50 protein-coding genes and 3 tRNA genes (1 of these 53 running past the window's edge) are annotated in these 57,671 nt (G+C 45.1%); 17 read left to right on the top strand and 36 right to left on the bottom strand.

Features of this window, described 5'->3' with window-relative positions:
• The 5 genes in view from V512_RS04075 to V512_RS04055 are tightly spaced (at most 2 nt apart) and all read right to left on the bottom strand, a layout consistent with a single transcriptional unit that may run on beyond the window.
• Positions 1 to 287, bottom strand: the beginning of a protein-coding gene (locus V512_RS04075; RefSeq protein WP_099829184.1) for an FtsW/RodA/SpoVE family cell cycle protein. It extends 823 nt beyond the left edge of the window; the window shows 287 of its 1,110 coding nt (coding positions 1-287); the start codon lies at positions 285 to 287; its stop codon lies off the left edge, out of view.
• Between the two features lie 2 nt (positions 288 to 289).
• Complete coding sequence (gene murD, locus V512_RS04070) at positions 290 to 1,621, bottom strand: UDP-N-acetylmuramoyl-L-alanine--D-glutamate ligase (protein WP_243392246.1); 1,332 nt, start codon at positions 1,619 to 1,621, stop codon at positions 290 to 292.
• Positions 1,622 to 2,548 carry a phospho-N-acetylmuramoyl-pentapeptide-transferase gene (locus tag V512_RS04065; RefSeq protein ID WP_099829182.1) on the bottom strand — a complete coding sequence of 309 codons (927 nt, stop codon included), beginning with the start codon at positions 2,546 to 2,548 and terminating at the stop codon, positions 1,622 to 1,624.
• Entirely contained in the window at positions 2,541 to 3,866 is a 1,326-nt protein-coding gene (gene murF / locus V512_RS04060; protein WP_099829181.1) for a UDP-N-acetylmuramoyl-tripeptide--D-alanyl-D-alanine ligase, read from the bottom strand. Before murF ends, V512_RS04065 begins: the two co-directional genes overlap by 8 nt.
• A complete protein-coding gene (locus tag V512_RS04055; protein ID WP_099829180.1) occupies positions 3,863 to 5,359 on the bottom strand; it encodes a UDP-N-acetylmuramoyl-L-alanyl-D-glutamate--2,6-diaminopimelate ligase in 1,497 nt (498 codons plus the stop codon). The genes murF and V512_RS04055 overlap by 4 nt, the downstream gene beginning before the upstream one ends.
• Before the next feature lie 107 nt (positions 5,360 to 5,466).
• On the opposite strand from V512_RS04055, the gene hrcA reads away from it, so the two are divergent.
• From hrcA to tsaB, 5 genes are read left to right on the top strand one after another with little or no spacing between them, the layout of a single operon-like run.
• A complete protein-coding gene (gene hrcA / locus V512_RS04050) occupies positions 5,467 to 6,510 on the top strand; it encodes a heat-inducible transcriptional repressor HrcA (protein ID WP_099829179.1) in 1,044 nt (347 codons plus the stop codon).
• Positions 6,511 to 6,522: 12 nt separating this feature from the next.
• On the top strand, positions 6,523 to 7,140 hold the full coding sequence (gene grpE / locus V512_RS04045) for a nucleotide exchange factor GrpE (protein ID WP_099829178.1): 618 nt from the start codon (positions 6,523 to 6,525) through the stop codon (positions 7,138 to 7,140).
• A 21-nt stretch (positions 7,141 to 7,161) separates the two neighbouring features.
• Positions 7,162 to 8,289 carry a molecular chaperone DnaJ gene (dnaJ, locus tag V512_RS04040; RefSeq protein ID WP_099829177.1) on the top strand — a complete coding sequence of 376 codons (1,128 nt, stop codon included), beginning with the start codon at positions 7,162 to 7,164 and terminating at the stop codon, positions 8,287 to 8,289.
• A gap of 1 nt (position 8,290) precedes the next feature.
• The gene (locus tag V512_RS04035) at positions 8,291 to 9,148 is read left to right on the top strand and encodes a YitT family protein (RefSeq protein ID WP_099829176.1); all 858 of its coding nucleotides are present in this window, start codon (positions 8,291 to 8,293) and stop codon (positions 9,146 to 9,148) included.
• 9 nt (positions 9,149 to 9,157) lie between these two features.
• Positions 9,158 to 9,817: a tRNA (adenosine(37)-N6)-threonylcarbamoyltransferase complex dimerization subunit type 1 TsaB gene (tsaB, locus tag V512_RS04030; protein WP_099829175.1), complete on the top strand. Its 660-nt coding sequence runs from the start codon at positions 9,158 to 9,160 to the stop codon at positions 9,815 to 9,817.
• Here tsaB and V512_RS04025 read toward each other — a convergent pair.
• The 5 genes from V512_RS04025 to V512_RS04005 all read right to left on the bottom strand — a co-directional run bounded on the left by V512_RS04025 (position 9,814) and on the right by V512_RS04005 (position 18,650).
• Positions 9,814 to 10,998, bottom strand: a complete 1,185-nt coding sequence (locus tag V512_RS04025) for an alkaline phosphatase family protein (RefSeq protein ID WP_099829174.1) — start codon at positions 10,996 to 10,998, stop codon at positions 9,814 to 9,816. The two genes, tsaB and V512_RS04025, sit on opposite strands and share 4 nt — an antisense overlap.
• Before the next feature lie 258 nt (positions 10,999 to 11,256).
• Positions 11,257 to 14,028, bottom strand: a complete 2,772-nt coding sequence (locus tag V512_RS04020; protein ID WP_099829173.1) for an ABC transporter permease subunit — start codon at positions 14,026 to 14,028, stop codon at positions 11,257 to 11,259.
• Positions 14,028 to 15,770 carry an ABC transporter permease subunit gene (locus V512_RS04015; protein WP_099829172.1) on the bottom strand — a complete coding sequence of 581 codons (1,743 nt, stop codon included), beginning with the start codon at positions 15,768 to 15,770 and terminating at the stop codon, positions 14,028 to 14,030. Before V512_RS04015 ends, V512_RS04020 begins: the two co-directional genes overlap by 1 nt.
• A gap of 93 nt (positions 15,771 to 15,863) precedes the next feature.
• Positions 15,864 to 17,054, bottom strand: coding sequence for a maltose ABC transporter substrate-binding protein (locus V512_RS04010; RefSeq protein WP_099829171.1), 1,191 nt, complete (start codon positions 17,052 to 17,054; stop codon positions 15,864 to 15,866).
• Between the two features lie 201 nt (positions 17,055 to 17,255).
• A complete protein-coding gene (locus V512_RS04005; RefSeq protein WP_099829170.1) occupies positions 17,256 to 18,650 on the bottom strand; it encodes a pyruvate carboxylase subunit B in 1,395 nt (464 codons plus the stop codon).
• Positions 18,651 to 18,698: 48 nt separating this feature from the next.
• Here V512_RS04005 and mnmG point away from each other — a divergent pair, with 48 nt between their 5' ends.
• Positions 18,699 to 20,585 (top strand): tRNA uridine-5-carboxymethylaminomethyl(34) synthesis enzyme MnmG, encoded by a 1,887-nt coding sequence (gene mnmG, locus V512_RS04000; RefSeq protein ID WP_099829169.1) that lies wholly within the window; start codon positions 18,699 to 18,701, stop codon positions 20,583 to 20,585.
• Positions 20,586 to 20,606: 21 nt separating this feature from the next.
• Here the strand turns inward: mnmG and V512_RS14550 are convergent, their stop codons facing one another.
• On the bottom strand, positions 20,607 to 20,780 hold the full coding sequence (locus V512_RS14550; protein WP_165775337.1) for a hypothetical protein: 174 nt from the start codon (positions 20,778 to 20,780) through the stop codon (positions 20,607 to 20,609).
• 62 nt (positions 20,781 to 20,842) lie between these two features.
• Here V512_RS14550 and V512_RS03995 point away from each other — a divergent pair.
• Positions 20,843 to 20,920 (top strand) — tRNA-Ile (locus V512_RS03995).
• A gap of 164 nt (positions 20,921 to 21,084) precedes the next feature.
• Here V512_RS03995 and V512_RS03990 read toward each other — a convergent pair.
• Both V512_RS03990 and V512_RS03985 read right to left on the bottom strand, forming a co-directional pair.
• Positions 21,085 to 22,518, bottom strand: a complete 1,434-nt coding sequence (locus V512_RS03990) for an amidohydrolase family protein (protein ID WP_099829168.1) — start codon at positions 22,516 to 22,518, stop codon at positions 21,085 to 21,087.
• The gene (locus V512_RS03985; protein WP_099829211.1) at positions 22,515 to 23,372 is read right to left on the bottom strand and encodes a pseudouridine-5'-phosphate glycosidase; all 858 of its coding nucleotides are present in this window, start codon (positions 23,370 to 23,372) and stop codon (positions 22,515 to 22,517) included. Before V512_RS03985 ends, V512_RS03990 begins: the two co-directional genes overlap by 4 nt.
• A gap of 225 nt (positions 23,373 to 23,597) precedes the next feature.
• On the opposite strand from V512_RS03985, the gene V512_RS03980 reads away from it, so the two are divergent.
• Both V512_RS03980 and V512_RS03975 read left to right on the top strand, forming a co-directional pair.
• Positions 23,598 to 23,672 (top strand) — tRNA-Arg (locus V512_RS03980).
• Positions 23,673 to 23,854: 182 nt separating this feature from the next.
• Positions 23,855 to 25,108 (top strand): Glu/Leu/Phe/Val dehydrogenase, encoded by a 1,254-nt coding sequence (locus V512_RS03975; protein ID WP_099829167.1) that lies wholly within the window; start codon positions 23,855 to 23,857, stop codon positions 25,106 to 25,108.
• Between the two features lie 65 nt (positions 25,109 to 25,173).
• On the opposite strand, the gene V512_RS03970 is transcribed toward V512_RS03975, so the two are convergent.
• The 8 genes from V512_RS03970 to V512_RS03935 form a co-directional block, all read right to left on the bottom strand.
• The gene (locus tag V512_RS03970; RefSeq protein WP_099829166.1) at positions 25,174 to 25,794 is read right to left on the bottom strand and encodes a metallophosphoesterase family protein; all 621 of its coding nucleotides are present in this window, start codon (positions 25,792 to 25,794) and stop codon (positions 25,174 to 25,176) included.
• Positions 25,791 to 26,408, bottom strand: a complete 618-nt coding sequence (locus V512_RS03965; RefSeq protein ID WP_099829165.1) for a hypothetical protein — start codon at positions 26,406 to 26,408, stop codon at positions 25,791 to 25,793. The genes V512_RS03970 and V512_RS03965 overlap by 4 nt, the downstream gene beginning before the upstream one ends.
• A gap of 3 nt (positions 26,409 to 26,411) precedes the next feature.
• Entirely contained in the window at positions 26,412 to 28,823 is a 2,412-nt protein-coding gene (locus tag V512_RS03960; protein ID WP_099829210.1) for an MMPL family transporter, read from the bottom strand.
• Positions 28,824 to 28,926: 103 nt separating this feature from the next.
• The gene (locus V512_RS03955) at positions 28,927 to 29,601 is read right to left on the bottom strand and encodes a hypothetical protein (protein WP_099829164.1); all 675 of its coding nucleotides are present in this window, start codon (positions 29,599 to 29,601) and stop codon (positions 28,927 to 28,929) included.
• Complete coding sequence (locus tag V512_RS03950; protein ID WP_099829163.1) at positions 29,598 to 30,836, bottom strand: S41 family peptidase; 1,239 nt, start codon at positions 30,834 to 30,836, stop codon at positions 29,598 to 29,600. Before V512_RS03950 ends, V512_RS03955 begins: the two co-directional genes overlap by 4 nt.
• On the bottom strand, positions 30,829 to 31,608 hold the full coding sequence (locus tag V512_RS03945; RefSeq protein ID WP_099829162.1) for a tRNA (adenine-N1)-methyltransferase: 780 nt from the start codon (positions 31,606 to 31,608) through the stop codon (positions 30,829 to 30,831). Before V512_RS03945 ends, V512_RS03950 begins: the two co-directional genes overlap by 8 nt.
• Positions 31,609 to 31,884, bottom strand: coding sequence for a metal-sensitive transcriptional regulator (locus tag V512_RS03940; protein ID WP_099829161.1), 276 nt, complete (start codon positions 31,882 to 31,884; stop codon positions 31,609 to 31,611). It abuts the gene before it with no gap.
• 11 nt (positions 31,885 to 31,895) lie between these two features.
• Entirely contained in the window at positions 31,896 to 33,560 is a 1,665-nt protein-coding gene (locus tag V512_RS03935; RefSeq protein WP_099829160.1) for a nucleoside kinase, read from the bottom strand.
• A gap of 56 nt (positions 33,561 to 33,616) precedes the next feature.
• Between V512_RS03935 and V512_RS03930 the strand changes: the two genes are divergently transcribed.
• Positions 33,617 to 33,692 (top strand) — tRNA-Gln (locus tag V512_RS03930).
• Between the two features lie 33 nt (positions 33,693 to 33,725).
• On the opposite strand, the gene V512_RS03925 is transcribed toward V512_RS03930, so the two are convergent.
• The 11 genes from V512_RS03925 to V512_RS03875 all read right to left on the bottom strand — a co-directional run bounded on the left by V512_RS03925 (position 33,726) and on the right by V512_RS03875 (position 45,888).
• A complete protein-coding gene (locus V512_RS03925) occupies positions 33,726 to 35,927 on the bottom strand; it encodes a peptidylprolyl isomerase (protein ID WP_099829159.1) in 2,202 nt (733 codons plus the stop codon).
• Between the two features lie 139 nt (positions 35,928 to 36,066).
• Positions 36,067 to 37,671, bottom strand: coding sequence for a 1,4-alpha-glucan branching protein domain-containing protein (locus tag V512_RS03920; protein ID WP_099829158.1), 1,605 nt, complete (start codon positions 37,669 to 37,671; stop codon positions 36,067 to 36,069).
• A 4-nt stretch (positions 37,672 to 37,675) separates the two neighbouring features.
• Positions 37,676 to 38,410 (bottom strand): DUF4912 domain-containing protein, encoded by a 735-nt coding sequence (locus V512_RS03915; protein ID WP_099829157.1) that lies wholly within the window; start codon positions 38,408 to 38,410, stop codon positions 37,676 to 37,678.
• Positions 38,411 to 38,544: 134 nt separating this feature from the next.
• Entirely contained in the window at positions 38,545 to 39,819 is a 1,275-nt protein-coding gene (gene hisS, locus V512_RS03910) for a histidine--tRNA ligase (RefSeq protein ID WP_243392245.1), read from the bottom strand.
• A complete protein-coding gene (locus tag V512_RS03905) occupies positions 39,812 to 41,296 on the bottom strand; it encodes a TrkH family potassium uptake protein (RefSeq protein ID WP_099829156.1) in 1,485 nt (494 codons plus the stop codon). Before V512_RS03905 ends, hisS begins: the two co-directional genes overlap by 8 nt.
• The gene (locus V512_RS03900) at positions 41,297 to 41,956 is read right to left on the bottom strand and encodes a TrkA family potassium uptake protein (RefSeq protein ID WP_099829155.1); all 660 of its coding nucleotides are present in this window, start codon (positions 41,954 to 41,956) and stop codon (positions 41,297 to 41,299) included.
• Entirely contained in the window at positions 41,953 to 42,405 is a 453-nt protein-coding gene (locus V512_RS03895) for a TrkA family potassium uptake protein (protein ID WP_099829154.1), read from the bottom strand. The genes V512_RS03900 and V512_RS03895 overlap by 4 nt, the downstream gene beginning before the upstream one ends.
• A gap of 3 nt (positions 42,406 to 42,408) precedes the next feature.
• Positions 42,409 to 43,014, bottom strand: a complete 606-nt coding sequence (locus V512_RS03890) for a response regulator (RefSeq protein WP_099829153.1) — start codon at positions 43,012 to 43,014, stop codon at positions 42,409 to 42,411.
• Positions 43,015 to 43,091: 77 nt separating this feature from the next.
• A complete protein-coding gene (locus V512_RS03885) occupies positions 43,092 to 43,487 on the bottom strand; it encodes a hypothetical protein (protein ID WP_099829152.1) in 396 nt (131 codons plus the stop codon).
• Positions 43,484 to 45,433 carry a ferrous iron transport protein B gene (feoB, locus tag V512_RS03880; RefSeq protein ID WP_099829151.1) on the bottom strand — a complete coding sequence of 650 codons (1,950 nt, stop codon included), beginning with the start codon at positions 45,431 to 45,433 and terminating at the stop codon, positions 43,484 to 43,486. Before feoB ends, V512_RS03885 begins: the two co-directional genes overlap by 4 nt.
• Before the next feature lie 8 nt (positions 45,434 to 45,441).
• The gene (locus V512_RS03875) at positions 45,442 to 45,888 is read right to left on the bottom strand and encodes a FeoA domain-containing protein (protein WP_099829150.1); all 447 of its coding nucleotides are present in this window, start codon (positions 45,886 to 45,888) and stop codon (positions 45,442 to 45,444) included.
• Positions 45,889 to 46,058: 170 nt separating this feature from the next.
• Between V512_RS03875 and V512_RS03870 the strand changes: the two genes are divergently transcribed.
• The gene (locus V512_RS03870; protein WP_243392244.1) at positions 46,059 to 46,859 is read left to right on the top strand and encodes a PhzF family phenazine biosynthesis protein; all 801 of its coding nucleotides are present in this window, start codon (positions 46,059 to 46,061) and stop codon (positions 46,857 to 46,859) included.
• Here V512_RS03870 and V512_RS03865 read toward each other — a convergent pair.
• Both V512_RS03865 and V512_RS03860 read right to left on the bottom strand, forming a co-directional pair.
• A complete protein-coding gene (locus V512_RS03865; RefSeq protein ID WP_243392243.1) occupies positions 46,846 to 47,613 on the bottom strand; it encodes a hypothetical protein in 768 nt (255 codons plus the stop codon). The two genes, V512_RS03870 and V512_RS03865, sit on opposite strands and share 14 nt — an antisense overlap.
• A 33-nt stretch (positions 47,614 to 47,646) precedes the next feature.
• Positions 47,647 to 49,377, bottom strand: coding sequence for a phospho-sugar mutase (locus V512_RS03860; protein ID WP_099829148.1), 1,731 nt, complete (start codon positions 49,375 to 49,377; stop codon positions 47,647 to 47,649).
• Positions 49,378 to 49,575: 198 nt separating this feature from the next.
• Here V512_RS03860 and V512_RS03855 point away from each other — a divergent pair, with 198 nt between their 5' ends.
• The 6 genes from V512_RS03855 (at position 49,576) to V512_RS03830 (ending at position 55,714) form a co-directional block, all read left to right on the top strand.
• Positions 49,576 to 50,892: a sigma 54-interacting transcriptional regulator gene (locus tag V512_RS03855; protein WP_099829147.1), complete on the top strand. Its 1,317-nt coding sequence runs from the start codon at positions 49,576 to 49,578 to the stop codon at positions 50,890 to 50,892.
• Between the two features lie 69 nt (positions 50,893 to 50,961).
• Positions 50,962 to 51,939 (top strand): PhoH family protein, encoded by a 978-nt coding sequence (locus tag V512_RS03850; protein WP_099829146.1) that lies wholly within the window; start codon positions 50,962 to 50,964, stop codon positions 51,937 to 51,939.
• Complete coding sequence (locus tag V512_RS03845; protein ID WP_099829145.1) at positions 51,905 to 53,398, top strand: HDIG domain-containing metalloprotein; 1,494 nt, start codon at positions 51,905 to 51,907, stop codon at positions 53,396 to 53,398. The genes V512_RS03850 and V512_RS03845 overlap by 35 nt, the downstream gene beginning before the upstream one ends.
• A complete protein-coding gene (gene ybeY, locus V512_RS03840) occupies positions 53,340 to 53,768 on the top strand; it encodes an rRNA maturation RNase YbeY (RefSeq protein WP_099829144.1) in 429 nt (142 codons plus the stop codon). Before V512_RS03845 ends, ybeY begins: the two co-directional genes overlap by 59 nt.
• Positions 53,769 to 53,771: 3 nt before the next feature.
• The gene (locus V512_RS03835) at positions 53,772 to 55,013 is read left to right on the top strand and encodes a DUF1015 family protein (protein ID WP_099829143.1); all 1,242 of its coding nucleotides are present in this window, start codon (positions 53,772 to 53,774) and stop codon (positions 55,011 to 55,013) included.
• A complete protein-coding gene (locus tag V512_RS03830) occupies positions 55,010 to 55,714 on the top strand; it encodes an IspD/TarI family cytidylyltransferase (protein ID WP_099829142.1) in 705 nt (234 codons plus the stop codon). The genes V512_RS03835 and V512_RS03830 overlap by 4 nt, the downstream gene beginning before the upstream one ends.
• Here the strand turns inward: V512_RS03830 and V512_RS03825 are convergent.
• Positions 55,711 to 56,889: a hypothetical protein gene (locus tag V512_RS03825; RefSeq protein ID WP_108702520.1), complete on the bottom strand. Its 1,179-nt coding sequence runs from the start codon at positions 56,887 to 56,889 to the stop codon at positions 55,711 to 55,713. The two genes, V512_RS03830 and V512_RS03825, sit on opposite strands and share 4 nt — an antisense overlap.
• Before the next feature lie 469 nt (positions 56,890 to 57,358).
• Positions 57,359 to 57,671 (bottom strand): transposase (locus V512_RS03820; RefSeq protein ID WP_207759732.1); only part of this gene is annotated, 313 nt, incomplete at its 5' end.

The raw sequence follows: 57,671 nt of genomic DNA, 5'->3' as shown, positions 1-57,671 counted from the left end.
GAGCCGCCCCTATCGGGAAAGAAGAGAACTGCGACAAGCAGTAAAAGTGTAAGCGGGTAATAAACCGTGAAGGCCCTCTTAAAATGCCAGGAGCCTTTCATGTAGATGATTATCAGCGCGCCGGCCAGACCTATTGCAAAAGCTATCAACTGCGTCTCAAGGAACTCCGAAGCAGTCACTCCCGGATGTCTTGCCTCCATACTTATTCCGGCACTGTAAATGAACACAAATCCAAAGATAATAAAGACGCTACTATACAGTGCCAGTAACAGATACGTTCTCTTCATGACTACTCCAATGCGCTGACTATCTCTCTGAAATGATTTCCTCTTTCTCCATAGTTCTTGTAAAGATCAAAGCTTGAACCGGCCGGACTCAGCACTACGCTATCGCCTGAGAGTGCTAACCTTCTGCAAATACCAACTGCTTCTGCCATGTTTCCTGCAATGCATAACGGTATTCCTCTCATTTGAAGTTTAGCAGATAATATCTTCATTGAGTTTCCCAGCATAACCACGTGCTTAAGTTGACCAAGCTGTTCGATCAACTCGATGTATGTCTCATCCTTCTCCTGACCCCCGAGAATCAGAATTGTTTTCGATAGTTCGAAATTCCTCAGAGCGGCACTGACTGCGTGGGCGTTGGTCGCCTTCGAATCGTCGTAGTACTTGACTCCTTCAAACTCTCTTACCAGCTGAAGTCTATGGGAGAGAAATGAATAGCTTCTCAGCTCTTCAAAAACATCTTCTGCAGACAGCCCAATGAGTCGTGAGATCATGAGAACTACAAGAGAATTTTCATAGTTGTGTAGTCCGGTGAACGGAAGGGATGAAGTCTCAAACGGCACTCCCGCTACCATTAAATGTTCCCTGTCGAAGCAGTTGTCTGCTTCGCAGGAAGTAGAGAAAGGCATGAGCTTGCAGTTGGCAAGATTCTCCTTTTGACTGTCTGCTACAGCCTTCGGCAGTAGAGTGAAACCCTCAGTCATTCTTGCAATTCTCAACTTCGACTTGAAGTAATCGTCAATGCTCCTGTGATAGTCTAGATGGTCCTCTCCTAGGTTTATTATAGCGGACAGGTGGAACCGTATTTTTTCCTCTGCAAACCATCTTAGCTGAAAGGAGCTAACCTCCAGAATATAGTAATCAAAGTCGTCTTTCACTCCTGCAAGAGGGTTTCCGAGGTTCCCGCCCTGAAAGACCTTCTTATTCTTTCCGGAGATAATGTGATTCAGCATCGTTACGGTTGTCGACTTTCCATTTGTTCCGGTTACGCCAATGACCGTCCCTCTTGGTTTTGACCACAGTCGGTCAAGGGAGATTTCGAGTTCTGTAGTGAAGAGCTTTCCAGAGTCAATTATCCTTTTGCCGACATCGGAAAAGGGCGATATACCGGGTGAAACCACGAAAGCATCGCAGCTGAACAACCTTTCCGTATGTCCGCCTTCTTCATACTCCACTAGATTCTCTTTCAGTATTCTCTTTCCTTCATCCCCAATATTACCGTTGTCGGAGACGAACAAAGAGAAAGGATCTTTATCTTCTACTAACCTTCTCAGGAGCGTCTGATTTGAGACGCCAAATCCCACAAGACCGATTCTTCCTTCAAGCAAACTATTCACCTACCATGAGAGCAGACCGAAGACTGCACCAATAAAAGCGATCAATGAAAACCTGAAAGCGATTTTGCTTTCCTTCCAATTGAGCAGTTCGAAGTGATGATGTATTGGAGACATCCTGAACACTCTCTTCCCGAAGACTTTGAATGAAAACACCTGAATAATCACGCTAAACATCTCTACGAGGAACATCATACCGAAAAAGAGAAGGAAGCCTTCCCGTCCGTCCAATGCGAACATCACGGCTATCATTGCTCCGAGAGAAATCGACCCTGTGTCGCCCATAAAAACCGTGGCGGGAAACCAGTTGTGCCACAGAAATCCTGCCAGTGCACCGCAAATCGGTGCGATTATCCCATTCTGCCAAACTGGAAGAAGCATCATTGGAGCCAGCGAGAATATGTACATAGAACCTGCCAGCCCGTCTACCCCGTCAGCAAGGTTAACTGCATTGCTCATTCCGGCAATTACCACGGTCGATATTGGATAGTAGGCAAGGCCAAAATCTATCTCTCCTAAAAGTGGAAACGCCATGTGAGTATGTGGATTGATAACCTGAATGACCAAGACCATGGCTGATGCAAAAGCCAATTGAAGCAACAACTTCTTCTTGCCACTCAAACCGGATGCGTTCTTCTTAACGATCTTAGAGACATCGTCTACGAGACCTATCAGGCCAAATAAAACGCCCGTAAGAACAACCAGCAAAACCTCTATCCTAAAGGCAAATATGACGGAAATTGCAAGAGCAATAGGAAGAAAGACAATTCCGGCGGCTGTTGGTGTTCCCGTTTTATAATTATGGAGGTCCGGTCCTTCTTCTCGAATGTACTGGCCTATTTTCTTCTTCCTTTGAAATCTCTTGAAAGGCTCAATGACAATAGCTGCCAGCAGAAATGCCAGGAGAAAGGAAAGGGCTTCCCTATGCATTTCTCATCATCTCGACAAACGCTTTGTGCACTCTTTCCAGGGCTACTGCCCTTGAAGCCTTGAGAAAAACCAGGTCCCCTTTTCTTACGTTCTCGAATAGCCATTCGGCTAACTGTTCAACACTGTCAGTAATTAGCGAGGGTTCTACATACTTCGATGCAGCCTCAATCGCTTTGTCATGATTGAAAAGAATCGTAATATCGAACTTCCCCAGCAATCTGCCAAGCTTTTCATGAGTATTAGCTTCTTCTTCGCCCTGCTCCAGTATAGAGCCCGCTACAGCGATTTTTCGGGAGTAACTGAGCTTCTCAATAGAGACAATTGCCGACTCCCAAGATTCGAGGCTGCTGTTGTAGAAATCGCTGATCAGAGTTATTCCATGAAGGTGTTCGACGCTGAAACGATCTCTGAATGGAGACTTGTAATCGCTCAGGAAGATTGAAGGTTCTTCGAGGCCTTCAAAGTTAGCCACAAGGTAAGCGGCCCCCAGATCCATCAACTGTCCAAGACTCCAGATACCTTTAAGTCGGACGAATCTATCGCCTTCGCAGTCGAAATGAAGCAAAGTCTCGCCACTGCCGTAAGAGAAGTCTACTATGGAAAAGTCTGCGTCATTCCTTCCAAAGAGACGAGTTTCAACAGGCATATCGGCGGCGAATTTCCTCAATCTTTCGTCGGTTCCGCCCAAAACAGCTCTGGAGAGCTTTCCTGATTCGAAGATTGACAACTTCTCTTCAAGCAGTTCATCGATTCCTCCAAAGTTTCCAACGTGTGCCGTGCCGACATTTAGAAGAACGCAAAGATTGGGTTCAACAAGATCCACAAGTCTTCTTATGTCTCCTTTGGCATTGGTACCTAGTTCAAAAACCCCATATTTAGCCGATAGCAGCTCCCTCCTGTTTTCGAGTAAGGAGAGAGGCAAGCCTATCTCTGTGTTGAGATTGCCGGCCGTTTTGAAGGTCTTTCCAAGCTGTGAAAGAAGAAAGGCTGTGATTTCCTTCGTCGTGGTCTTTCCGTTGGAGCCGGTTATGGCTATTCTGCTCTTGAGGTGCGAGCGCGATATGACTTCCTTAGCCGCTTCCATAAGAAGCTCAACCGTATCATGAACCGTAATCACTCTAGGATCCGCGCACGGTCTGTTCGAAAAAACGCGAGTCGCGCCAGCAGATAATGCGTCTTCAACGAAATCATTTCCATCGGCTATATCTCCCTTTATTGCGACGAAGACGTCTCCGGCAGACACCTTTCTGGAATCGAGAGCAATTCGACTATCTTCCGAGTAACTCAAGAGTTCTTCAATTACCGATGTTGGAATCACTTCTTGATGTGCCTCCGAAACTTACTTTCTAGAATATCTTTTACGACCTGTTTGTCGTTGAAGGGGATCTTCCTGTCACGCAGAAGCTGGAAGTCTTCGTGACCACGTCCTGCTATCAAGACCATATCCTGGCGGTTTGCTAGGGTGAGAGCAACCGATATAGCTTCCCGTCTATCGGGAATGACGAGATAAGGTTTGAACTTGTCTACTCCGCTCTCGAGATCGCTAAGAATCTCGGTGGGATCATCGAGTTTCGGATCGTCAGAAGTGAGTATAACCACATCGCTGAACTTCGAAGATACTTCTGCCATCAGCGGTCGCTTCCCCTTATCGGCCGACCCGCCGGCACCAAATACCAGGATTAGTCTTCCGGGAGTCAGTCTTCTCGCTGTCTTAAGAAGCTTCTCAAGAGCATCTGGCGTATGGGCAAAGTCTATTACCACATCGAAGCCATATTTGGTAGCCTCCTCAACAAACTCGAATCGCCCCGGTACCCCTCCAAAGGAAGAAATGGCTTTAGCGATGTGGTCGAGGTCGTAATTCAGTGAGTTTAGAGTTGCTACTGCTGCTGCAATATTGTAAGCATTATGTTCGCCGATCAATCTCGAATATATTCTATGGGAAGAACCGTATGGAGTCTGTATGGTGAAGTCCATCCCCGTCCTCGATATATCGAGATTCTCGATTCTGTAATCTGATTCATCGCCAAATCCGTAGGTTGTTATCCTGTTTCTGGCTATATGGATATCTGCAATGTTTATCTTGTCTCCATTTACAATGGCGATTCCATTAGTCTTCAACAACGAGAACAGTCTCATCTTTGATCTATAGTAATCATCGAAAGTCGGGTGGAAATCTAGATGATCTCTCGTAACATTGCTGATTATCCCGACATCGAAACGCATACCTTCGACCCTGTTCATCGAAAGAGAGTGTGATGAGACCTCCATAATGAAGTATTCACTCTTCTTCTCCGCCGACAGTTGGAGAAGCTTAGCAAGTTCTATAGGTCCCGGAGTGGTGTTCTTTGGATTTGAGTAAATGCTCTCGCCAACCACATTTCTAACGGTGCCAATTAAAGATGCCTTTCTCTCAAAGGAAGAGAGAACGTGATAGATGAGAGTTGTAATTGTTGTTTTCCCGTTTGTGCCAGTTACACCGATAGTAGTGAGTTTTCTGTAAGGATGGCTGTGCTCCTCCATGGTAAGTAGTGCTTCAACAAGACGAGAACTCTTCACGTAAACAATCGGAACGACGACTTCTTCGTCTTCAATCGGCAGCTCCGCTATCAGAGCGACTGCGCCCCTTCTCTGAAGCTCCCTCACAACCAGGTGTGAATCAAAGCTCGAACCCTTAATGCATACAAAGAGGTTTCTCTCTCTAAGAACACGTGAGTCACTCTCGATATGATCAAATTCCGGATCTGTATTGCCGGGATTCACAACCTGAAGAACACTGTTACCGAGGAGTTCTATGACCTGAGATAACCTCATTGATCACACCCCTTTCGCTCTTAAAGATTGTATCACCGGTCTCTGAAGTTGACAACAGAGGCGGCATATGGTAACATTTATTAGCAGTCTATGGGAGGGAGTGCTAGGTGTCAAGAAAACGTACAGGTGGTCCAGAATTGAATCCAAGGCAGATAAGAGTGCTTTATTGTATTTCGAGAGAATACATAGCCTCTGGAAGACCTGTGAGTTCAAAGCAGGTTCTGGAGCACTCTAACCTCAAGTATAGTTCTGCGACCGTAAGAAACGACATGCGAAAGCTGGAGTTTTTAGGTTATATCTATCAACCTCATACTTCAGCAGGCAGGATTTTGACCGACAAGGGCTTAAGGTTCTATTTCGATTCAGTTAAAACGATCACCGAGGATCTTCAAGAAAGCAATGTAGCAATTGCAATAAGACAGACCAGCACTGTGGGTGATGTTGAGCATCTTCTTCAGGGTATGACCAGAATTCTGGCACGTGCTGTATCGGGTTTTGTGGTCATTGAGAAGCCGAAGTTTGACAGACTGCTGGTGAACAGCGTTTCGATCTCGAAGATAACCGATGGTTATCTTAATGTATCCATTGTAACCGATCTTGGAGTCAGTCTAAATACGACAGTCTTCCTTGGAGCTAGTGAATTCGATATAGACAGCTTCCAGAAGTACGTGAACATGGCAGTCGTAGGAAAGACAATCGGGGAAATAAGAAAGGGAATAAGGGACGTTGAACTGAGGTACGATCAGTGGCATGATAGGAGATTGCAAGACATAATAAATTTTCTTCAGAGTATCTTTGATAAGGAGAACGAAGAGAAGTACTACAAATATGGCCTGGAGTTCATAATTTCAAACGATCTTCTGGACTCTGCCGACATTTCCGGACTCGTAAGATCGGTTGAGAATCCGAGGAATCTTGAGATATTGCTTAACTCCTTTGGCGATATTTATGATCAAAGAGTTTTCATAGGTGAGGAAGTTGGCAGAGAGGAGCTCAGAAACTTTGCCGTATTTGTATCTCCCTATTCCAGAAACGATGAGAAGATTGGTAGTGTATTCGTTATCTCGCCTAAGCTGACTTACTATGAGAAGGTAAACGCCTATCTCGACTTCTCAATTAACAGATTATCAGAGGTTTTTTCGAATAGATAGGAGGAGTGAACTATGTTGGAGGACAAGAACACCAAGAATCTCGAGGATCTAGAGAAAAAGGGTGGCTCGATTGAAGAAGAGAATGAACCAAATGTGTCCGAAGAAGTAAAAGAGGAAGAAACTAAGTTGGAAGACGTACAAAAACAAGAAAAGGAGCTTGAAATAGATGAAGTGGAGAGTCTTAAGAATGAAATAAGGGTTCTCAAAGATGAAAACTCCAGGCTGAGATCGGAATTCATCAACTATAGAAATGCTCTTATTCGTGAGTCGGAGGAGGATGCAAAAAGATACAAAGAGAGGATGATCCTTAGAATCATCGAAATCTATGAAAATCTTGGTCGCGCTCTGCGAAACTCAGAAGATTCTAGGAAAGGGTTCATTTCTGGTGTCAGGCTTATTCATAAATCGATTGAAAAGCTCATGTTCGACGAAGGGCTATCCCTGATAATCCCCGAGGTGGGCAGGCCCTTTGATCCTTTCACTCATGAAGTTGAAGAGACGATTACTTCAAACGATGTTCCCGATATGGCGATTCATGATGTCGTCGAACATGGATACTATCTTAACGGCAAGGTTCTCAAACCTGCAAGAGTCGTTGTTGCCATAAACAACTCTTCCGAGTCTGAATAAGAGCATTCGGTGGTGATTTAGATGGCTCAATCAAGAAAAGACTATTATGAGATTCTAGGAGTCTCACGAAATGCGTCTGATGAAGATATAAGGAAGGCTTACAGAAGACTCGTCAAGGAATGGCATCCTGATGCATACAAAGGTGCAGACAAGAAGGATGCCGAAGCGAAATTCAAAGAGATTCAGGAGGCCTATGAGGTCTTGTCCGACAAAGAAAAGCGTGCGATGTTCGACCGTTTCGGATATGTGGGAGATCCTTCTTCCTATAGCCGTGGCTCTGGAAGAACTCCTGGAAGCGCTGGAGGAAGCTTCGACGATATGTTCGGCGATTTTCAGGATGTCTTCGATGTCTTCTTTGGAGGAAGCAGGTCAGGTACGAGTTCCAGATCCCAGAGTCCAAGAGCGGTTAGGGGAGAGGACATTCATGCTTCGGTTGCCATAGATTTGAAAGACGTAATACTTGGGAAGAAAGTGATACTTGAGTATGACAGAAATAAGGTCTGTCACAAGTGTAAAGGAACGGGAGCCGAAGACGGCACGAGTTTCAGGACATGTCCTACCTGCAATGGAAGCGGTTATGTGAAAGAGGAGCATAGATCATTCTTTGGGATGTTCAGCAACACTCATGCCTGCAATACCTGCAACGGAACGGGAAGGATAATCGATAAGCGCTGCGGTCAGTGCAGCGGCAGAGGCTACGTGAAGGAGAGACACCAGGTGAGCGTTACGATTCCTGCAGGAGTTGAGAATGGAGCAACTCTTAGAATTGGCGGTCACGGGAATTCAGGGCAGAATGGAGGTGCGTACGGAGACCTTTACGTAAGTGTAAGAGTCGAAATGCCTTCGGAGTTCAGACGTAGTGGAAACGATCTGTATATTACCAAGGAGATAGACTATGTTGAAGGTGCACTAGGCACCACGGTTGAGATACCCCTTCCCGAAGGAGGTACGGAGACCCTTAAGATCCCGGCGGGAACTAGTCCAAACACGGTATTCAGGATGAAAAACCTTGGTGTTCCAAGTGTTTCCGGCAATAGGCGTGGAGATCTTCTCGTAACGGTGAGGGTGAATATTAACAAGCCTTCAAGCAAAGAGAGGAAGCTCCTACAGCAAATCGCAAAACTGAAAAACTCAAGGGTCGTAGAGTGAAGTGAATAGGAAGGTATTCGTTGACTACTTCCTGATTACGGTCGGTTCAATACTGACTGCTGTTTCAATTGTTTCGTTTTTGATTCCGAACAACATTATCGCCGGCGGCGTCAGCGGGCTTGCAATAATTATCTACAGGGTCTTCGGTTTCTGGGTGGGAGCTCAGATGTTTGTGTACAACATTGCTCTCTTTCTTCTTGCATTCGTGATTCTGGGAGTAGGTTTTGGAATAAAGTCGATCTACTCGGCGGTACTTATGTCCATAACGGTTGATCTTCTTCAGAAGCTGGACTTCCCGGTTTTCGATGCTTCTTCTACACAAGACGGGTTTCTGCTGGTGGCAATCTACGGTGGCGTTATTGCTGGTGCTGGCATGGGCTTGGTGTTGTGGCGCGGAGCTTCCACTGGAGGAACAGATATACTTGCTATGATCTTCTCAAAGTATCTGAATTTCAGCACAGGAACGGGTCTGTTAATAAGCGATTCACTAATCACAATGCTCGCCATTGTCGTATTCGGACCTATCGCAGCAATGTACGGAATAATAACGATTTTCACTACAAGCAAGACAATAGATGGGATAATCGAGGGTATCGGCAACACAAGAACGGCTTTCATTATTAGCGTGGAAAGTGATTCAATAAAGAAGAGAATTATTGAGGAAATGGAGCGTGGCACGACGATGATTAAGGCGACGGGCGGCTTTTCCGGAGAAGACAGACCTGTTTTGATGGTATCAATAAGAAGAAGAGAGATAGGGCAGTTAAGGCATATAGTGAAGGCCACAGACAAACGGGCTTTTGTGATAATTGTGAACAATGCCGATGTCTTCGGTGAAGGCTTCAAGAATCTCAGCTGAGGAGATGCGATGAAGTATATATGTTTCGACACTTCTTCTAAAACTCTTCTTCTCTCGGCCTGTAATGGCAGGGGAGAGATGGAGATAAAGGCTCGAGAAATCGACAAATTCGGTTCTTTGTTAGCCGTAATGGTAGAGCAGATGATAGAGAATCTCAAGATTGAGGTCCCGAAACTCGACTTCATCGGGGTCGGTGTTGGTCCCGGTTCCCTTACGGGTTTGAGAGTAGGCATTGCAACAGCCAAAGGTATCGCCTTTCCGTATGATATCCGCGTAGTTCCTTTTAACTCTCTTGATATACTGGCAAGCTCGATCGGTGATGAGAGATTCATTCTCCTGAGACGCGGAAGAGAGGGGCACTATTACTGGAGAGAATACAGAGAGAGAGTGCCAGTCAGAGAAACTGAGTTCAGTAGTACCGCCGAGTTAGTCTCCGCGATCGACTTGTCAGGGACGAAACTCTTTTTTGACGGTGAAATAGAACAGGCCTTCGAAAGATTTGATTGCAGTGAAGTGAGACATCAGGACCCCTCAGCGATGAGAGAAATCGCAGTTGAGAAGTTTGCTGCAGGAGAGTTCATAGGTTATTCTGACCTTAAACCGATATACTTGCAGAAGTCAATCGCTGAAATAAACTGGGAGAATAGAAAGACTGAAAAAAGCCACTAATCCCTTCTCAGAAGTATTAGAGGGACGTTCATTTCCTCCTTTGTCAAACCTCCGTGCCTTCCTTTGAGCGAGTGTTCCTGACCTGTGTATTTGAAACACAATGATGAGTCGTCCTTGGATACGGTAATGAGCTCACCTATCCTCTTCCTGAAAGAATTGCTCAGAGGCCTGCCGAAGAGCTTTATTTCATCAAGACGGGATGGCTCTATGATCTCAATAGAATCTCCAAAAAGCTCTTCCATCTTCTTTCTTGTTTTTTCTTTATCGAGAGAATATATGTAGGACATGCGCTGTTCACCTCCCGGCATGGAGTACATCTCATCGAAGATATCGTCGAACTTTGACCACCAGATCTCTTGCTCCCAAGGGGTTTCGATTTGACCGTGATCGGCAGTGATGAAGAATGCGGTGTTTCTCTCAGTCGTCTCATCGAAGAACCCTTCGATCGCCGAGATAAGAGCTGCGGTTTCCGAAGTGAAAGATAAGGAGTTTGGACCGTACTTGTGACCGTAAGTATCGATAAGACCCCAGTAGACAACCGTCAGACTTTCGGATTCATCCGCAGCAAGGATGGTATTGAGTTCCTCGAACATATCTCCCAATCCATGAACACCCCTGGCTATGCCTCCGCGGGAATGCATTCTCGTCAGTCCTGTGTTCACGAAACTCTTGGATGTGAGATGATAACCTTTTACGCCAGCTTCCTTCAGAGATTCGAAGATAGTTGGATTTTGATTGTACTTAAGAGGGTCAAAGCCCAATCTGGTGAGATTGTCTCTATCCTGAGTGTAGGGAGTCAACTCGATCATATTCACTAGTCCGCCGTACTCTGGAATATTGAGAAGATACCCGAGTACTCCGTGCTCTCCAGGCGTTGTGGCCGTGAACAACGAAGTGAGAGCACTGGAAGTGGTTGAAGGGAAGACAGAAGTCAGACTTCTTACATCTTCGACAGAGAAGTGTTTGAAACTGCTTTTCTCAAGGACCTTCATCAAGTTATAATAGCCAACAGCATCGATTATGAATACCACTAGCTTATCTATTCCATCGATGCTAATTCCGTGTTCTGAGAAGCAATACTCCTTCACCCCTGAAGGTATCTCAGCATCGAAGTGCTTCAGAATGGCAGCTGATAGGTTTACTATTGAACCTGTGTCGTAATTGGGATAAATGAACTCCATCTGCAACACCTTCCATCTGGACAATCTTGAGTGCGACAGATTCCTATCTTACTAGTATCTACACTCTAACAGAGTGAGAAAAAACTTTACTGAATCCTTTCTCTTCAATTATATATGACATAGGTCTTTCCGCTCCCAACATTCACTGTTCGAAATACTCACGACCTTCAAAATTCAGGGGCCCGATCCCGGTTGCTTAGGGACGGGCTCCTGAAAATTAACTGGCTCTCATCACAAATCGGACGAGTTTAGGGTAAGTTACTCTTTCACTCCTCCCTGTGTCAAACCCCCAACGATGTAGTCCTGTAACACGAGGAAGAATATGACCATCGGAACTGCTCCAATCAACGCTGCGGCAGTGAATGGGCCCCAGCTCGTTTCGAATCTTCCCGAGAACTGCCAAAGGCCAACTGCGTATGTCCATTTGTTCATGTCCTGAAGAATTATCCTTGCAATCAGATACTCGTTGAAGATGTTCATAAACGTCAGAATAGCCACAACAGCCAGAATCGGTCTGGCAAGCGGTAAAATCACCTTTAAAAAGGCCTGGAATTTCGTTGCCCCGTCGATCATTGCTGCCTCTTCGAGAGAGTTAGAGATTGTATCGTAATAGCCTTTGATCAGCCAGATGTTGAAGGCAATTCCTCCTGAATAAGCAAATATCAGGCCTCCAAGCGTGTTTAGTCCCAGGAATGGAATTAAACTTCCAATGAACTGCAGCAAAGCGTAGAGAGCCACCATGAACATTATTGTAGGGAACATCTGAATAAGGAGGAGGCCAAGCAAACCTTGCTTCCTTCCACGGAATCTCATTCTGCTGAAAGGATACGCAGCTAGAGCTGCAACGGCAACGCTGATAAGCGACACAGAAAGTGCTACGATTATTGAATTAAGAAGCCACCTGACGAAATAGAAATAAGTACTCTCTTTTTGTGCCCAGATCTGATTTGTTCTGAATAAGGCTCTGTCTATCTCCTTCAATATGCCATCATATGGAGATGAATAGGTTGTGGGCTTCTCGATTAGATCGGATATTAACCTAGATGCACGTTGGTACTTAGCGTTAACCTGCTGAAAGAGAGAATTGTAAGTCTCCTGCATCTTTCCGAAGTCATCTAGGGTTACCGAAGTCCCAAGGAATCTCAGATCGATGTAGTAGTTTACCTTGGATGCAAGTTCATCCTTCATCGATCTCATAGTAGAGATTAGCTGATTCAGCAGAGCCGTCCCTTCCTTTGCCTCCAAATCAGCCCGAATGAAATCATCGTACCACAGAAGGGTCCTGTAACGGGTTGATGCTCTTATGTTGAAGTAGTTGTTCAGCACACCGGACAGCTTCGATACATAATTTCTGGCGCCTTCCAGCGAGGTTATTTCCTCCTCCACAAACAGCATCGCAGCTTGTATACTAATCGCTTCAAGGACTTTTGCATGCTCTCTTTCTGCTCTCTCAGCTTCTTCTTGAAGTTCAGAGATCCTGTTCTCGAGGTCTTCCATGCTTTTCTTCAGGGATTCCAGTTCCGTCGTGAGAGCGATCGTTCTCTCCGATACCTCAATATACTCTGCAACACTCATCTCAAGAACAGGCAATACCCTCGACAAGTTTGACAGGGCTATGTCTATTACGTCTGCTCCCTTTAAGACTTCTGAGTTTGCAGATGCGCTTACGAGAGCTTCGCCATTGCCTAAGAACCAGGCCATCTTATCCGAGAGATCGGAAAGACTTGTGCTCAGCCCACGGACGTTCTGCATACTTGATAGCTGCCGCTGGAGAAGATCTATGGTCTCCTTTGCTGAATCGATTCTCTCGAGTGATGACCTGACTTTTGCCTCCGTCACAGCCGTACTATTACCTGCGCCTTTAGTGATTATCATTTGCAGCGGTGGAACGACGGCAGAGAGTTTTCTAGTTTCAGACACGACGGTCGGCAATGCGACTTCAAAAGAGTCTTCTAGTTCGCCTAATGCCGAATTTGAGACGACTAGAGCCTTTTCGGTAGACTCGAGGTTCTTTTTTATTGCTTCCAACTTTTCATTTGCGGCCAGGTACTCATAGTAGTCGGTTCCAAAGGCCGTCTCCGCCAGGAAAGATAGTTCTTCAGAAAGGGCTGCACTGGAAGCAGCTGCCGCTTCCCATGCGTTACCGGCAGATCTGAAGGAATCATATAGGCCTGTCCTGATCCGGTTGAGCTCGGAGGCTTGATCTTCGGGCATCGAAGATTCGACCTCCCTTAGATATCTGTTAATAACTTGAAGCCACTCAACTCTTCGCCATTCAGAGTAGTCAATGCCAGAGAGAGATATGTAATCTTCAACAGAATTCAGTGATTCCACCACTTCTTTCTTGTTCTCAAATTCAAGGGTTTCTATTGCTAGCAGCGTCTCGTCGCGATGACGGAATACCTCTTCGTACAGGTTTCTGTAAGCTTCGAGAGACTCGATGACTTGTGATGACCTTTCGCCAAGCAATCCGATGTAGAAGGGATAGGTTCCTTCAAGAGAAGGTGAGGCGGTTTGAAGAATTTCTCCTACCGCGTAGGCCGTCTTCAGTTCGTCTAGTCCACCTATCTCTTTGAGTCTCTCTTCGAAGAGGACCTTGTCTTTGAGTCTCAGCTCATTCATTTCCTTGATTATCATGCTCTCCATTTCTACCAGATTGCTTTCAATTGCAGCGGTACCGCCTTCGACTGCCCTAACCATTTCTTCGCTCTCATCCATAAGAGAATCGAATTTAGTGAGGAACTTCTCAACAGTATTCTTCAGATCCTCCTGGCTTTTCCCTCTGTAGTCTCCTGTGGCGTATGTTGCACTCTGGAGATCAAGAACAAGCCTTCCTACGCTTCTTTCCGGGAAAAGAAGGTTCCTGTAGTGTTGAAGAGTTACTCTGGTTGAAAAGAGCCTTGACGAGAAAGCTGCCTGGTCACGTCTTATTGAAGTGGTTATCAACCAAACCATGGGAAAGAGAACCACAACGACAACAGCTATCAAGATTATGTGTCTTAACCAGTATTTTCTTCTCTCAACGGCCATTATCTGCTCACCTCTTCAAAGGAACCGGACAATTTAAAGTTTATCCAGCTGAAGCCGGCGACGATTATGAATATGATAATTGAAATGGCACTGGCAAAGCCAAAGTCCTGACCTCTCCCTTCAAACGCCAGCTTAAAAGTGTATGAGATCAAGATATCAGTTGCCCCAGCGGGTGTCGAAGCTCCAGGAATTGCGGGTCCACCTTGGGTCACCAGATAAATGCCGGTGAAGTTGTTGAAGTTGAAGGCAAAGCTGCCGACAAGCAAAGGTGCAACAGTAACCATTAACAGGGGGAAGGTAATCATTCTGAATCTCTGGAGTCTCGTTGCACCATCGATCGATGAGGCCTCATAAAACTCTTCGGGAATACTCTGTAAAGCACCGAGGCTTACTGTCATCATGTACGGGAAGCCCAACCATGTATTGACAATCAAGACTGAAACTTTGGCCCAAAAGGCATCGTTCAGCCACTTTATTGGTTCAAGCCCAAAGAGTCCCTGAACAATGAACCTGTTCAGAACTCCATAGGTTTCGTTGAAGAAGCCATTTCTCCATACAAGAGCAGAGATAAAGGCAGGTACGGCCCAGGGAATGATGAGCAGTGTTCTGTAAATCTTCTTTCCCTTAAGTCTCCGATCATTCAGTGTGATTGCCAGCGCCAGGCCAATTACGAATGAGAAGAGAACGCTAAGTCCGGCCCAGGTAAACGTCCAGCCGAATACCTGAAAAAACGGGTCCCTTATCTTCGGATCCTGGAACATCCTAACGAAGTTCCAAAAACCAACGTCAGATATGTAGCCCTCAACTATGAACTCGTTTCCATTTGCGTCGATATCATAGAAAAAGCCACCCTCCTCGATCAAGGTCCTTCCCGTCTGCCTGTTATAGACAACGGTCTCCTGAATGGCTCTTCCGGCGGAGAATGAAGTCTCAGTCCTTAACGCATACTTCCTTTCAGTGGTGGCAAAGGTTGTGTAAAGAGAGTTTGGGAATAGTCTTATCTGATTACCCTCCGAGTCTGTAAATTCGGCATTTCGGAGCCACACTCCTCTTATTTCGCTGAAGTAGAAGGGAGCGTTCGGCCTGGTGGAGGTGTCTTGGGGAGAATAAAAGTATATATACCTTGCACCGGCATCAGATAGGATAGCCAGGATTCGGTCATCCGGAGAGCGTGAAAGAGTGTAGTTCACCCCGCCGATAACGAAACTGTCCGATTTTATCTCGAACATCTTGGCGGTGGCCAGTGTGATGTTCCCCGATGCATCTCTGCTTACAACCTGAGGCCTAAGAGTGGCATACATCTCTCCATCCGTCTTCGACTTCAGAAGAGTTATGAATCTGTCTGTGGGGCTATAGTTGTCGAGCTCGATAAAGATGGAAAACTCGAATTCCTCGGGGTTTTCCGGGATGTAGAAGTAATCGCTGAGGAGCTTTTGAATTGACTGCTGCCTTGTGAATAGATGCCCGGTTCCGTAATTAGTGAAGGCAGTTCTGAAAGTGTAGTACATTGGATATAGCGTGAGAATGAAAAGCAATATCATTGCGGGAATCATATATCTGTACGGGTAACCCTTTGGATTCAACGCAATTATATCAATTAGCAGAGTCAGGATGACCATTGTTACCATCAAGCCGAAATTCCCATCGGCAAATAACAGATATATGCTCCATAGAGAAAAGGCATTGAATATTGCGAGGATAGCCAGGGAAAAGAGAAAGATTACAAATCGTCTTCCACTCAAGGTAATCCCTCCGGACAGTTAAACCAGAGCGCGGGAGTCTCCCGCGCTCAGTCTAACAAGATTTAGATATGTGGATAAGTCAAGAGAGAACAATCATTTTCCAATTGTAGTCTTGATCTTCTCTACTGCAGAATTGAAAGCGTTCTCCACTGTATCCTGACCGTTGATAATAAGGCCAAGTGCATCGCCCATTGCTCCCCATACGCTCGCCATTTCCGGAACGTTTGGCATTGGTGTTCCTACTGAAGCGCTCTTGGAGAACTGTAAAACATCATACAGCTCTGGACCGGCGTCCGCTTCAATAAATGCAAACACGTCGGCTCTTGCCGTACCTCTTCTCTCTCCGAGGAACATTCCGTACTGGCCTTCGAAGCTTCCGATGTAGTTCACCACGAATTCAGTGGCTTCAAGCTTGTTCGGAGACTTTGAGTTTATCATGAAGCCCTGTACTCCGACGAATGGTCTCGGAGTTGTACCGTCGTCGAATGTGATTTCGCTGAAAGGAAGAATCGCGTAGTCGATACCCGCATCGCGGTAACTTGGGGTTGCCCATATGCCGTTAATAATGAATGCGGCCAGTCCGTCTTTGAACAAAGAGTCCATCAGGTTGTAATTTGGACCGCCAGGAATTAGGCCTTTGTCGAACCAAGATTTGATGAGGTTTCCGCCTGCAATCGCACCCTCGTTGTTCAGGCCTATGTCGGTTACATCAAGACCCGCAGCAGTCTCCTTGAAGATATAGCCGCCTCTTCCCAGTATGAAAGGTGCGGAGTGATAGAAATCCCCAACTGCGTAGATCAGGCCCACGACTTCATCATCTGCAGCCTCGAAAGCAAGTTCTTCAAGCTCTGAGATTGTTTTCGGTGCTTTGAATACGAGATCCTTGTTGTAGATGATTGCAATCGCCTCAACAGTATAGGGGACACCGTAGAGGTTTCCGCCGTAGCTGAAGGCATCTAGAGTGACATCGTAGTACTGATCGGCTTCGGGAAGAAATGGAATCGGTTCGATAAGGCCATTGATAGCGAGTTCACCAACCCAGTCATGTGCGCCTACTATGATGTCGGGGCCCTCGCCTGCGGGAGCTGCGGTAAGGAACTTGGACTTTATGTCGCCAAAGTTCACCTGCTGAATCTCCACTTGAATTCCGTAGTCACTTTCGAAATCTGCCGCCAACTTCTCAAGTGCAGGGATCTGGTTCTCAGAGGACCAAATCACCAACTTTGCGCTTGCAAAAGATAAGACTAGAAGTAGCACTAAAAGAACAGCTGCGAGTTTTCTCATCTTCTGAACCCTCCTTTGATAGAATTGGGATACACCCTAAACAAATTGTATCAGAAAGTTCCGGTTAATTAAAGAAGTGTTAATGCAGAGATTGAACAAAAAAAACGCCCCCATTCTTCATGAAGGCGCTAAGTAGTCTACAGTTGCCTCTTGTTAGCTTTAATATAGTTCTATCTTCGTGAATATTGTTAATACTACGAATCAAACTGGGTATACCGTTATCCCTTCTCTAAAATCCTTCGCGACTTCAAAGTCGACTCTGAGAGAATCTCTGTATCTCTGACTAAGATACTTCTTTCCAACTTCTCCAAGTAACAGGTATATAAGAAGATCCTCATCGCATTCGGCCAGCAGGCCGAGTTCGTTTCTTCCTTTTTCGACTTCTGGGTCAAGAGTGTCGCCCGGCCTATGAGAAATCGACTCTTCATCTCCCATAACTCTTGATTTCAGTGACTTGTCGATTTCTGCAGGAGGTGTTCCATAGAATCCCCTTATGTATCTTTCTACTTCTTTCGTGATCGTCTTGTATCTCTCGTTGTTCATAACATTCAAGACCGCTTGCACGCCCACTATTTGAGATGTTGGAGTAACAAGGGGGGGATAACCGAGATCAGCGCGTACCTGAGGAACTTCTTCGAGAACCTCTTCGAATCTGTCGCTCATGTTCTGAGATTTCAGTTGGTTTATTAGATTGGAGTACATTCCTCCCGGAATCTGATTTTCCAAAACTGAAGTGTTTATAGTGAAACCTGCATCAGTGCCACTGTGATTCTTCCTAACCCTTGAAAAGTAGTCGTTTATCTCTTTGAGTAGAGGGTAATTTGGCTTCTCTGAGAGCCCCATATCGTGTAATGTTGTCCATATGCTCTCGACACCAGGTTGTGAGGTTCCGAATCCCATTGAAGACGTGGCGGTGTCGAGAATATCGGCCCCGGCCTCAGCGCTCTTCAAGTAAGCCATATCGGCAATACCCGTTGTGAAATGAGAGTGTACCTCCAAAGGGATAGAGTGCCTCTTCTTGATCTCATTTACAAGAGTTGAAGCCGTTCCAGGCTTCAGAAGGCCTGCCATGTCCTTAATACAGAGAGAGTCTGCGCCCAAATCCGCAGCTTTGTCGGAGATCTTCACAAAGTAATCGATGTTATGAACGGGACTGGTTGTATACGACATTGCTACTTGAAGGTGCATTCCAGCATCCTTTACTGCGCTTGCCGACTTCTCCAGATTTCTTAGGTCGTTAAGGGCGTCAAAGATCCTTACAATATCAATCCCGTGATTTGCCATAGTCTTAACAAAGAGCTCTACAACATCATCTGCATAGTTTCTGTAACCGAGAAGATTTTGACCTCTTAGAAGCATCTGAAGCTTGGTATTCTTAAATCTCTCTTTGAGTACATCGAGTCTTTCCCAAGGATTTTCATTAAGGTATCTAACACAGGAGTCAAAGGTTGCTCCGCCCCAGACCTCCACTGCGTGGTAACCAACCTGATCGACAAGAGGAGCTATATCTGCCAACTCAGCTGTTGTGACCCTAGTGGCCAGAAGTGACTGGTGCGCATCTCTCATCGTAGTGTCAACGAAACGGACTTTTCTCAACTTAATGCCTCCTTTCTGTGTACAATACTATGATAGAGGAGTGATGTTATGCGATCAAATAAAAGAGATTACGAATTCGACATAATCGTCATAGGGGCCGGACATGCCGGTATCGAGGCCGCATTAGCTGGCGCGCGAATGGGCATGAGAACGCTTATTCTAAATATTAACCTCGACACGGTTGGTTGGACGCCCTGCAATCCGGCTGTGGGGGGCCCAGCGAAAGGCATTGTCGTAAGAGAGATAGACGCGCTCGGTGGGGAGATTGCCAAGTCAACAGATAAGGCATCACTCAATATAAGAGTTCTAAACACCAGCAAAGGAGCCGCCGTCAGAGCACTGAGATCTCAGGTGGACAAGAACAGGTATAGCCAGATAATGAAGAGAATACTTGAGATGCAGGAAAATCTGCACTTGCAGTCTGGAATTGTGAAGTCCATAGAAGTGGATAAGGGTCGTGTAAGAGGCATCACGACGCACTTTGGCCTCAGGTACTCTGCACGTTCTGTAATAGTTGCTTCGGGCACCTTTCTTGGAGGGAAGATATTCATCGGACCACAGGAGTTTCCCGCAGGAAGGCTTGGTGAGTTTCCAGCAACCGAGCTAACTGCATCGCTTAAAGCTTTGGGGTTCGAAGTCAGACGTTTCAAGACTGGGACCCCTGCAAGAATAGCAGGCAGATCAATCGATTTCTCCAGTATGGAGCGTCAGGGTACCTCAAATACCCCGCTTTGTTTCTCATACTTTTCCGAGCCCTTTGTCCTTGAAGACGATCATCCGTGCTGGCTGACCAGGACAAATGAGAGAACACACGACATCATCAAGAGAGACCTCAGATTCTCGCCGCTGTACGGGGATGTTAAGCTTATCGATTCAAAGGGACCGAGATACTGCCCTTCGATTGAGGATAAGGTGATCAAGTTCTCTGATAAGAGTAGCCATCAATTGTTTGTTGAACCCGAGAGTGCTTTGAGCGACGAGTACTATTTGAACGGTCTTTCAACCAGCCTTCCTTTCGAGACACAGCTGGAAATGATCAGAACAATAAAGGGGCTTGAGAGGGCGGAAATCGTCAGGCCGGCTTATGCTGTCGAGTACGACTATATAGATCCGACTCAGTTGTACTCAACGCTGGAGAGCAAATTAGTCGAGAATCTGTATTTCGCTGGTCAGGTAAACGGGACCAGTGGTTACGAGGAAGCTGCCGGTCAGGGTTTGATCGCGGGAATCAACGCATCAGCGAAGCTGCATGGCGGGAAGCAGCTTGTACTAAGTCGATCGGAAGCTTATATTGGAGTTATGATCGACGATCTTGTGACGAAGGGAGTGGATGAACCTTATAGACTTCTCACGTCAAGAGCGGAGTACAGATTGCTTCTCAGGCACGATAATGCGCACATAAGGCTTACAGAGTACGGTCATGAATACGGACTAGTGCCCGACTGGTTCAGTGAGAAGGTATCCCGATTAGCAAACCAGACCAGGAATCAGGTCTTAAGACTTGAAAGAGTGACCGTCAGACCTTCTGAAAGGTTGAACCAGCTATTAATTAGTAAGAGGAGTTCGAGACTTGATACGCCCGCAAAGCTTTCGGGTCTGCTAAAAAGATCGGGAGTTGAGTACAGGGACCTTTCAGATTACGATCCCGAACCGATTGTTGATGATGAAGTGATAGAACAAGTTGAAATAGAGATCAAGTACAGTGGATATATTAAGCGTCTTAGGGAAGAGGTCAAGAGACTTGAAGAGCTCGAGGGAGATCAAATCCCCTCCAACTTAGATTATGGTGAAGTATCCAACCTCTCAACAGAAGGAAGAGAAAAGCTGAAAAGAACAAAGCCTACAACGATAGGCCAAGCAACGAGAATACCCGGCTTGACACCCTCAGACATCATGAATCTATCTTTTCATCTCAAGCATCACAACCAGAAATAAGATCCGAGTTGGGTTCTGGTTTTATCGCGAGAGCAAGGTCTGTAAAGTTTTTTCCAGATCTCTATGTTCAATTGACTTTCCGTCTTTCAGAAGAGAGAACGCGGCCTTTATTACAAGAACCCTAGGATACTTCACAGTCATTTCCTGAACCGGATCTGCAGATATCCGAAGACCCACAGAGCTGTTGTTTAGCATTGGACCATCTCCTGAACCTCTTGACACAAGTCATGAGGAATATTATAATCAATTTTGTGTCTGGGCTCGTAGCTCAGTTTGGTTAGAGCTTCCGGCTCATAACCGGGCGGTCGGTGGTTCGACTCCACCCGAGCCCACCAGACTCGGCGGCTTATGCCGCCTTTTTCTGTACTAATTTTAGCAGTTTTGCCAGTGTTCTTCAAGATAGTTTTCTTATATTTAACATATAAGTGACGAAGCGTAAAGAAAGTAGATGAAGCATTTATGTACAATACGAGTTACGGTTTACGGTTCGAGACTGATTTCATTCTAGTGTATGCACTAACCTTCCTGAAACAAATGTCATGTCCGCGAAAGTATCTTCTCTCGTCTTTAAGAGATCTGAGCCGGTTACGAAGAAATCTGCTGGGTCCCCTGGATTGAGCGCGAAGGATCTGACACTGTTTGCTAGAGTGTGTCCGGCTTTGCTATACATCTCTATGCTGTCCTTTCTGGAGAAGAATCTATCGGCCGAAACGAGGTTCTTGACTACCGAAGTGCTCTCTACCGGTGAGTCGGTTGAGAAGGCAACAACTACTCCCATATCTCTCATCTTTCCAAACGGGTAGGCATCTTTGATCCGGATCGGCCCGAACCTCTCCGGTGCAATTGTGCTGTCAGAGTCAACGAAAACCGGTTGAATCGATGCGGTTAGTCTCTGGCCGGCAATCCTTCTTATCTGGTCCTCAGACGCGATCTGAACGTGAATTAGTCTATGCTTGAGAGTTTCACTGTTCGATCCTTCAAAAGCCAAGAGGGCCTCTTCCAGTGACCGATCTCCTATAACATGTACGCAGACCTGAATTCCTTCTCTGTCTGCTCTCCTCACGATCGGCCTAAGATCATCGGCAGTCATATATAGGACGCCGGTTTCGGTCGGAGAATCGTGGTAAGGCTCAATCATCGCCGCCGTTCTTGCTCCGAGCGACCCGTCAAGATACATCTTTGCAGCTCTCAGTCGGAAGAAATCAGTTTCGAATTGCCTGCCATGTTTGATCAATTCCAGATCTTCTTTTCTGGAGATGCAGAGCTTTTCGTAGACTCTCATTTTGTTCGCGCTCGAGAGAGCCTCCATAAGGAGTTCATAATCTATGCCGTGATAATCGTCACTGTGTACCGAAGTCACTCCATATTTCAAAAAGGACCTTGTTCCCGCTTCAATCGCTTCTCTGACTTCAGCAGGAGAGAGTTTTGCTATCCGGTCCATCTCCTCTAGAGCTCTCTCCTTGAGTATTCCAAGATCGATGTCCGAACCATCAAGACCGTGAAGTCTTTCAAGGTCTAATAGCTTTATCAGGGACGAGTTTACGCAGGCGATATGTCCGCACCTTCTGGTAATAATCGTTGGTTCTGAAGTGATGAGATCAAGCTTTCCTCTCACGGGCATAAACCCTAACACTTCCTGATCCCAGCCTCTAGCTCTTACTATCCTTCGATCAACGCTCAACCTATCGGCAAGCGATTCGATAGAGCTGCAGCCCTCTAGATCAACCTCCAGAGACTTTCTTCCCGTTCCAATGAGGTGTGCATGCGAGTCGACAAATCCAGGGTAAACGAATTTGCCTGAAATATCTATCTCTTGAGCACCATAAGGAGTATCTGCAGAGAATTCTCCTGAGTCAATGTAGAGGTCCTTGCAAGAATAAGCTCCGGTCTCTTCCAAATAGACAAATCCGCCTTTCAAGGAGTAACCGTTCATAGTTCTTCTCCCGAGTTAGCGGCTATAAGACCACCGAGCGCGGCATTGTTTATCAGTAGGGAAATGTTTGCATCAAGTGTCTTCCCTCCTGACAGCAGCGCGAGTTTGCCGAGCAGATATGGAGTGAGAGTCTTCCCCGAGATCCCTTCTTCTACGGCTGCTTTTAGAGCGGATTCAATGAGAGCGCTCAATTCATCGTAGTCCATAGAGTCCATTTCGGGAATAGGATTAGCTACTAGCAGTCCGCCCTCTATTCCAAGCCTTTCTTTTTCTTTCAGAATCATCACTGCCTCTTTTGGGGAGTCTATGGTTAGATTGATTTTGTAAGGGCTTTTTGAGCAGTGGAAGAACGGGAAACAATCGGTCTTGTAACCAACGATTGTTACTCCGAAGGTTTCAAGAAACTCCAGGGTCTTTGGTACGTCAAGAATGCTCTTCACGCCTGCCGATATTACGATCATTCTAGTTCTCGAAAGCTCTATGATGTCTTGAGAGACATCCCAATCTACTCCTCTGTGAACTCCTCCGATTCCCCCCGTAGCGAATACAGAGATTCCATTCAACTTTGCAATAGCCATTGTAGCGCTGACGGTCGTTGCTGCATCTCTCTTCATCGCTGTTGCGTAGGATATCTCTGCAGTACCAACCTTGAGGACATTTCGACCCGTTCCAAGTCTTCTCATCTCTTCCTCGTTTACACCCACGATAATTCTTCCGTCTAGAATTCCTATGGTTTTTGGTATTCCGCCATTTTCTTTGACTGCCCGCTCCATGTTCAGAGCAGTTTCGAAGTTAATACCTTGTGGAAGGCCGTGAGCTATAACTGTAGATTCAAGAGCTACAACTCTTTTCAACAATATTCACCTCTCATAATTCTCATATGCGGCAAGCTGTGTACAAAACTTTTCAGACAACCAGAACAGCTGCAAACACAGGTTTCAAAGAACTGTTGAAGCAGGCTCTAAGAAGTCTGTCCAATCAATTTTAACAGAACGTCACGTAATGTATGATAATTAAATCTACTCAAAAAGTCGCGTCATTGAAAAGCCGGAACCATGATGCTATAATTTCCACGATGTGCCCCTATAGTTCAACGGATAGAACAGCGGATTCCTAATCCGCAGATGAAGGTTCGATTCCTTCTGGGGGTACCAGCGCGAGGTTTTCCTCGCCTTTTTTATTGGTAATTAGCATAATGGAAACTGGTACAGAAAAGGCTACTTAGAGTACGTTAATTAGCTGTAGACGGTGCCATTCGCCCGTACATCGATTTGAGAAGTATTCATTATGATCATAGAATTCTAATGAAGAACACCAATATGGAGGAGGTATTCTCGTGGCCGAAACAAGTCTGTTCCAAAATGCACTTAAGCAGTTCAATAAAGCTGCCGATGTCATGGATCTTAGCCAGAGCATGAGGCAGGTCTTGTCTTTTCCGAAAAGAGAGCTAACTGTGAATTTCCCCGTAAGAATGGATAACGGGGAAATCAAGGTCTTCACTGGGCACAGGGTACAGCACAATGTAGCCAGAGGTCCGGCAAAGGGAGGAATCAGGTACCATCAGAACGTTACTCTCGATGAAGTGAAGGCACTGGCTTTCTGGATGACATGGAAATGCGCGGTAGTTGGTATCCCGTACGGAGGTGGAAAGGGCGGAGTTTGTGTGAACCCTCAAGAGCTTTCAATCAACGAGATTGAAAGACTTTCAAGGAGATTCTTCTCAGAGATTCAGATCATAATAGGTGAAGGAGAAGACATTCCTGCGCCAGACGTAAATACTAACGCTCAGATAATGGCCTGGTACATGGACACATACTCCATGAACATTGGTCATTCAGTTCTCGGAATCGTTACAGGCAAGCCTCTGGAAATAGGTGGTTCTAAGGGAAGAACGGAAGCAACGGGTCGCGGAGTAAGAGTGGTTGCCGAAGAGGCTCTAAAGTACAAAGACATGGATCCAAAGCAGGCGAAGGTGGCCGTTCAGGGATTCGGAAACGTAGGATCGTTTGCGGCGAAGCTAATAGATGAAGAGATGGGTTCAAAAGTCATCGGTGTGAGTGATGTTTCTGGTGGACTTTATAATCCTGAGGGTTTCGACATTGATGATCTGATCGCATACAGGGATCAGAACAACGGAGTGATCGAGGGCTACCCGAAGGGACAGAAGATCAGTAACGAAGACCTGCTCGGACTCGATGTGGATATCCTCGTTCCAGCAGCTCTTGAGAATGCGATTACTGAGAAGAATGCAAAGAACATAAAGGCAAGAATAATCGTCGAGGGCGCAAACGGTCCTATGACACCGGAAGCGGAAGACATAGTTCTTGGAAACAAGATCTTCGTTGTTCCCGACTTCCTGGCAAATGCCGGAGGAGTCACAGTCTCATATTTCGAATGGGTACAGGGACTACAGCATTATTTCTGGGATGTGGAGGACGTAAGAAGAGCTCTCCAAAAGATAATGAGAGAGGCTTTCGCTTCCGTAGCATCGACAATGAACAGGTACAACATCGATATGAGAACTGCCGCATATGTTGACTCTATAGAGAAGGTTGCTCACGCCACAAAACTCAGAGGAATCTATCCCTGATATATCTGCTGTCAGATTCACGGAGCGGAAGAATTGTCTTCCGCTCTTTTTATATGTTGGGAGAATCAGAGTCGCTCAGATAAGTAGAAGTTGTCGTCGACTCTGTAAGCCGTCAAATAGCCTCCATAAACACAGCCAGTGTCTATACCGATCTTTCCTTCTTGAATTAGAGGGCCGCTAATTAAGGGTGTATGACCAAACACAACCGTACGGTTCCTGATAGGGTTTGGCGTCTCCAGAAATGGTTCTCGGATCCACAGAAGATCCTTTGAATTCTGCTTCTTCAAGGAGATTCCCGGCCGTACCCCGGCATGAACGAAAATGAAGTTGTTCTCTTCGTAGTGAAGAACAGTCTCGTTGAGAAACTCAATATGGTATTCTGGAACAGATCTAATACTCCCATAACTTCTGATTGTTGTTTCCATCCCGTTATAAGCCCAGATCGTAGATCCTTCGGCGCCTCTCAGATAATCAAGGAACATCTGCTCGTGGTTACCTCGAATGAAATGACAGTCATGGTTTACGGAAAGTGATATCAGAAAATCGATGACTCCCCTGGGGTTCGGTCCACGGTCCACATAATCACCAATGAAAACAAGAGTGTCGTCAGCTTTGAGATCGATCGCCTTTATAAGTCTTTTGAGCGGTGAAAGGCAACCGTGTATGTCACCGATTGCATAGGTCAACCGAGAAATCTCCTCATAAAGAGTTGCCAGAGAAAGGATATTACAATTCCTGCAAGCGGGCTAATTATCCATTCTTTCTTGGAGTCCCTTGAAAAGACTGCCCGGAAAGCAAGCCCGGCAGCAACCGAGATAATGACCCAAGTCCAGTGATTTGCAAGAATGAAGATAAATATAGACATTCTCTCAGCGATTCCGATTGAGTCGGTAGCCTCTTCCGGCACTATGGCCCCTCGAAGAAAGTAAGTGACACCCACGGTTACCAGAAGCATTCCCATGAGATACCAGGAAAACTCAACAGTGACAAATGATTCTACGAGGAAGCTTCTTCCCAGTAAGGTGAAAAAAAGCAGCAGGAAAAACGCAATGACTTCGATCAAGAGGTTTGGCAACCTCTTGCGGCCCATGTCAACAGTGACTGTCAGGCCGACAGAAAGTATCAGTAAAAGTATTCCAAGAGGGCTTGATAGAAAGACGTCGAAAGTGAAGGCAAGAAAGATCAGAACGACCCAAATGAAATGCATCCAGAACTTCTTATCATCCATCTTTGCAAGCTTTCGATTATTTACAAATGCATGATCAACTACATAGTAAGCCACCAGAAGATGTAATGGCATATCTCAACCTCCGATCTTTTTTTTGCTGTTCCATGGTAGCACAGGAACTAGAAAGGTTGCAACAACAAGTGCGACAAGAACCCCAAATCCGAGGCTTACACCGAATGTGCTCAGGAGTTTTCCCCTTGCAAAAATGAATGAGAAGAAGGTTAGCATAGTCGTTGCCGAAGACATGGTTATTGATTTTAGGGTTCTGGCCAGCTCTGTGTTCTTCTTCTCCCTAGAACTATGTATAACGTAAACAAGTGAGTCCACACCAATTCCAATTATCAGCGGGGCAGAGATTACAGTTACAAAAGTCGTCTCAATTCCCATCAATTCCATTAAACCAAACATCGACATCAAAATTCCGACCATTAGAACTAATGTTTTGAGTCCGTCTATGATGGACTTTCTTTCGATAGAAACGACGACAAAGATTGCTACGAAGGCAACCAGACATATTGGAAGGGAGATGATTCTCACAAGGTCCATCAGGTAATGGAAGACTTTGGGATACCCTCCGAAAGAAGCTCTGAGTTCAGGACTGAGACTGTCGTAAATAATCTTTATGACGTTGTTTCTATAGATCATCGATAATGGTTCTGAGTTCATAACAAAATACGTCTCACCATTGGCAGCCTCGTAGAGAAGCTGATCTCTCAGGCTTTCCGGTATGACCTCGGTAGCAAGGTCAATAAGATCATTCGAGCCTTCAATGGATTCCGCTCTGTCAAGGAGTTCTACAACGAAGTCATAGTAATTTGCTTTCTTGAAAACGGCCTCAATTAACGGAGAGTCTCTCAGCGCATTGATTTCCCTGGTAACTTGCTGCATCTGATTAATGTAATCTCCCTCTCCTCCTTCGATAACAGAAAGTATTGAGAAGGAGCTCTTGAAATTCGGATTCTGATCGATTTCCTCATGCGCCCTTCTTAGAGAATCTATATCTGGAAGTATAAATGGCACTGTGTTTATAATGCTTCCCCCGAAGGTTCTTTCAATTAGGCTGGGAACTGCGATCTGTTCTGAGTCGGTTGACATCAATCCGGGAGGAGTATAGGAAAAGCTTCTAATATTGTTCAAACCAAGATAACTGAGCATCAGGATAAGCATGAAGACAACTCCTCCGAAAACGACGCCGAATTTCAAGATTACCTTCGAGATTCTCAGGAAAAATCTGTCGAGCAGGTGAATGTTTGCCTTCTTTTCAGGATTTATTACGGTCATGATCGAAATTGCCGGGAGATAGACTGTCATTACGATAAAGAAGACAACAATACCGATTGCAGAGAGAATCCCCAGTTCTCTAATGGCCGGGGAGCTGATTACTGCAAGGATCATGAAGACAAGAGCTGTCGTTATCATGCTTGCCGAAAGAGGCTTTATAAGAGCTTTATAGGAGCTGTACAATAGAGTTACCGGGTTCTTCTCTCTGTTTGCACCATCCGAAAGTCTGGTTATCATATGTATTCCATAGTCGATTCCCAGTCCAAGCGTTATGGCGGTGACGAAGGTAGTGATGATGTTTAGAGAGCCGAAGATTACGTAAGCAAGGCCGAGAGTGATGAACATCGAAATAGCCAGTGAAGAGAAAACGCAAAGGGTAACCTTCCAGCTTGAATAGGCAATGAAGAAGAGAAGAGAGATTCCTGCAAGCGACAGCACTGTTGTCAGCATGAAATCATCACTTACTTGCCTGTGCGAGTCGTAAGTTCCGAAGTGATCTCCTGCCATTCCATAAGTTACTCCGTGAACTCCGCAAACACCATCAAGCCACTCTCTTAGTGCTGGAATCACTCTTTTCACGTATGATACATCGGAAGAAGGCCCATCGAGCCTGATACCCATAACCAAAACCATCGGGTCGTTAACAGGAATTGATTCTGGAAGTCTTATGAAGCTGAAGAAGTCTTCTCCTTCCGGTTCGTTTGCAACTAGTCCTTTGAGGTCCTCAAAACCGAGCAACATCTGTCCAAGGCTTCGAATAGCAGAGAAATCGTAGTTGACGAGTCTTTGGACGGTCCTTGAAAGATCCTGATCTCGATTTCTGATTGAGGAGAGTTGTCCTGGATCGACCATTAGGAGGCCCAGAGGCCCGAGATCAGACATTAGATCGAACCTCACAAAGGATTCGATACTCCTGAATTCGTTCGATCCTTCGTAAATCCCTCTCGCAGCCGAAATAAGATTCTCTATTCCCTTTTCAGTTTTGTCTTGTGTTTGCAGAACGATGTAAGTGACGTCGCCAGAAGTGTCTCCGTTTATGAAGCGATTGTACTGCTTCACGACAGGATCGTCCTGTGGAAGAATCTTAAGCAGATCTGAATCAATATTCAGTTTCAATGAAAGGTATGCACCAAATGCGCCAAGAATTACGAAAAACACTACTACTGCTGCACGGTGTCTTACCACGAACTCACTCAATCTCTGCAACAAATAATCACTCTCAGTCATTTCTTCTAAATTGAACAAGCAACTCTAGTATATCAACTTTTGCATGGCCAGAGATCGATATTAAGCGACCAAAGCTGAGTGTTCAGTCCCTGATAAGAAAATATCTGACCGGAAGAAATGGTATCGAGTATCTCTCGACCGTCTGTAAGAAGGATTCGCTAATAGTCGCGCCTTCTCTGAGAACCACAATGGGTCCACTGCCGGAGAAAACATCTGAAACGAACCTTCCAGGACTGAGAGAGTGCATATAATGGACTCTGGCGAATTCGAACCCTTCTTCCTGCAATGAATTGAAGTCTGATTCCATAACGATTGTGTAGCCGGGGATATAACTTAGTCGGAAAGCTCCGTAGTCGATGAACTCCAGCCTGGTTACAACTGAACCGAAAAAGTCGATTGTCTCTCTTTCTCTTGAACCTTGTTTTCCGCTTTCAATGACAAAAAGTGTCTGCAATCTCGAGAAGGTTTCAAAGTATGGACTGACAAACGTTCTCATCCCGTTTTCAGTAGACATTATCCAGGGTCCTACGTTTTCCTTCTCTAGCTGTTTAAGTACAGAGCTGAACTCCTCAACTGCTTCGAGATGATTCTTGAAACCTTCAAGCACCGGCAGAAACTTGTTTCTAAGAAAGAAGTCGGGAGCGGCACTCCGTCTCCCGATATTCTGAAGAGCTTCCAGATTAACATACAATATCACCAAAAGCCCGAAAATCAGGGCAATTAGCGAAATTGCGATTGGCAAACTTGCGATTCTCAATTTACGGTCTTCACTCCTAGACTTTCGAGGATTATCTCGATTGCTTTTAAAAGTTGAAGATCATGTTCGATGTCTATAGTGGCTTTGGATAGTGTTAGTTCGCTTCCGTCCTCTTCAAGGACATCATCACCCGGTTCAACGATGATATCTGGTTCTATACCCTGAAGATGAATATCATTACCATCTGGAGTGAAATAATGAGCAGTTGGTAGCCATATTTCGCCTCCATTGGAAAGATTGAAAACAGTCTGAACTGCCGCCTTCCCAAAGGTCTTTGTTCCGATAACCGTTGCCAGTCCGTGATCTTTCAACGCTCCAGTAAGTATCTCTGAGGCCGATGCGCTTCCTTCATTAACAAGCAAAACGATTGGTTTGTCTTTGAAGTAGGCATTGTATCTGGATCCCCATGAGTTGTATATTTCTTCCTGACCGTCTCTGTACCTAATCGTTATTACTCTCTGGCCTTTGGGCAGAATGAGAGATGAGATGTTCAGAACACTTTGCAGAAGTCCGCCTGGGTTGTTTCGCAGATCGATTATGTAGGCCTCGCTGTTTCTGCTAAGGTTTAGAGCATCCTGGAATTCATCGTAGGTTGGCGCGTTGAAGCCCGTAATGTGTATATAAGAGATTTCGATATCTTCAATATCTATCAACTCACTCTTTACGCTCCTTATTTCAATGAATGCCCTGGTAATTTCAACGAAGAAAGGCTCAGTGAGAGTTTCTCTGTAGACCTCCAAAACCACTTGGGTATCGGGGTCTCCTCTGAGCATGTTGACGGCACCGTAATAGCCGACATCGGAAATTGGTACTCCATCTATTGTAAGAATCAAGTCGCCGGGTCTTAGGCCCACTCTTTCTGACGGGCTCCCGGCCATAGGTGCCACCACTTCAAGACAATCAAATTTAATGTTGTACTGAACAGTAGAACCAATACCTCCATACTTGGAGCTTGTGTCAAGCTCATTCTCCCTGGTTTGAACGGGATCAAAATACCATGCAAATGGATCATCGAGTCCACGCATCGTACCTGTTAAAGTTTCGTTGAGCACATCGTCATAATCTACTTTGTCAATGTCGTAGTAGTTTCGTTCTATATATGTAAGTATCTGAAACACAGGACTGAACTTCTCGAACATCTCATCGTCCGTCATAGTTGTAAATGCCCCCAGGAAGAAGACCGCAATAAGAACCGCGATCGACGCCGTTATCCTAAAGGCTTTCTTCTTAGTCATGCAACTTCCTCCCTTCTACTTTTATACCGAACACCAGGTATGTAGTATGGCCGACCATTCTGTCTTCCGGCCTAAACCTTTCGGGATTGGTCTTATAGCTTCTTGCCATTATCTCCCATACCTGAACATCGATAACTCCTAGATTCCTAAGAATCCCGATCGTTTCTTGAACCTGGTTGGCTGTAGGGCATAGAACGCAGATCCTACCGCTTCTCTTCAGGATAGTTGTCGAAGTCTCAAGAGAAGTAGAAGGTTCGGGAACATCAAGAAAGAAGGCATCGGCTACCTTACTGTCTTTGCATTCTACAATATCTCCCGCTACGAAGTTCACCCTTTCTGCAAATCCAAGGTGCCCGACATTCTTCTTGGCCTTCTCTAAGAAGTCTGATCTCTTCTCGTAGGTGACGACTCTGCCAGACTCACCTACTTGACGAGAGAAGACTGAAGTCATTACACCAGTACCCGTTCCGGCTTCGTAGACAACGTCACCCGGTTTTATGTCCAGGTTTAAGAGAATGAACGCAATATCCTTTGGGTAAACGATCTGAGTTGATCTTCTCAACGAAAAGATTCCGTCGATGATAGACGGTTTTATCAAATACGCATCTCTCAGACCAAGACTGATCCTCTCTCCGAACTCCTTGCCTACAATTGAATCAATCATTAGGTTTCCATAGTGAGTCTTGAGAACTGTCCCTTTCTCGACCTCAGAGAAGTACTTTGTTTCTTCATCTTCAAGCAGGATCAGTACTTTGTCACCGTATTCAATCATCTAGACTCCTCTGAGTTTTATTATGTTCTCAATCAGGCTATCGAGTTCTTCGATTTGGCCAGATTCACTGGCTTCGACAACGCACTTTCTTGCGTAGCCTTTGACAATCATCTCCGATACTCTTGAAAGAGCCGAGTTCACTGCAGAGACCTGAGTAAGAATGTCTCCACAAACCCTGTCGTTTTCAACCATTTTCTGCAGGCCTCTGATCTGGCCTTCGATCCTCTTCAACCTATTCAAGACCGCTTTCCTGGTCTCTTCATCAACTCCGTGCATGCCTTCACCTCTTAGGAACCGAATACACTGCCGCCTATGAACTCCTTTATAATGGAGGTTCTCGGAATATCCTCCAGATTCGTCATGGGGAGCACGTAATCTATGAACCTCAGAAGCCTCTTAGCTTCAAGATACTCTGGTACCGAATCGTCTATCTGAACTAGCAAAGGTTCTGCGAATGCTTTCAATGCTGCCAAATCGTATACAATTGCAGAATTGAACATCACATCCGCCTCTTCCTGGAAGGGAAAGATATACTTGTCTTCTCCTCTCCTAACGCTTGACCACATTCTTATTGTATCGAGCGCCGAGTGCCCTCTGAATCGATTGTCACGCACGATTCTACGCAATAATCTGACATCAGTAGTAGGTATTCTGTTCAGGTTATCGAGATTCATCTGCGTCAGAGCGCTGACGTATATTTTGAACTTTCTCTCGTGAGGTACGGAACTGCTGAGCAGCTCATTTAGGCCGTGAATTCCCTCGATTATGACAGGCTGACCCTCAGAGATCCTGATAGGTTTGTCATGAAATCCGCTCTTTCCAAGAATGAAGTCAAACTTTGGAAGCAAGACTTCTTTTCCGTCAAGCAGCTGTGAAATCTGTTCGTTAAATAGCTCTATGTTGAGAGCATAAATCGATTCGAAATCATAGTTTCCGTTTTCATCTCTCGGAGTCTTCTCTCTATCAACGAAGTAGTCGTCAATAGATATCTGTACAGGTTTCATTCCCAGTACTTTTAGATGCAGCATCAGCCTCTGAGAAAAGGTAGTCTTGCCCGAGCTTGAAGGGCCGGCTATAAGGATAAGACTAGGCTCTTTGTGTGCGGCTATGAGATCTGCAATCGCAGCGATCTTCTTTTCATGGAGAGATTCCGCAATATTGATTATCTCTCTTATCTCCTTTGGACCTTTGCTTATTATTTCGTTCAGCTCGCCCACGGTCTTAACACCAAGAATCTTCCCCCATTTCTCGTGCTCCAGAAAGACTGTTGAGATCTTTGGCTGATCAACAAATACTGGTAGTCTGTCTGGCTCTTCAGTATTGGGGAGGTTCAGAATGAAGTATTCTCCATACGGAATTAGCGCGAAGTTCTTAACCGCACCTGTCGAAAAGGGCATATATCCATAGAAGTAATTCAGGTATCCCTTGCATCTGTAAATGTTCACAGTTGACTTCTTTCGGTATTTGAACAGAAGAGCCTTGTCTCTCTGCCCATCTTCGTTGAACATCCTAATGGCCTCGAATTTGCCCAACGTTCCCTTTTCGAAGACGTGGTCCTCTTCAACAAGCTGTCTCATCTTATTTTCAATTGTCTTCAGATTATCCGAAGTAGGCTCTACACCCTCAATATCACAGACAAGGCCAGGGCCTCTTGAGTGATGAACATTTAGTTGCACAGCTCCAAAGAGCTCTCTGATTGCTATGAAGAGAATGAAGAGAGTTCCCCTTGTATAGATTCTTAACCCGTCTAGAGAAGACAGATCTACGAACTCTACTTCCTGTTCTTCGTTTACCTTTCTGCAAAGCTCTATCAAAGCATTGCCTGATTTTGCGGCCATGATGGGAGCTCTGTGGAAGCCGTCACACATTTTGGAAAGTTCATAGAAAGTAGTCTCTTTGGTAACTGGAATCTTCTTATTCAATTCCTTTACGAAAATCTCGTGGTTAGCCATAGAATCACTCCAAATCATTGACACCACAAATAGTCGATGTTAGAATCTATTTGCTGTGGGGCGTAGCCAAGTTGGTAAGGCATCAGATTTTGGCTCTGACATCCGTAGGTTCGAATCCTGCCGCCCCAGCCAGAAAAGGGTGGCTATCGCCACCCTTTCTTATGACTAGTTATTTGTCTCGTTCGGTCCTTCACTATCAAGAGTTACGTCCAGATCGACATCTCCTATTTGTGAAGGTGCCTCGATTTCAAATGGAACACTCAATTCTCCTGAAGTAACTTCGGTGTCAAGGTCCATGTCGCTAGAGGTTTCGAACTCCGTTGAGTCAGCCGTCTCGGTTGCATCGATCGTTTGGCTAGCGTTCAGTTCTGAGATATAGAATTCGATACTCTCAATTAGACCCCTGATAGTCTCGTCTTCCGGATTAAATTCCAGAAGCTTCTCCAGGTAATGCTTTTCAGCCATAAGGTAGATCTCCATTAGCGGTTCGTTTTGCTCCAGATTTGCCATCTTCTCATAGATGTCAACAAGCAGATAAAGCGCACTAATCTTCAGATCCGTCGCGGCTTCTGTAGAGTTAATTACCTTTCGATTCAGATCTCCTTCTATGCTCTGAATAGGAGAGTCAATCAAGAGAGATCTAGCCTGCGCTCCAAAGTACTGACTGTAGTATTGAAGATAGCTATCCAGCAAGGCGGAGTTCTCCAGCAGAGGCCTCACGTTCAAGTTGTAGGAGTTCTCGTTGTACATGTATGCGACTTCTGGATTGTTGCCGTCTATCTGGTACATATAGTTTACGACTTTTGTTGAGTTGGGCATTACAGAATAGAGGTATCTAACAGAGCTCTCGAAACGGGAGTTCGTTTCGTCATAGACTTTCCGCTTATCTGCCAGCATCTCCTGAACTTCTTCCAAACTCTCAACACCGAATTCTGTCATGTATTCTCGGGCCCTTTTAGCTTCAGAAAGAACACTTCTCAATTCAGTGTTTGTTGCCGGAATTGTTTCAAGCTGATCGTTAATATCCTCGATCGACATCGATGTTGCGGTTGCTGGAAGAGCCAACAAGAGATCCTCTAGATCTTCCAAATCGAACACCTGATATCTGAGGTTGGTTACCTCGTCCTCAACTAACTGCGTATAGAAGACAACCGGAAGGTACGATTCGCCTATGAGGACATTTCCGGATTCGTCAAAATAGTCGCTTTCGAGTTCTTCCAGAAATCTCTTGGCCGCCTGTCTGTCTCTTCTTGCTTCATCATACTTGGAATACATCTCAAGATCGGGATCGTTTATCATATGCGATAGATTATTCTCCACTCTGTATTCTGCGATCCATTTGTCGAATTCAGCGTTCTCAAACTGATTCATTTCAGTCTGATAAGAGGGAGTGTTAACGAATTCCTCGAAGCTGTCGAATGTAGACTTGTTGTTTACAAGTATAAGGTGGTACCCGAATTGTGACTCGACAGGGCCGACCAAAACGCCGGGAGTTGCGTCAAAAGAAGCGTCTTCGAATTCAGGAACCATCTCTCCTCTTCTGAACTGCCCAAGGGCACCGCCACTGGCTGCAGTACCTGTGTCTATCGAATACCTAGTAGCGGCTTCGGCAAATGAGACCTCACCATTCTCAATCATCGCCTTTATTTCGACTGCGCTCGCTTCATCAGAAACAAGGATATGGTCTGCATCTACCCTCTCATAATCGAACTTCAAACCTTCTAGATTCTCTTCAACAAAAGTCTGGAAGCGACTATTCATGTCTGGAATCGCCTTGTTTGCGACATTCACAGTTAGCAACTGCGTTGCCACATAGTCTTTGATGAGCGCTGAAAAGGCATCGACAGAACCGTACTGGTAAATTATTGCGGATCTGGTTTCTTCATCTGCAACATACTGATCAACTATCCTCTTTGTCTCAGACTCGACCTGTGCAGTCGTCGGAAGGACTTCATTCTCTGTTGCATAGAGAAGCAGTGTCTTCTGATCGATCAATGACATGAATATGTCGTATCTAATTCCCATTTCACTGGGATAGTTTTCCATCTCAAAATACGGATCTAGGGTATACCCCTGGCTTCTCAGGTTCGTTAGTGTGTCGCGTACCGATGTTTCGTACTCTGAATAGGTAATCCAGTAATTTGGATCAGAAAGAGGTGTGCCGTCCTTTGTGAGCCCTCCAACGGTTTCGCTGAAATTGACCGTAGCTCCTGTGTTCTGTTGATTTCCTTGAGAGCCGCCTCCAATATACTGGGCAACGGACCACCAAATAATTCCAACTCCAAAGAGTACAGCTACTGCCCAAACGACAGGCCGTTGAATAGATTTCATGAAATTAGGATTTCCTCTGGATTTCTTCTTTGGCATTTACTTTTCAACTCCCTCCAAGCACCAAATACTCTACAACCAAGAGGGGGAGGTTCATGCCTCCCCCGGCTTCACGAATTATACCATAGTAAGTTTGCTCTTGTAATCGGCGCAACGTCAAGAAAAATGATGGATTTAACTAACCGACCTGCTTAGCGTAGACCCTGAAGTCAATGTGCGGAAATATTGAGTCAATCCATTCCAGGGTCTTCAGTCTGCTTTCATCTATCGAATTACTCTCGATTTCTCCATAGAGCCTCAGCAGCCTGTCAATATGAGTCTTGGTTCTGTTAACAGCGTATTCCACTGTCGTGTTAGTTGTTATGATGAATGCCCAGTCGCTTGACTGAGCAAGAAGAAGCTCTCTAGCCATCTGATTTAGCGCCCTGATTCTAAGTGCGTCGTCTGTTCTTTCAAACTTCCTTGCGAGTTCAATCATTCTCCTGGAGCCTTCGTCCAGATGCCTATATATCCAGTCGTTTCTACCATTCAGCCAAACTTCGTTGTATCCGTTGGCTCCCCAGGTAGAGGTATTGGGAGTGACTACCTGTGCCTGATCCATTGAGTTGATAACTTCTGAAGGAGTTGAAGGAACAACAATGTCATCTCCGTTAAGTTCTCTGAAAAGCTCCTCAATGAACAGAGGGCCTTCATACCACCAGTGACCGAACAACTCTGCATCGAAAGGAGCAACGATTACAGGTTCTTCTCCGTCAAACTGACTGAATAACCTCCTAACCTGTTCTCTCTTTCTGTTTGCGAAATCCTTTGCGTGTTCTACAGTAGCTCTTCGGGCATCGTCCAAGTCATAATAGCTCTTTTCGTTGAGGGGTACATCTTTACCAGTTATCTTATAATACTTTATTCCAGTGTTGCACCGCTCTCCACTCGGATCTATGTAGGGCCTAATATAGTCCTCTTCCCTGTCGAAGCCCACGTCTCTATAAAACTCTCTATACCTTGAATCACCGGGATAACCAACTTCGGCACTCCATACCTGTTGACTTGATTCGGGATCTCTTGCGAACACAAAAACATTCTCTGGTGTAACTACCGGTCTGTATACTCCGTATCTCGGTGCCGGATCTCCGTACCAAAGGCTGTGAGAGTCAACAAAGAAGAAAGAAAGTCCGTGTTCGCGCAAATACGAATCGAAGCCTGGGACATAACCACACTCGGCCAGCCAGATTCCTCTGGGGTCCTTCCCAACATGTCTCCTATAGGAGTCAACTCCGATGCTTATTTGAGCATTTATCGCCTCAGGGAAATTGGTCATCAGAGGTAGAAAACCATGAGTAGCGTTACATGTTACAATCTCCAATTCTCCGCTATCCTGGAACCCTGAGAATTCTCCAACCAGATTGCAGTTGCATTCTTCATAGACTTTCCTAATGTCTTCCAGTTCATGAAGATAATGCGTAGCCAGCCTGTTGGCGGCCGGGTGTTCTGCAGAGGTTCTCGAAATCTCTATTCCTGCAAGCTCAATCGATGATCCAAGATAATTGAGATACTTCTTCTGCAGGTCGTTATTAGCAAGCATTTCCATCAGAGGCGGAGTTATGCTCATCGTCACTTTAAAATTCACTCCGTCACTCCTCAGCCTTCTGAAAGCCTGTAAGAGAGGTATATATGTCTCTGTAATGGCCTCGAACAGCCATCTCTCTTCCATGAAGCTCGGGAAGTCAGGGTGGTTGATAAACGGCAAATGCGCATGGAGCATTAATACGAATCTCCCTCTGCTCATAAAATCATCTCCCGCTTCTGCTCTTCGAGATAGTTTTGATGAACTCTTCAGAAGAAGGATTGCCTGTTGGTCCCGAAGATTTCGTGATTCTCGCACGTCTAGAACTCTCGTGAGAGACTTTCAACTCTTTCCTAGAGCCTTTTCTCAGATCTACCCAGATTTCATTATCGGTAAACTTCGGCGAGTTCCTCGGTGTCCGCGTAATTCCAGATTTAAGAACGCTCTTGAAATGACCGTCAATGTAGTAACCGATCTCGGCAATGTAGTCTGCATCGGGAAAATCAACCTGGAAATACCAGTTGCCCGCATCGATAGAGATGTCAGACTCCTTAAATCTGTGAGCATTCTTTCCATCGTAGATGATGTTAGTAATATCACTGACTCTTACAAGAAGCCTGAATTGAGAGGTCGAAAGATCTCGAGCAGTTCGTTCAGAAAGATCCCACACCACATACACCCAGTAAGGATTCACTGGATGGATAGTAACAAAATCATGAAAGTACGATGATGGGATCTCTGCATTTACTGGCTTGGAAGGGCGGAGGATCTCTGAGGGAGTCTTTGTCGCTGCATCGCTCGAAACATGTTTGCTCTCCTGAGCATGCTTCTTCAGAGCACGAGAGATATCCTTTTTTCCCATAGTTCTCTTAAGGTTAATCCCCATCATTTTCGCGAAACGTCGGAGATCCTGAATCGTCGGGTCGGTACTTAAAAATGATTGAATTTCTTCGTTAATCATGTTGAAAACCTCCTGGGCATGAGTTTCTCCACGAGTAGATGATAACATACTCCAGGAAGATAATTCAAGTGATTACAGTTGACTAAAGGTGATTATTATCAATTTTCTTTCGCAGACAACTTAAATTGGCAGTTTTACGTAATATCTCTTAGCTTATCGACCACGTAGTCAACCATATAGTCGCTATCTACCTGAAACTGCGACCCGTCACTCATTACCCTGACGGTCACTATATCTCTTTCGATTTCTTCCTTTCCGATAATCAGAGAGATCTTCGCTCCGATTCTTGCAGCATGTTTCATTTTGTTTCGCATGTTTCTTTCCATCACGTCAACGTAAGTTGAGACCCCAGCTTTCCGGAGCCTTCTGGCATAATCGAATCCTTTAACACTCTCTTCTCTTCCAAAGGTAAGAACTGCAACTTCTGAGCCTCTTGGGATACCGGCTTTCGAGTTTTCCGATTTGAGAAGCATTACAATTCTCTCAAGACCTATCGCAAAACCAACTGCGGGGCAGCTCTTTCCTCCAATGTACTCAATAAGACCGTCGTATCTACCCCCACCGACTAACTGATCCTGGCTACCTAAAGAAGAGGACCTTACTTCGAAGGCAGTTCTACTGTAATAATCTAGTCCGCGGACCATGAATTGATCAACCTCATACTGAATACCTGCTTTATCGAGGTACCATTGAAGCTCTTCAAAGTGACTTCTACAGTCAACGTCGAGGTAATCAAGAATACTGGGGGCTCCTGCAACCCTTTCTCTATCAACCTTACAGTCAAGAAGTCTTAGGACATTCGTTTCGTACCTACGCTGACAGTCAGAACACATTTCCGGAAGCTTGTCACTGTAGTATTTTTTGAGAGCCGTCTTATAATCCTCTCTGCACTTAGGACAGCCGATAGAGTTTATGAATAACTTCGCTTTGTTCAATCTCAATTCTTTGAGGAAGCTGTAAGCCATCTCAATTATCTCGAAGTCTGCCAAGGGACTTTCAGAGCCAAGTATTTCCGCGCCGAACTGATGAAACTGCCTTAGTCTACCGGCTTGTGGCTTTTCGTAGCGAAACATCGGCCCGTTGTAGAAGAGCTTAATAGGCGACCCGAGGTTCACAAAAGAGTTTTCGATGAATGCTCTGGCCACGCTTGCCGTTCCTTCGGGTCTCAAAGTGATCGACCTGCCGCCTTTGTCTTCAAATGTGTACATCTCCTTCTGGACAACGTCGGTAGATTCACCCACGCTCCTCTGAAAGAGTTCAGTCGCTTCAAAGATTGGCGTTCTGATTTCAGTGAAGGCGTACTTATGAGATATATTCCTTATGGCCTCTTCAACATAATGCCAGTATCCAATGTCTTCATAAGATATGTCCTGAGTTCCCTTTATTCTTGTAATCATGACTTTAAGCATTCCTCCGTCTTCTGAATATGATCTTTCCATCTCTAAGTAGTTTAGTTATAGCATATATTACGACAACGAATTCAAGCCTTCCGAGAAACATTCCTATCGTCTCGGTCCATAGGAGTCCGGCCGGTGCTCCGGGGGACGTTATACCTACCGAAAGGCCAACAGTGCTCAATGCCGAAGCAAACTCAAAGACAGAAAGAGCCATCGAGTTTCCATATGACATCAATATTCCTGTTCCGACTGCATAAGTGAAGAAGTACAATGAAAAGACCAACAGAATCTCTTTGACCAGTGAATCGTCGATATACCTTTTTGTTTCACCTTTCCATATCTCCTGTTTGAGAAGCGCATCCTTTGGAAGGAAATAGCGTCTGATTTCGAGCCAGAGAATCATGATCAGAGCAAACAAACGGTATTGCTTGAGGCCTCCCGAGGTTGAATCAAGGTCTCCACCGAAAATCATCAACAAAACTATCAAATAGATACCGAACTGATTCCAAGGGACAAAGTCCACGGTAGAGAAACCGGTACCTGTTAGAGCAGAAACAGTTTGAAACAGGCCGTGCCGAAATCTTTCTGCGCCCGATGAGTAAACCACCGTAAGAGTACCGGTCATAAGAAGAGGTGTGAAAACAGCAAGAATTACGAACATCAGTTTCGGTTCACCGTTTTTCCAGAAGGCTCTGAAATTCCTCTTCCACAATGCATAATGTATTCCGAATCCGGTGGCACCCAGTATCATCAACACTATAGTGACTATTTCTATGAAGATGCTGTTGAATTCCCCTATTGATCCGGTTCTAGTCGAAAATCCGCCAGTTGCCAGAGCCGTCAAAGAATGATTTACAGCATCGAAGACATTCATTCCAGCTAGCACGTACATCGCGATTCCTGCCAGTGCATATGAACCGTAAATCACTGCTATAGTTCGCGTGGAGCTCTTTATATTCGGAACGAGATTATCCATTCGTCCTTCGGCCTTATAAAGACCGAGCCCCGAAGGTCCGAGAATCGCGGACATCATTATGATTGCAATGCCAGCTCCACCGAAGTACTGCATCAAGCTTCTCCAAAGCAGAAACGTTCCGGGGATTTTTTCAACGTCCACAAGGGTTAGACCAGTCGTTGTCCAACCACTTGTCGACTCAAAAACTGCCTGTGTGAAGTCTAGATAACCCCCGATAACAAAAGGAAGGGCAGACAGTAGAATTGCGATTATCCAGGAGAAGAGGACTACTATCGCGCCCTCTTGAACTGTGATTGCGGAGCCAGGTTTAACTCGCATTGTCATTTTAAGAACAAGTCCCATGACAAAACTCAGAAACGCAGTTACGATGAAGGAAAGACTCTCGGCAAATGTGGAGGGATTCCAAATGCAATATGACAAGGGAATCAGCAATAGTATCGGGAAGAAGATGAAGAGATTCCCCAAGTATCCGAAAACAAGCCTATATCTTTGCTTCAGAATGTTTTGAAACATCTACACCTCTCCCAGGAGAGTTTCAAAGACTGAAGATTGAACGGTTGGACTGCTCAGAACTAGAAGAACATCGCCCCTTTCAATGATTGTATTACCTCTTGGAATGACCACTTCGTCATCCCTGACAATCGCACCTATGACGCTTTCGTCCGGAAGAGGGATATCCTTGATAGCTTCTCCGATTATTGGGGACTTGTCCGTCATCTCTATCCTTAGAATCGAGACTTTCTCCGAAGAAGGAAGGAGGTTCGTAATATGCTCTCTGAAGAGGCTATCTTCAAGAGCAACGCCCAGTATTTCCGTTGGGCTTACAACACTTTTTATTCCCATCTTTTCGAAGACTGCTTTGTTGTCTGGATCATTCACCATAGCTACCGGGCGCTCGATACCATAGACTCTGGAGGCCGTTAGGCACGCAACGAGATTGTCCTGATCATTAGGAGTCAAAGCAACAAAGAGGTCCGATCGATCAAGCTCTAGTTGCTCAAGAATGTATCTTTTGCTGCCATCGCCTCTTACGACCACCGCACGAAGTTTCTTGGCCATTTCGTCACAAAACCGATCGTTCTTATTAACCATCATCACGTTATGACCCTTACTCAGAAATCTCCTTGCCAGGTGATAAGCGATCTTCTCGCCCCCGATAAGCACGATCTTCATTTGTCGTCACCGCCGATGAAGTACAACGCGTTCTTGATGCTTTCAACTGCTAACAGTGTTGGACAAATAACTTCTATCCCAAAATCGGAGAACATCTGGATGTTATTCGGATCATAAGCTCTTGCCACGACTCTTGGAACTTCGAAGTACTCTTTGGCAGACATTGAGATCATCAAGTTAGTATTATCATCCGTAGTGAGAACGAGGGCAACGTCGGCCTTATCAAGTTTGGCTTCCTTCAGTACATCGAGTTCTGTTGCGTCGCCCATTATGTTGAATCCTGTGAATTCGTACGAGAGCGCATTGAAAGAAGACTCGTTTCTATCGACGACAACCACACTGCAACCCATTGAAGAGAGCCAGTTAGCCATTCTCGATCCAAGTCTACCGCAACCGAAGATAACGATGTAATACTCATCCTTCTTGATTGCACCCTTCATGAAAGGCATCTCTTACTCCTCCAGCTTCTTCAGTTCTTCAGAAGCTTCTTTGAAAGCCTCATCAAGAGAAAGTGAGGCTTTAAGATGTTTTGCAGCAAGTTTTGGATTATCTTTGGCCACCAGCAGTGCATAAAGAAAGTGGGGGAATGGTGACCCAGGGAAGTCGGAGAATAGGGCACTCATCAGTGATTCGGCCTTGGCGGTTTGGCCATCTTCGATCAATCTTCTGATTTCCCTCGCGCGCTTATAGATACTGTCTTCTTCTCTCAAGGCAAGTTCAAACGCATCTCTGATTTCCTGAGGTGTGAACGGTTTGGTTAGAAAATCCACTATTCCCGCTTTAAATGCTTTTCTCATTGATTCGGGAGATATGTCTGACGAGACTACTATTACGGGAATTGAATATGCTCTATTCTTAAGTTCCTGGAGGAATTGAATTCCATCCATAGAAGGCAAGCTAAGATCTGTGAATAGGAGGTCTGGCTTTCGTTTCTCAATCTCTTCCAGGGCTTCCTCGGCAGTCACGAAAGTATGGACTTCATTGTCTTCGTTCTCCATGGTCTTCTTGACAATTCGCCTGACATTCAGCTCGTCATCGACCACGTAAACGAGTGCCATGCAATCACCTCCACAACACAAATCATATTACCACATTAAGCTCAAATAGTGTTTGAGAGTTTCCACAAATGGAATTCTTAGAAACTGTTTGTCTCGATTTGTTTCTTTGCGAAGTCAAAAAGAAAGGATATTGCAAAGCCTGATACAATGAGAGGGAGGTTCAATACCTCAATAGTCAATAGGCAACTTGAGATCAGTAATCCCTCGAGCCAGACACTAAACACCACAAGAACCTGGTATATTGAGAGCACATAGGAGAAGAAGCTTCCAACCAACAGATGCGAATACCGTTTTCTTACATTGCTTTTCTTCTCAGCGATTCCGAAAAAGTAGATAGCGGAGTTTATTCCAATGATGATGGCAAGAAACGGATCGCGATCAGTCAGAAGCAATCCGAAAAATGAGTTTATCGCGAGAGCTGCAAAGAGTACTCCACCGAACATAAGCCAGAATGTTATCGACCTGCCTCTCATAGGAATCCCCCAACTACTCTTACGATTAGTGCAACAGTATAGGCAACTGTAAGACTGTAGAAGACGGAGAAGAATACATACTTGTAGCTTCCGGTTTCATTCTTTATCACAGCAAGTGTTGGCATGCACGGAACATACAGAAGTACAAAAACTAGGAAACTCAAAGCTATTTCAGGGGTAATCAACGTTCTTATAGCACCAAGAGAGCTTCCTGAGACGCTAAGATTTCCAAAGAACGTTGTGAGCGATGAAACGATGACTTCTTTCGCGGCTATTCCGAAAACCAAACTGGTTATCATTTCCCACGTGTAACCCAGGGGTATGAAGAGCGGTTCAAGTGATTTCCCAATCATGGCTGCGAAACTCCCTGTCCCTTCTGAGGGAAAGTAACTGAGAAACCATATTACAACAGAGGCGCCAAGTATTATCGTACCAGCCTTTTCGAGAAAGTGACGCCCCTTGTTCCAGGTATAGAGAATTAATGAACTTAGCCTCGGTTTTCTATAACGTGGAAGCTCCATTATCAACGTGGAGGGCTCGCCCTTGAAGAAGAGCTTGTTGATCAGCAGCGCGGAAAGGACCGTTATAACAATACTTAAAACGTACAAAAAGAAAATCACTACACCGGCTCTTGCGCCGAAGAAGGTGCCTGCAATCAAAACATAGACTGGAAGCTTCGCGCTACAAGAGATAAACGGCGAGACAAGAATGGTTACTATTCGCTCTTTTGGTTCAGAGATCGATCTTGTCGACATAATAGATGAAACATTGCATCCAAATCCAAGGAGCATAGACATGAAGGAGCGCCCGCTGAGTTTCATTGAATACATTAGTCTATCAATGACAAAGGCAGCTCTAGGCAAGTAGCCGGTTTCTTCAAGAATTCCAAGCGCTAGGAAAAGTATGAAAATGTTAGGCACGAAAACCAAAACGGCTCCAACGCCTCCTATTATTCCCTCAACAACGAGAGAGCGAAGCCAATCTACGCCGATGAAGCCGCCAAATGCGCGGCCGAGGCCTCCGAGCAGTTCTTCAATCACGATCGATAAGGGTCCTGAGATAGTGAAGGTCAGCTGGAAGACGATGTACATAACCGCAAGGAATATCAAAATCCCAAGAAATCTATGAGTCATAACGTGATCTATTGCTTCGGAAAAATTCCACCCTATCTTTTCTTTACCCTTAACTGATGTGGAAAGGATCCTTTTTATATATTTATAGCGAGTTTCAGCGATTTCCACAGAGAAGTCGTAGTCCAGAGTTATTCCCGTTATTTTTTGAACTTCATAGTCCTTTTCCAGAAGCTTTATCGAAAGCCAACGTTCGTCAAACCCGGCCAGAGAAGGGTTTCCCTTTATTCTCTCTGATAGATCCCTAAGGTGAGCTTCCACTTCATCGGAGAAAAGATAGTGGACATGGCTGCTGCTCTTGGTGCTCTTCACAAGAGTATTCTTCAGCTCTTCGATACCTTCGCCTGTGACCGCCGAGGTAACGACAACCGGAATGCCAAGCTGCTTCGAAAGCTCGTTCTTGTCGATCTCAAAGCCTGCTTTCCTCGCTTCATCGACTGCGTTTACTACAAGAACTACATCTCCGCGAAGCTCAAGAACTTGAAGAAGAAGATAGAGACTTCTTTCCAGGTTGACGGCATCACCTATGACTATTGCGACACCAGGCTTCTCATTCACAAGGAAATCCCTGGCTATTTTTTCATCAAGACTGGTGGCACCCAGAGTGTAAGTGCCTGGCAGATCAACAACATCTATGGTGTGATTGTGATGCCTCATCACTCCGGCTCTCTTTTCAACAGTAACACCGGGCCAGTTCGCAACAACCTGTCTCGAGCCGGTTAGACTGTTAAATATGCTTGTCTTTCCAACGTTTGGGTTTCCTAGAAGCGCTACGGTAATTTCCTTTGAATCGATTCTATCTGGCTGATTTTTCACGGATAAGTTTATCTCTCCCTGACTATGATTCGCATCGCCTGACCTCTCGAAAGCGTTGCATAATTGCCTTTTACGCTGATTTCAATCCGCCTTCCAAGATTATCGATTACTGTAAGTCCTTTGCCTTCTTCGATCCCCAGCAATCGCAGCCTTTCTCTAAATCCCATCCCACCGTTTATGAGACTTACCAAGTAATCTCCTTTGGAAGCGTATGAAAGAGAAATTGAAGATGTCTCTACAAGTATCCACATGGATATATCATCTCTAAGAGTAATATCTGTGCCCTTTATTCTGTAGACTTTTGGATCACCAAAAGGAGCGACTTTGATCAGCTGTATCTCCTCGCCGCTAACAAAACCGAGACCACATAACCGCTCCCTCGTTATCGGGGGAAGCTCTAGTTTTCTGATTTTGCCCTTTTCACCTTCGCACATTCTTGACAGTGGAACAACCATCGAAATCACCATTATTGAGAATTTGTCTCAATAAGATTGTATCATTAAACGGCTACCGCTGCATAGTGAACGATCTGAAAAGAATCCAGGTGGATCGTTCCCAATGACCTAAGTGGATTTTACAGGAGTGAATCAACTACGTATAATTGTGGCAGAAGGAGGGGAGATTGTTGAAGATCTTTCAGGTAGATTCATTTACGGGAGTGCCTTTCGGTGGAAATCCTGCAGGGGTCTGTGTACTTGAAAAGGAAATTGAAGAGAGGCAGTATCTTAACATTGCGGCTGAGATGAATCTTTCCGAGACTGCTTTTGTGAATCCTTTGACGAAGAGTAATACTTTTGGGTTGAGGTGGTTCACTCCTAAGACTGAAGTGAAAATGTGCGGGCACGCCACTCTTGCTACTGCCTGGGTACAGTTCACCGAGCTGGGAATAGAAGGAGAAATCTTCTATGAGACTCTAAGCGGCAGACTGAAGGTTCGGTATGTCGATGGAAAGATAGAGATGGATTTCCCTTCAGATAATCCAGTTAGGGTACCAATCGATGATGCATTGGAGAGTATCATCGGAGTGAAAGGGAAAGGCTACTATTCACCCGCAACGGAAAAACTTCTCTACTTCATACCATCAATCTCTGAGCTCGAAGCGATTTTGCCGGACTTCAATCTTCTTGAGAAGATGGACTTTGGTATTGAAGTCAAGGGTTTGATCGTTACATCTCCCGGCGACCAAAGATATGATTTCTACTCTAGATATTTCGCTCCATGGGTAGGCATAAACGAAGATCCGGTAACCGGATCTGCTCACACAGTTCTAGGTCCTTTCTGGTCCAATCAACTCGGAAAGAGAGTTCTCAAGGCCTGTCAACTCTCTTCTAGAATGGGAGAAATCGAGCTCAGATTATTGGAGGAAAACAGGATTTTAATCCTGGGAGAAGCAGTCACGTTAATAAGGGGCACTATTTCGATCTAGTCCTGTCGGCGCCCAGTTGAATTCTGAGATCATCTTCATCTACTGGCTTTCTTGGATTCACCGTTGCAAAAACCTTTTTAGATGGATCTTCACTTGCCAGTAAAGAAGAGAAGATAGATAAAAGCATGAAAATTGGTCCAAGAGAGAAGCCGGCGACCGCTATGTGACCAGAGGCTCCCCTGTTCGCCATTCCAACTGCAAAAGAGAACCATGCGAAGACGCTTCCCGATAAGACGTCTGCCTTGAAATGGGTGAGGAGTACCGATGGGATAAGCAGAGCGAACAAAAGCAAGACAGAGGTAGCTTCTGAAGAAAAGAAGAAAGAAAGGCTACAGACAAGAATTACAAGACTTAATGAGAAAGTGAGACTTCCAAGGAAGCTTGATCTGATATGCTTCAACAAGTTGCCGTAGTTCATCTTGCTCAGCCTGAAGAGCTGTAAGGACAGGAAGACGATCGGAATTGATAGAATCAGCAATGCGCTACCCACATTTACTGCAGCGAAGAGAATCCAACCGGCAAGCATGGCATAGAGAGAGACAAGCCAGAAGCCGTCAAAAGCAGTTTCTTCGAACTTCCTTACGAAAAGAAAGTGTGCAATGATTAGAATTGGCCACAGAAGGCTCCTCGAAATCGCAGAGAGCAGATATCCATTGCTGTTCGAGGAAATGATTTCCGTCAGGATCACCGCAAGGATGTATGAGAAGACCCATATCGAGAGGAAGATCATTATTGTGCTTTTAGATACTTTCAAGCCACTACCTCCAGTCCAGATAGAAGAATCAGATCATTGTATGGACTCTATCTTCTCAAGTACCAATTGCTCTATTCTTACTAGTTTAGTTAACGCCTCGTCTTTATCTTTCGCTCTAGCATAGATGTAAACCTTCAGTTTGGGCTCTGTTCCCGACGGTCTTATCGCATACCATGAACCATCATCGAAGATGAACTTAATGACATCGGAGATTGGAATCTTCGTTGCGCTCGCTTTTCCGGTACGAAGATCAGTATTAACGCCGCTCAGAAAGTCTATGTAATTCACCACTCTCGAAGTGCCTATCTTAACGGGGTACTCCATCCTATACTCCTTCATAATTCTGTCGACCCTCTTTTGTCCCGATACGCCTTCAAGAATTATTGATATCTGCTTCTCCGAGAAGACACCGTATTTGACATATAGCTCATCGAGTACGTTCAACAATGACTTTCCTCTCTTTAGGAAATAAGCTGCCATCTCACAAAGAAGCATGGATGAAGAAACGGCATCCTTATCTCTTACAAAGCTTCCCGTGACATAACCTATGCTTTCTTCGTATCCGAATATGAATCTCCCCTTTCCACCCTCTTCAATTTCAATGGCTTTTCCGCAGATATTCTTGAATCCAGTCAACGCTTCGAAAGTTCTTACCCCGTACTCTTGCGCAATCGTTTTCGCCATATCTCCCGTTACTATAGACTTAACGATGAAGCCATCTTCAGGTAGAACTCCCTTCTCTTTCATTGATAGAAGAAGATAGCAAACGAGGAGTGCCCCCGTCTGATTCCCGTTAAGTGGTTCATAGTCCTCATTCTTTTTGATCATTACTGCGAGACGATCAGCATCTGGATCAGTTGCAAGAAGCAAATCGGCCTTCTTTTCAAGCCCGAGCTTTCTAGCAAGTGCAAAGGCCCTAACATCTTCAGGATTTGGATAACCAACTGTAGAGAAGTCTGGATCTGGATTCTCCTGTTCAGGAACCACAAAAACATTCTTAAAGCCCCGTTCTCTCAATACACGACGTATCATGACGTTGCCGGTACCATTCAAAGGAGTGAAGACGATTCTAATTGATTTGTCCAGCTCCTCCTCTGAATCTCGAAGGGTAAGTGACAAGACCTTGGAGATGTAGAGATCATCGAGCTCCTTACCCACATCAACCAGCAGTCCATTCCTTCTTGCCTCTTCTAGAGGGATCGTCTTCGGGCCAACAAACAGCTCTGTTTTTCGCATCTGGGTGTAGACTTTGTCGGCCACTTCGGGCAGTACTTGAGCCCCATCTTCCCAGTATAGCTTGTACCCATTGTACTCTTTTGGATTGTGGCTGGCGGTAATCATAATTCCCGCTACTGTTGAGAGTGTAAGAACGGAGAAGGAAAGCAGCGGTGTTGGCCTTATATCATTAAAGAGGTAGACTTTTATTCCATTTGCTGTAAGTACCGATGCAGCAATTTCAGCGAAATCTCTTGACATATGTCTGGAATCGTAGGCGATTACAACACCTCTATCCCTTTGCTCAAGACTTCCGGTCAGAATCAGATTCGCCAATCCCTGCGTTGCTCTGGCAACGTTGTACTTGTTCATCCTGTTGTCGCCAGCGCCTAACTTGCCCCTTAAACCTGCTGTACCAAACTCGAGCTCTTTATAGAAGCGGTCCTTTATCTCGTCGTCACTGTTCGATATAGAGAGCAATTCATTTCGCGTAGGTCCATCGATTTCGGGGCTATTAAGCCACCTCTGATAACGGCTCTTGTAATCCATATCAAGCCTCCTTTTCTCTTTTAACTAATTATATAGTACAACTTACGGGTTGGCATAGCTTATCTTCGGCATACAAGTTCTACAGCTGAAAGAAATCTCCCTATATGAGTCGAATAGTAAGAGTGTTTTGATGCCATCACGGAAAAGCATGCGTTGTATAATCACTAAGGCGGCACTTAACAATTTGGGGGTGTGATTTTGCTCTACAGAAAGATCATGGTTGGAGAGAATCTTGAATCCATGCAGTGCGAGATGTATTTCGAAAGCCTGTTTGATGTCGACTTCGACTATCTGGTCGGTCTTGGAAAGGATATGCCGACGATTCTTTTCATAGATGCAAGCAAATACAGCAAAGATGTTCTAAACGACTGGATCTTTGCATTCACAAACATAATTCTGATTAACAACAACCCGATTCGGGCATTCATTATCAGGGGTTATTCTGAAGAGCTGCAGGAGTTCAAAGGTTACTACCGCGTTGTCAGCAGCTACAAGAGTGCGAGGCAGATAGTTCAGGAGATAGTATCCAGTATCGACGGCAGCCTGGATAAGATAATCGGAAAAAGCAATAGAGTTCTTCAGATGAAGAAGATGATGGTCCTCACTATGTTTTATGACGGCTCAATAATGATTCTCGGAGAGACGGGATCTGGCAAGAATCTACTTGCAGAAGTAATAGCCAAGCTCTCTCCAAGAGGTTCCAGGCCCTTCTATTCGATAAACTGCGCGGCGATACCGGAGAACTTACTGGAAAGCGAGCTCTTTGGGTACAAGAAGGGGGCCTTCACCGGAGCAACTTCCGAAAAAGTTGGTCTTATCGAACAGGCGAACTACGGGACGTTATTTCTAGATGAGATCGGAGACATGCCGCTGAACCTGCAGGCCAAGATACTTGCAATAACAGAAAACCGGGAGTTCTTCAAAATAGGCGCGACAAAACCGATGAAGGTAGATGTTAGGTTCATAACGGCAACGAACAGATATGATGATTCTGCATTAAGAAATGACCTAAGATACAGACTGTCCGCAGTGAAGATAGATCTCCCACCGCTAAGAGAGAGAAAGACGGACATCCCGCTGATTTTTGACGACGTTCTAGAGAAGAAGGGATACCTTGTAAAATTCGATAATATCCCTAAAGAGCTTAAGGAGAGGTTTCTTACCTACAACTACCCAGGCAACGTCAGGGAGTTGATCAACATGGTTGAAGAGTATCTGGCGGTCAACGATGTTGTTCAAGCTTCCGTAAACTCTTCGATGTCGAAAAATGTCAAACTTCTCGCCGAAGAGGCGATGGTGGCTAGAATAGTAAACGGAACAACCTACAAAGACTTTCTCCAGGAAGTCTATAAAAGCGCCTCTCAGGAACTACTCCAACAACGTTCAGAAGTCCTCGGAAACGATATTAACGAACTCTCAAAGGAATTTGGTTTGACTACAAGAAGGATCAGAGATCTCCTTGCTGAGCTTAACAGCTCCGCCAATAATCCAACACGAAGTGATGGAGAAGAGTGAAACCACGATCATCGGACTCTCCTTATGCGAAAATATTAATGTATAATCTCTGGAGTAGGAGGTGTTTTTTTGGCGATACGAAAGCTCAGTCTACCAACAGGGGTTGAAGTCGCCGAGCTTTTCGGAGAGTATGATCGAAAAGCTAAGTATATTCAGAAGAAGCTGGATGTAAGAATTTCGATCATCGGTGATGAGATTTGGATAAAAGGTGAAGATGGAACAGGAATAGATATTGCAGGAAAGATAGTGGATGAACTTGTTCAGATAAGCAGAGATGGCCACCTTGTTGAGTGGAGGGAGTTTGAATATATAGTAGATCAACACCTGCAGTATGACGAGGATGGGGGAAGCTTCAAGGGCGTCTACAACGAAGTAAAGGAAACAACACTGCTTTCAAACAGGATAAGACCGAAAACCATCGGGCAGAAGAACTATATGGAGACGATGAAGGAGAAAGAACTCGTCTTTTCCATTGGTCCTGCTGGGACCGGGAAAACCTATCTTGCTGTAGCTATGGCAGTAGACTTTCTGAAGTCAGGTAAGGTACAAAGGATAATCCTCACTCGACCCGCCGTAGAAGCCGGAGAGAAATTGGGATATCTCCCGGGCACTCTTCTCGATAAGGTAGATCCTTATCTGAGACCTCTCTATGACGCACTCATGGAAATGATACCCGCTGAGAAACTCGCCTACTACAGAGAGAGTTCGATAATCGAAGTCGTCCCTCTTGCCTATATGAGAGGAAGGACTTTGAACAACTCATTCATCATCCTTGACGAGGCTCAAAACACAACCTACCAGCAAATGAAGATGTTCCTTACTAGAATTGGATTTGGTTCGAGAGTAGTTGTGACTGGGGATATTACTCAGATTGACCTTCCTAGAGATTCAGGGTCGGGTTTAGTGGTCATTCAGAAAGTGCTTGGAGATATCCAAACGATCGGCTTCTCATATTTGACCGATCAGGATGTTGTGAGAAACCCTCTTGTTAAGGATATTATAAAGGCATACGATGAGTATGAACGAGAAGAAAAAGACGAAGAATAGTGAAATATCAAAGGTTCAGTTCCCTCTTGAGAGACTTCTGAATGTCAAAGATCTCACAAATTTCGTAGTCTTTCCCATATTCCTAGCACTGCTCAATAGATTGCCGTTCCTTTCGCTTCCTTCAAAACCATTTCTCTACTTCGTGGGTTCGGCGATCTTATGGTACATATTCGCGGAGAGATCCGTCAGAAATAACAGGTATTTCAACCTTCATAGAGCTTATCGGATAACTTTCTTTTCTGTTGTTTCTTTTGGTGTTTTTGTGAATTCTTTTGTACCCTCTCTTGCAGACGAAGCACTTCTACCGGAAATGACACCGATTTTTCTGAGTGTTTCAATTGTGACAGTTCTGATTGGTTACCAGGAGGGGATTGGCAGCGGTCTGTTCATGTCCTTCCTTGCATCTGCGAATCTCGACAACTCTCTTGAAACATTCATACTGTTGTCGGTGGTGGTTCTTGCAACAGCTCTTACCACAAGAGCTATAGAGAGAAGAATTGAGATCGCTAGAGCCGGTTTCGAAGTTAGCTTGATATTTACGGTGGTAAATGGGATCAGAATGTCACTTCAAGGAGAGGCAATTCGTGTGGTCGATCTGTTAATAGCTTTTGCTAATCCCATTCTGTCGTCTGTGATTGTAATTGGAATAATACCCTATCTCGAATACGCAAGCAGGATTTACTCGGATATGGGTTTGCTGGAACTCGGAAATTTATCCCATCCTTTGCTGAAGAATCTGTCGATATACGCGCCAGGGACCTACTATCACAGCATCTCCCTTGCAAATCTCTCTGAAGCTGCCGCGGAGAGGATAGGAGCAAACGCCATACTGGCGAGAGTAGCAGCCTATTTTCACGACATCGGAAAGTCGAAACGTCCGCAGTACTTCACTGAGAACCAGCAAGAGGGGACAAATCCTCACGACAATATCACGCCATCAATGTCAAATCTCGTTATAAATGAACACGTGAAGCAAGGAATCGAACAGGCTAGAAAGTATAGGCTTCCGCTTCTTGTAGAGGACGTAATAAAAGAACATCATGGAACAAGAATAAAGAAATTCTTCTTTCACAAAGCCAAGACGATGGGTCAGGAAGAGAGAAGCGATGACTTCAGATATCCTGGTCCGAAGCCGCAGTTCAAGGAGTCTGGGATAATTATGCTGGCGGATTCCGTTGAAGCAGCGTTCAAGAGTATAAAGAAACCTACTCCCGCAAAGACTCAAGAGCTTGTTGAAGAGGTCGTCAACGGTATCTACAATGAAAGGCAGCTTGATCAAAGTGGATTAGATCTCGATGATCTTGAGAAGATCATTGAAGCTTTCACTAGAGTTCTAATGAGTATGAATCGGCCAAGAATTGAATACCCTAAAGAGGCTACCGAAAAGGTGGTGTCCATCAATGGAGATTCTGATACAAAACAAGACACAGAGGAAGGTAGAAGAGAACATAGTAGTTGACATCGCGGAGAAAGTAATAAGAGCAGAGCTTGGTGATAAAAATCCGGGGGTACTGAACATTCTGCTCACGGGCGATTCGGAAATCAAAAGCATAAACAGGGAATTCAGAAACAAAGATGAATCAACCGATGTTCTTTCTTTCCAGTATGGCTTGGAAGAGGAAACTATTGGTGATATAGTAATCTCGCTTGACAGAATCTCTGAGCAAGCTGCTGAGTTCGACAATTCTTTTGAGGAAGAACTATACTACATTCTCATTCACGGCGTCCTACATGTTCTAGGGTACACTCATGAAGGATACGATAATGGTGGAGAAGAGATGTTTGATCTCCAGAAAGGTTATTTCACGCGCTTTGTTAAGGAGGGATAGGCTTTGTCTGATTTTAGACCATTTAGAGCAGTAAGACCTGCAGAAGGAATGGCGCAAAAGGTGAACTGCCCACCATACGATGTTGTTTCATTTGAAGAAGCGAGAGAGATCGGGAGGAGTCCCGAGAGTTTCATGCATGTGATTAGGGCAGAAATCGACCTTCCAATGGAAACCGATCATTACGCCGACACGATCTATTTGAAGGCAAGGGATAACCTTGATAGAATGATCCGGGATGGAATTCTCGTGCAGGAAGATGAGCCGATGTACTACATCTATTGGCAGAAGATGAAAGACCACGTTCAGATCGGAGTGGTTGGAGGAGCCAGTGTAAATGAATATCAGAAAGACCTCATAAAGAAACATGAGCTAACGAGGCAGGACAAGGAAGAGGACAGAGTTAAACACATAAGAACCACCGGTGCAAATACGGGCATGGTTTTCCTGACGTTCCGAGCAAATGAAGGGCTTGAGACGATTCTTCAGAGATACTCCAAGGAACTGCCATTATCAATGCGTGTTATCGATGAAAATGATGTTGAACATAGACTTTATGCAGTAAAGGAAAGAGAGAAAGTCGATGAACTGAGAGCTGCGTTTTCAAGTGTCGAGTGCATGTATATTGCCGATGGTCATCACAGAGCAGCTTCGTCTTCCAGGGTAAGAGAGCTTTTCAAGAAGGAAAATCCAGCACATACTGGGAACGAAGAATACAACTTTTTCATGGCCGTTGCGTTTCCCCATTCTCATCTAAAGATAATGGACTACAATAGAGTCGTTCAGGATTTGAACGGCATGACCGAATCGCATTTCATCGAAAAGGTAAGCAAGGCTTTCGATGTTGAAGAAGCTCCCGATATTCCATACAGGCCTCTTAAGAGACACGAATTTGGAATGTGTCTGACAGGCAAGTGGTACAGATTGACGGCCCGAGAGGGTACTTTTGATGAAAGCGATCCTGTTTCAAGCCTCGATGTAGACATTCTTCAGAAGAATCTTCTCGATCCCATTCTTGGAATTGACAATCCAAGAGAGGATTCCAGAATCGACTTCGTAGGAGGAATAAGAGGACTGAAGGCTCTTGAGAACAGAATAGCGAATGGCTGGGCGGTCGCGTTCTCAATGTTCCCCACTTCGATGGAGGAGCTTTTGGCTGTCGCCGATCAGGGAAGGATAATGCCTCCGAAATCAACCTGGTTCGAACCAAAACTGCGCAGTGGACTTGTGGTTCATTTACTTAGATGAAAACTGGGGCTCTAATAGTAGCAGGCGGTCTAGGACTGAGAATGCATTCCTCTCTTCCAAAACAGTTTATGCCTCTTTCAGGAAAAGAGATATTCGTCAGATCCGTGGAAGTATTTCACGGATCTGCTTATGTTGATTTCATTGTGCTGATCGTTCACAAAGACTGGCTAGGTCAGGCAAGGAGGATTCTCGAGAAAAGAGGAATAAACTCAGTAAGTGTAGTTTCTGGAGGAGAGACAAGGCAAGAGTCAGTTCAAAACGGGCTTTTGTTCTGCGAAACAATCAGACCAGAGATAGTCATGATCCACGATGCAGCAAGACCTTTCTTTTCGAAAGAGCAAATTCCGGAGATCCTTAGACTTATTACACCCGGAACGGGAGTCGTAGTAACTGAGAAAGCAACAGATACAGTCTATCTGGTGGAAGATGAAGTGGTGGTCGACGTTCCTAATAGAAGTAATCTCAGACGGGCAGAGACCCCACAGACCTTCACGTTCTGCGAAATCCTGCAGGCACACAGAAAAGCAGCCGAAGAAGGGATTCATTGCTCAACTGATGATGCGCAACTTTTCATAGGATTTGGCGGCAGAGTGGTTACTGTCGACTCGATCGCTCCAAACCCAAAGATAACTACTCCTCTCGACTTCAAAATGGCCGAGCTACTGATAAATAGAGAATATGACTTCAATAGAAGAGACTAATACTCACTCAAAGAGAATTCGGGCACGGAATCCGAGAGCTTGAAAAGCGCCTCTATGCTTCTTCCGAAAAAGATACTATCAAAGAAGAACTTCACCGCGCTGTCCAGGTAATTTACCGCGTCTCTCTTGTTCATGAACCTTCCTGTCTCGCCGAAGAAGTAAGTTAGTGGAGAGAGATTTCTGACCATTGCAAAGTCGACATGTCTCATGCCGCTTATGCTTAAGTTGTAGTTCGATTTGGCAGAATCTTTCGAAACCATTGAAAGAAACTCGCCATTGACACCGGATTCCCATTCACTTGAAGTCATCAATAATACTGGATTTGAAAGCCCTGAAACCAATTCCTCAATGGTGAAGCCTTCAAGGGTAGGATCGGCCAGGACCATCGGAACTTCTTCGTTTGAAAGCGCGTACCGTAAGGCAACGCTCCCGCCTCCGGAATGGCCGTAGAGACCGATGTCCTCCATATTCAATCTTTCATAGAAATCTGAATAAGGATCTTCATTCATCTCTTTTAGAAACTCAATTACATAGTCTATATCACGAGAAAGATACTCCGACAGAAACCTGAGCTTATTCTCTCTTGTGCCTTCAGGCAAACCGTCAAGAAGGTCGTTTCCCAAAAAATAGTAGACGTTATTGTCCGAAAATGTCACTACTGCACAGGCGCCCGGGTGCTCTATTCCTGCGACAAGATATCCGCTGCTAGCCAGGGACTCGGCCAGGGAGGTATGTAATTCACTTATTGACGACCAACCGAGAAGCAATATGATAATGGGCCAGCCAGACGAGTTCATGGATGGAGGCGCGCCTATGAACGAATTAGTTCGTACTCGGTATAGATGCTCGAACAGTCCCTTCGGGTAACCGGTCATTATCTCGAACCCCTCAAAGATAATCGGATCATTGTCTATCCAACCCTTTCTTTCATAACCGGAAATCTCATCTGCCGGATACCAGATATCCAGACCTATCTTCGTTGAATCCGAGTAGCTTATTCCAGCAACTCCAATCGGTTCGGGATTCGTCACTTCGAAAGAACGAAAACCGACCTTATGAGGTCCGTCAGGTACGGGCATGTGATTCAACGGGAAGAGATAGTCTAAAAGAGCAAGAGTTCCCAAAAGAATTCCAAGAATAGCATAGACGGTTGCGTTACCCACTTTCGATCTCAAAGACTCACCTCCCCTGCAGAAGCTGCAAGAATTCCAGACATTATCGCGATTCTTGATTATACCAAGATTGATTTATGGACGTAATGCATGTGAGACAGCAGTTGGAAGACACAATGCTGCCTTCGGCAGGAGGCGAGGCCGACTTCGTCGGGAAGTGAGGCTGGGAAGTACATCCCAGGAAGTGATGCCCGGAGGAGCATCCGGGGAAGTGATGCTGCTGCGCAGGAGGGAAATAAATGCCAGTCACCTTCGGTGGCCAGTCTTTTCTTCGCAAAGGCCAGTCTGCTGCGCAGGCCAGTCCGGCTTGCGCCGGCCGGAAGAGCCTAGTCTAGGAACGGGTTACTAAGTGCGGGTTAGAAAGATCGGGTTGATAGAAGCGGGTTATCGAGACTTGGTTAGGAAGAGCAGATCCCGTGCAGGTTCTGTCTCTTTTTTTGTGTAAACCCCTTTTTTGTAATGGGTTTAAGAATCAGCTTATGTACTTAGCTAATCTTTCATACTTTATCACAAGTTGAGTAAGGATCTTTGACCATTCAAGGGTTCTTACTGTCCATTTCTTTGTTATATTTATTATTGCTAGATAAGCCATCTTTAAGAGAGAAGTATCCGTAGGAAAGACTCCCTTATTCTTCGTTACCTTCCTCAGTTGTCTATTAACTGATTCAATGGGATTAGTTGTATAAACCAATCTTCTCAGTTCCTCTGGATATTGAAAGAAGGTTGAGAGAGATTCCCAGTTTTCCTTCCAGCTTTTTATTGACAAGTGGTATTTGTCCTGTCTT

Source organism: Mesotoga sp. Brook.08.105.5.1 (assembly GCF_002752635.1).
Lineage (GTDB): Bacteria > Thermotogota > Thermotogae > Petrotogales > Kosmotogaceae > Mesotoga.
Note: the sequence above shows the minus strand (reverse complement) of the source record. Positions and strands in the feature narration are given on the sequence as shown.

Bases quoted from the DNA above. Each gene is read 5' to 3' on its own strand.
- V512_RS03875 (WP_099829150.1), bottom strand. From the start codon at position 45,888: ATGGTTGTTCCACTGTCAAGAATGTGCGAAGGTGAAAAGGGCAAAATC.
- V512_RS03990 (WP_099829168.1), bottom strand. From the start codon at position 22,518: ATGAACGGTTACTCCTTGAAAGGCGGATTTGTCTATTTGGAAGAGACC.
- dnaJ (WP_099829177.1), top strand. From the start codon at position 7,162: ATGGCTCAATCAAGAAAAGACTATTATGAGATTCTAGGAGTCTCACGA.
- V512_RS04065 (WP_099829182.1), bottom strand. From the start codon at position 2,548: ATGCATAGGGAAGCCCTTTCCTTTCTCCTGGCATTTCTGCTGGCAGCT.
- mnmG (WP_099829169.1), top strand. From the start codon at position 18,699: ATGCGATCAAATAAAAGAGATTACGAATTCGACATAATCGTCATAGGG.
- V512_RS03940 (WP_099829161.1), bottom strand. From the start codon at position 31,884: ATGCACGGAGTTGATGAAGAGACCAGGAAAGCGGTCTTGAATAGGTTG.
- V512_RS14550 (WP_165775337.1), bottom strand. From the start codon at position 20,780: ATGCTAAACAACAGCTCTGTGGGTCTTCGGATATCTGCAGATCCGGTT.
- V512_RS03895 (WP_099829154.1), bottom strand. From the start codon at position 42,405: ATGCCTTTCATGAAGGGTGCAATCAAGAAGGATGAGTATTACATCGTT.
- V512_RS03950 (WP_099829163.1), bottom strand. From the start codon at position 30,836: ATGACTAAGAAGAAAGCCTTTAGGATAACGGCGTCGATCGCGGTTCTT.
- V512_RS03905 (WP_099829156.1), bottom strand. From the start codon at position 41,296: ATGTTTCAAAACATTCTGAAGCAAAGATATAGGCTTGTTTTCGGATAC.
- V512_RS03945 (WP_099829162.1), bottom strand. From the start codon at position 31,608: ATGATTGAATACGGTGACAAAGTACTGATCCTGCTTGAAGATGAAGAA.
- V512_RS04055 (WP_099829180.1), bottom strand. From the start codon at position 5,359: ATGAGGTTATCTCAGGTCATAGAACTCCTCGGTAACAGTGTTCTTCAG.
- tsaB (WP_099829175.1), top strand. From the start codon at position 9,158: ATGAAGTATATATGTTTCGACACTTCTTCTAAAACTCTTCTTCTCTCG.
- V512_RS03890 (WP_099829153.1), bottom strand. From the start codon at position 43,014: ATGGCACTCGTTTACGTGGTCGATGACGAGCTGAATGTCAGGCGAATT.
- V512_RS03925 (WP_099829159.1), bottom strand. From the start codon at position 35,927: ATGCCAAAGAAGAAATCCAGAGGAAATCCTAATTTCATGAAATCTATT.
- V512_RS04025 (WP_099829174.1), bottom strand. From the start codon at position 10,998: ATGGAGTTCATTTATCCCAATTACGACACAGGTTCAATAGTAAACCTA.
- V512_RS03900 (WP_099829155.1), bottom strand. From the start codon at position 41,956: ATGAAGATCGTGCTTATCGGGGGCGAGAAGATCGCTTATCACCTGGCA.
- V512_RS04020 (WP_099829173.1), bottom strand. From the start codon at position 14,028: ATGGCCGTTGAGAGAAGAAAATACTGGTTAAGACACATAATCTTGATA.
- V512_RS03920 (WP_099829158.1), bottom strand. From the start codon at position 37,671: ATGAGCAGAGGGAGATTCGTATTAATGCTCCATGCGCATTTGCCGTTT.
- V512_RS04010 (WP_099829171.1), bottom strand. From the start codon at position 17,054: ATGAGAAAACTCGCAGCTGTTCTTTTAGTGCTACTTCTAGTCTTATCT.
- V512_RS03915 (WP_099829157.1), bottom strand. From the start codon at position 38,410: ATGATTAACGAAGAAATTCAATCATTTTTAAGTACCGACCCGACGATT.
- V512_RS03885 (WP_099829152.1), bottom strand. From the start codon at position 43,487: ATGAGAGGCAGGTCGATAACATTCTGGCTTATGTTCGGTGGAGTACTC.
- ybeY (WP_099829144.1), top strand. From the start codon at position 53,340: ATGGAGATTCTGATACAAAACAAGACACAGAGGAAGGTAGAAGAGAAC.
- V512_RS03935 (WP_099829160.1), bottom strand. From the start codon at position 33,560: ATGGCTAACCACGAGATTTTCGTAAAGGAATTGAATAAGAAGATTCCA.
- grpE (WP_099829178.1), top strand. From the start codon at position 6,523: ATGTTGGAGGACAAGAACACCAAGAATCTCGAGGATCTAGAGAAAAAG.
- V512_RS03860 (WP_099829148.1), bottom strand. From the start codon at position 49,377: ATGGATTACAAGAGCCGTTATCAGAGGTGGCTTAATAGCCCCGAAATC.
- V512_RS03830 (WP_099829142.1), top strand. From the start codon at position 55,010: ATGAAAACTGGGGCTCTAATAGTAGCAGGCGGTCTAGGACTGAGAATG.
- V512_RS03845 (WP_099829145.1), top strand. From the start codon at position 51,905: ATGAGTATGAACGAGAAGAAAAAGACGAAGAATAGTGAAATATCAAAG.
- hisS (WP_243392245.1), bottom strand. From the start codon at position 39,819: ATGCTTAAAGTCATGATTACAAGAATAAAGGGAACTCAGGACATATCT.
- V512_RS03965 (WP_099829165.1), bottom strand. From the start codon at position 26,408: ATGCCATTACATCTTCTGGTGGCTTACTATGTAGTTGATCATGCATTT.